55 protein-coding genes and 1 tRNA gene (2 of these 56 cut by a window edge) are annotated in these 57,671 nt (G+C 41.5%); 6 read left to right on the top strand and 50 right to left on the bottom strand.

All coding sequences use genetic code 11. From position 1 onward, the window contains the following. The 39 genes from flhF to EGC82_RS07560 all read right to left on the bottom strand — a co-directional run. Window positions 1–809, bottom strand: the 5' portion of a protein-coding gene (flhF, locus tag EGC82_RS07750) for a flagellar biosynthesis GTPase FlhF (RefSeq protein WP_124730254.1). The gene continues 577 nt to the left of window position 1, outside the view; the window shows 809 of its 1,386 coding nt (coding positions 1–809); it begins with the start codon at window positions 807–809; the stop codon falls past the left edge of the window. 29 nt (window positions 810–838) lie between these two features. After that, window positions 839–2,938, bottom strand: a complete 2,100-nt coding sequence (gene flhA, locus EGC82_RS07745) for a flagellar biosynthesis protein FlhA (RefSeq protein ID WP_124730253.1) — start codon at window positions 2,936–2,938, stop codon at window positions 839–841. A 116-nt stretch (window positions 2,939–3,054) separates the two neighbouring features. Continuing rightward, complete coding sequence (flhB, locus tag EGC82_RS07740; protein ID WP_124730252.1) at window positions 3,055–4,188, bottom strand: flagellar biosynthesis protein FlhB; 1,134 nt, start codon at window positions 4,186–4,188, stop codon at window positions 3,055–3,057. Between the two features lie 9 nt (window positions 4,189–4,197). After that, on the bottom strand, window positions 4,198–5,001 hold the full coding sequence (gene fliR / locus EGC82_RS07735) for a flagellar biosynthetic protein FliR (RefSeq protein ID WP_124730251.1): 804 nt from the start codon (window positions 4,999–5,001) through the stop codon (window positions 4,198–4,200). A 3-nt stretch (window positions 5,002–5,004) separates the two neighbouring features. Further along, on the bottom strand, window positions 5,005–5,274 hold the full coding sequence (gene fliQ / locus EGC82_RS07730) for a flagellar biosynthesis protein FliQ (RefSeq protein ID WP_124016935.1): 270 nt from the start codon (window positions 5,272–5,274) through the stop codon (window positions 5,005–5,007). 12 nt (window positions 5,275–5,286) lie between these two features. After that, a complete protein-coding gene (fliP, locus tag EGC82_RS07725) occupies window positions 5,287–6,015 on the bottom strand; it encodes a flagellar type III secretion system pore protein FliP (protein ID WP_164839202.1) in 729 nt (242 codons plus the stop codon). A 32-nt stretch (window positions 6,016–6,047) separates the two neighbouring features. After that, window positions 6,048–6,428 (bottom strand): flagellar biosynthetic protein FliO, encoded by a 381-nt coding sequence (gene fliO / locus EGC82_RS07720; protein WP_415837563.1) that lies wholly within the window; start codon window positions 6,426–6,428, stop codon window positions 6,048–6,050. A gap of 115 nt (window positions 6,429–6,543) precedes the next feature. Further along, on the bottom strand, window positions 6,544–6,927 hold the full coding sequence (gene fliN / locus EGC82_RS07715; RefSeq protein ID WP_124730248.1) for a flagellar motor switch protein FliN: 384 nt from the start codon (window positions 6,925–6,927) through the stop codon (window positions 6,544–6,546). Window positions 6,928–6,937: 10 nt separating this feature from the next. Continuing rightward, window positions 6,938–7,966 carry a flagellar motor switch protein FliM gene (fliM, locus tag EGC82_RS07710; RefSeq protein ID WP_124730247.1) on the bottom strand — a complete coding sequence of 343 codons (1,029 nt, stop codon included), beginning with the start codon at window positions 7,964–7,966 and terminating at the stop codon, window positions 6,938–6,940. Window positions 7,967–7,995: 29 nt separating this feature from the next. Then, window positions 7,996–8,517 carry a flagellar basal body-associated protein FliL gene (gene fliL, locus EGC82_RS07705; protein WP_124730246.1) on the bottom strand — a complete coding sequence of 174 codons (522 nt, stop codon included), beginning with the start codon at window positions 8,515–8,517 and terminating at the stop codon, window positions 7,996–7,998. A 93-nt stretch (window positions 8,518–8,610) separates the two neighbouring features. After that, complete coding sequence (locus tag EGC82_RS07700) at window positions 8,611–10,128, bottom strand: flagellar hook-length control protein FliK (protein ID WP_244212554.1); 1,518 nt, start codon at window positions 10,126–10,128, stop codon at window positions 8,611–8,613. A gap of 301 nt (window positions 10,129–10,429) precedes the next feature. Then, a complete protein-coding gene (gene fliJ, locus EGC82_RS07695; protein WP_124730245.1) occupies window positions 10,430–10,876 on the bottom strand; it encodes a flagellar export protein FliJ in 447 nt (148 codons plus the stop codon). A gap of 5 nt (window positions 10,877–10,881) precedes the next feature. Further along, complete coding sequence (gene fliI, locus EGC82_RS07690; RefSeq protein ID WP_124730244.1) at window positions 10,882–12,222, bottom strand: flagellar protein export ATPase FliI; 1,341 nt, start codon at window positions 12,220–12,222, stop codon at window positions 10,882–10,884. Beyond that, a complete protein-coding gene (gene fliH, locus EGC82_RS07685) occupies window positions 12,203–13,369 on the bottom strand; it encodes a flagellar assembly protein FliH (protein ID WP_124730243.1) in 1,167 nt (388 codons plus the stop codon). Before fliH ends, fliI begins: the two co-directional genes overlap by 20 nt. Window positions 13,370–13,596: 227 nt before the next feature. Continuing rightward, on the bottom strand, window positions 13,597–14,643 hold the full coding sequence (gene fliG / locus EGC82_RS07680) for a flagellar motor switch protein FliG (RefSeq protein ID WP_124730242.1): 1,047 nt from the start codon (window positions 14,641–14,643) through the stop codon (window positions 13,597–13,599). Further along, window positions 14,636–16,315, bottom strand: a complete 1,680-nt coding sequence (gene fliF / locus EGC82_RS07675) for a flagellar basal-body MS-ring/collar protein FliF (protein WP_164839200.1) — start codon at window positions 16,313–16,315, stop codon at window positions 14,636–14,638. The genes fliG and fliF overlap by 8 nt, the downstream gene beginning before the upstream one ends. A 71-nt stretch (window positions 16,316–16,386) precedes the next feature. Continuing rightward, window positions 16,387–16,728: a flagellar hook-basal body complex protein FliE gene (gene fliE, locus EGC82_RS07670; RefSeq protein WP_124730240.1), complete on the bottom strand. Its 342-nt coding sequence runs from the start codon at window positions 16,726–16,728 to the stop codon at window positions 16,387–16,389. 242 nt (window positions 16,729–16,970) lie between these two features. Then, on the bottom strand, window positions 16,971–18,320 hold the full coding sequence (locus EGC82_RS07665; RefSeq protein ID WP_124730239.1) for a sigma-54-dependent transcriptional regulator: 1,350 nt from the start codon (window positions 18,318–18,320) through the stop codon (window positions 16,971–16,973). Further along, window positions 18,313–19,530: a sensor histidine kinase gene (locus tag EGC82_RS07660; protein ID WP_244212553.1), complete on the bottom strand. Its 1,218-nt coding sequence runs from the start codon at window positions 19,528–19,530 to the stop codon at window positions 18,313–18,315. Before EGC82_RS07660 ends, EGC82_RS07665 begins: the two co-directional genes overlap by 8 nt. 616 nt (window positions 19,531–20,146) lie before the next feature. Further along, window positions 20,147–21,577 (bottom strand): sigma-54 dependent transcriptional regulator, encoded by a 1,431-nt coding sequence (locus tag EGC82_RS07655; protein WP_124730238.1) that lies wholly within the window; start codon window positions 21,575–21,577, stop codon window positions 20,147–20,149. Window positions 21,578–22,314: 737 nt separating this feature from the next. After that, a complete protein-coding gene (gene fliS, locus EGC82_RS07650; protein WP_124730237.1) occupies window positions 22,315–22,719 on the bottom strand; it encodes a flagellar export chaperone FliS in 405 nt (134 codons plus the stop codon). 6 nt (window positions 22,720–22,725) lie between these two features. After that, window positions 22,726–23,070: a flagella biosynthesis chaperone for FliD, FliT gene (locus EGC82_RS07645; RefSeq protein ID WP_124730236.1), complete on the bottom strand. Its 345-nt coding sequence runs from the start codon at window positions 23,068–23,070 to the stop codon at window positions 22,726–22,728. Window positions 23,071–23,132: 62 nt separating this feature from the next. Beyond that, the gene (gene fliD, locus EGC82_RS07640) at window positions 23,133–24,497 is read right to left on the bottom strand and encodes a flagellar filament capping protein FliD (protein WP_124730235.1); all 1,365 of its coding nucleotides are present in this window, start codon (window positions 24,495–24,497) and stop codon (window positions 23,133–23,135) included. Between the two features lie 63 nt (window positions 24,498–24,560). Then, window positions 24,561–25,010: a flagellar protein FlaG gene (locus tag EGC82_RS07635; protein ID WP_244212552.1), complete on the bottom strand. Its 450-nt coding sequence runs from the start codon at window positions 25,008–25,010 to the stop codon at window positions 24,561–24,563. Window positions 25,011–25,375: 365 nt separating this feature from the next. Then, entirely contained in the window at window positions 25,376–26,857 is a 1,482-nt protein-coding gene (locus tag EGC82_RS07630) for a flagellin (protein WP_124730234.1), read from the bottom strand. 257 nt (window positions 26,858–27,114) lie between these two features. Then, on the bottom strand, window positions 27,115–28,599 hold the full coding sequence (locus EGC82_RS07625) for a flagellin (RefSeq protein ID WP_124730233.1): 1,485 nt from the start codon (window positions 28,597–28,599) through the stop codon (window positions 27,115–27,117). A gap of 230 nt (window positions 28,600–28,829) precedes the next feature. After that, the gene (gene flgL / locus EGC82_RS07620; protein ID WP_124730232.1) at window positions 28,830–30,044 is read right to left on the bottom strand and encodes a flagellar hook-associated protein FlgL; all 1,215 of its coding nucleotides are present in this window, start codon (window positions 30,042–30,044) and stop codon (window positions 28,830–28,832) included. 10 nt (window positions 30,045–30,054) lie between these two features. After that, window positions 30,055–31,974, bottom strand: a complete 1,920-nt coding sequence (gene flgK / locus EGC82_RS07615) for a flagellar hook-associated protein FlgK (RefSeq protein ID WP_124730231.1) — start codon at window positions 31,972–31,974, stop codon at window positions 30,055–30,057. Continuing rightward, the gene (flgJ, locus tag EGC82_RS07610) at window positions 31,974–33,131 is read right to left on the bottom strand and encodes a flagellar assembly peptidoglycan hydrolase FlgJ (RefSeq protein WP_124730230.1); all 1,158 of its coding nucleotides are present in this window, start codon (window positions 33,129–33,131) and stop codon (window positions 31,974–31,976) included. The genes flgK and flgJ overlap by 1 nt, the downstream gene beginning before the upstream one ends. 17 nt (window positions 33,132–33,148) lie before the next feature. Next, entirely contained in the window at window positions 33,149–34,246 is a 1,098-nt protein-coding gene (locus EGC82_RS07605; RefSeq protein WP_124730229.1) for a flagellar basal body P-ring protein FlgI, read from the bottom strand. 10 nt (window positions 34,247–34,256) lie between these two features. Next, window positions 34,257–34,931, bottom strand: coding sequence for a flagellar basal body L-ring protein FlgH (flgH, locus tag EGC82_RS07600; RefSeq protein WP_124730228.1), 675 nt, complete (start codon window positions 34,929–34,931; stop codon window positions 34,257–34,259). 9 nt (window positions 34,932–34,940) lie between these two features. Continuing rightward, window positions 34,941–35,729: a flagellar basal-body rod protein FlgG gene (gene flgG / locus EGC82_RS07595; RefSeq protein ID WP_059747897.1), complete on the bottom strand. Its 789-nt coding sequence runs from the start codon at window positions 35,727–35,729 to the stop codon at window positions 34,941–34,943. Window positions 35,730–35,740: 11 nt separating this feature from the next. After that, window positions 35,741–36,484: a flagellar basal-body rod protein FlgF gene (flgF, locus tag EGC82_RS07590; RefSeq protein ID WP_124730227.1), complete on the bottom strand. Its 744-nt coding sequence runs from the start codon at window positions 36,482–36,484 to the stop codon at window positions 35,741–35,743. A gap of 297 nt (window positions 36,485–36,781) precedes the next feature. After that, window positions 36,782–38,170, bottom strand: a complete 1,389-nt coding sequence (gene flgE / locus EGC82_RS07585; protein WP_124730226.1) for a flagellar hook protein FlgE — start codon at window positions 38,168–38,170, stop codon at window positions 36,782–36,784. A gap of 60 nt (window positions 38,171–38,230) precedes the next feature. Continuing rightward, window positions 38,231–39,016 carry a flagellar hook assembly protein FlgD gene (flgD, locus tag EGC82_RS07580; RefSeq protein ID WP_124730225.1) on the bottom strand — a complete coding sequence of 262 codons (786 nt, stop codon included), beginning with the start codon at window positions 39,014–39,016 and terminating at the stop codon, window positions 38,231–38,233. 23 nt (window positions 39,017–39,039) lie between these two features. Further along, window positions 39,040–39,456, bottom strand: coding sequence for a flagellar basal body rod protein FlgC (gene flgC, locus EGC82_RS07575; protein WP_124730224.1), 417 nt, complete (start codon window positions 39,454–39,456; stop codon window positions 39,040–39,042). A 2-nt stretch (window positions 39,457–39,458) separates the two neighbouring features. Next, window positions 39,459–39,857, bottom strand: coding sequence for a flagellar basal body rod protein FlgB (gene flgB / locus EGC82_RS07570; RefSeq protein ID WP_011636635.1), 399 nt, complete (start codon window positions 39,855–39,857; stop codon window positions 39,459–39,461). Window positions 39,858–39,993: 136 nt separating this feature from the next. Further along, entirely contained in the window at window positions 39,994–40,827 is an 834-nt protein-coding gene (locus EGC82_RS07565) for a CheR family methyltransferase (protein ID WP_124730223.1), read from the bottom strand. Between the two features lie 71 nt (window positions 40,828–40,898). Beyond that, the gene (locus EGC82_RS07560) at window positions 40,899–41,819 is read right to left on the bottom strand and encodes a chemotaxis protein CheV (protein WP_124730222.1); all 921 of its coding nucleotides are present in this window, start codon (window positions 41,817–41,819) and stop codon (window positions 40,899–40,901) included. Window positions 41,820–42,188: 369 nt separating this feature from the next. On the opposite strand from EGC82_RS07560, the gene flgA reads away from it, so the two are divergent. The 3 genes from flgA (at window position 42,189) to flgN (ending at window position 43,907) form a co-directional block, all read left to right on the top strand. Continuing rightward, window positions 42,189–42,896, top strand: coding sequence for a flagellar basal body P-ring formation chaperone FlgA (flgA, locus tag EGC82_RS07555; RefSeq protein ID WP_124730221.1), 708 nt, complete (start codon window positions 42,189–42,191; stop codon window positions 42,894–42,896). Window positions 42,897–42,970: 74 nt separating this feature from the next. Further along, window positions 42,971–43,300, top strand: a complete 330-nt coding sequence (flgM, locus tag EGC82_RS07550; RefSeq protein WP_124730220.1) for a flagellar biosynthesis anti-sigma factor FlgM — start codon at window positions 42,971–42,973, stop codon at window positions 43,298–43,300. 97 nt (window positions 43,301–43,397) lie between these two features. After that, window positions 43,398–43,907 carry a flagellar protein FlgN gene (gene flgN / locus EGC82_RS07545; protein WP_124730219.1) on the top strand — a complete coding sequence of 170 codons (510 nt, stop codon included), beginning with the start codon at window positions 43,398–43,400 and terminating at the stop codon, window positions 43,905–43,907. Between the two features lie 193 nt (window positions 43,908–44,100). Here flgN and EGC82_RS07540 read toward each other — a convergent pair whose 3' ends face one another. Both EGC82_RS07540 and EGC82_RS07535 read right to left on the bottom strand, forming a co-directional pair. Continuing rightward, a complete protein-coding gene (locus EGC82_RS07540) occupies window positions 44,101–44,661 on the bottom strand; it encodes a chalcone isomerase family protein (RefSeq protein ID WP_124730218.1) in 561 nt (186 codons plus the stop codon). 253 nt (window positions 44,662–44,914) lie between these two features. Beyond that, window positions 44,915–45,394, bottom strand: a complete 480-nt coding sequence (locus tag EGC82_RS07535; protein ID WP_124730217.1) for a DUF2947 domain-containing protein — start codon at window positions 45,392–45,394, stop codon at window positions 44,915–44,917. 131 nt (window positions 45,395–45,525) lie between these two features. Between EGC82_RS07535 and EGC82_RS21500 the strand changes: the two genes are divergently transcribed. Next, window positions 45,526–45,726 (top strand): hypothetical protein, encoded by a 201-nt coding sequence (locus tag EGC82_RS21500; RefSeq protein WP_244212551.1) that lies wholly within the window; start codon window positions 45,526–45,528, stop codon window positions 45,724–45,726. A gap of 296 nt (window positions 45,727–46,022) precedes the next feature. Here the strand turns inward: EGC82_RS21500 and EGC82_RS07525 are convergent, their stop codons facing one another. The 8 genes from EGC82_RS07525 to EGC82_RS07495 all read right to left on the bottom strand — a co-directional run bounded on the left by EGC82_RS07525 (window position 46,023) and on the right by EGC82_RS07495 (window position 55,726). Next, window positions 46,023–46,283 carry a YHYH domain-containing protein gene (locus EGC82_RS07525; RefSeq protein ID WP_124730216.1) on the bottom strand — a complete coding sequence of 87 codons (261 nt, stop codon included), beginning with the start codon at window positions 46,281–46,283 and terminating at the stop codon, window positions 46,023–46,025. Window positions 46,284–47,211: 928 nt separating this feature from the next. Beyond that, window positions 47,212–51,780: an NACHT domain-containing protein gene (locus EGC82_RS07520; protein WP_124730215.1), complete on the bottom strand. Its 4,569-nt coding sequence runs from the start codon at window positions 51,778–51,780 to the stop codon at window positions 47,212–47,214. 311 nt (window positions 51,781–52,091) lie between these two features. Continuing rightward, on the bottom strand, window positions 52,092–52,394 hold the full coding sequence (locus EGC82_RS07515) for a hypothetical protein (RefSeq protein ID WP_124730214.1): 303 nt from the start codon (window positions 52,392–52,394) through the stop codon (window positions 52,092–52,094). Window positions 52,395–52,573: 179 nt separating this feature from the next. Then, window positions 52,574–53,446: a hypothetical protein gene (locus EGC82_RS07510; protein WP_124730213.1), complete on the bottom strand. Its 873-nt coding sequence runs from the start codon at window positions 53,444–53,446 to the stop codon at window positions 52,574–52,576. 263 nt (window positions 53,447–53,709) lie between these two features. After that, entirely contained in the window at window positions 53,710–53,952 is a 243-nt protein-coding gene (locus tag EGC82_RS07505) for a hypothetical protein (protein WP_124730212.1), read from the bottom strand. Next, window positions 53,942–54,088, bottom strand: a complete 147-nt coding sequence (locus EGC82_RS21230) for a hypothetical protein (RefSeq protein WP_164839107.1) — start codon at window positions 54,086–54,088, stop codon at window positions 53,942–53,944. Before EGC82_RS21230 ends, EGC82_RS07505 begins: the two co-directional genes overlap by 11 nt. Window positions 54,089–54,287: 199 nt before the next feature. Further along, window positions 54,288–54,363: transfer RNA gene (locus EGC82_RS07500), tRNA-Arg, on the bottom strand. 154 nt (window positions 54,364–54,517) lie between these two features. Then, entirely contained in the window at window positions 54,518–55,726 is a 1,209-nt protein-coding gene (locus EGC82_RS07495; RefSeq protein ID WP_124730211.1) for a flagellar assembly protein FlgT, read from the bottom strand. A gap of 269 nt (window positions 55,727–55,995) precedes the next feature. Here EGC82_RS07495 and EGC82_RS07490 point away from each other — a divergent pair, with 269 nt between their 5' ends. Next, a complete protein-coding gene (locus tag EGC82_RS07490) occupies window positions 55,996–56,706 on the top strand; it encodes a FlgO family outer membrane protein (protein ID WP_124730210.1) in 711 nt (236 codons plus the stop codon). Further along, window positions 56,703–57,149, top strand: a complete 447-nt coding sequence (locus EGC82_RS07485) for an LPP20 family lipoprotein (protein ID WP_124730209.1) — start codon at window positions 56,703–56,705, stop codon at window positions 57,147–57,149. The genes EGC82_RS07490 and EGC82_RS07485 overlap by 4 nt, the downstream gene beginning before the upstream one ends. Before the next feature lie 146 nt (window positions 57,150–57,295). Here EGC82_RS07485 and EGC82_RS07480 read toward each other — a convergent pair whose 3' ends face one another. Further along, window positions 57,296–57,671 carry the 3' end of a DUF6268 family outer membrane beta-barrel protein gene (locus EGC82_RS07480; RefSeq protein ID WP_124730208.1) on the bottom strand. Its footprint extends 572 nt past the window's final position, so only the last 376 of its 948 coding nucleotides appear in the window; its start codon lies off the right edge, out of view; its stop codon occupies window positions 57,296–57,298.

The raw sequence follows: 57,671 nt of genomic DNA, 5'->3' as shown, positions 1-57,671 counted from the left end.
GCAGCAAATCGGGCGGCAATTTTGGCTAAAGACGTTGTTTTACCTACACCAGTAGGTCCCACAAATGCCACAACACCACCACGTTTAACAATATCATCACCTTGATTGTCAAGTAAGTTAGCTAAACTTTGCGGTAATGCACGCACCAAATCTGCAGGCGTATAGTGCTGGCTTAATCCAGCCAGTTTAGCAGCTACTACCGGAGAAAACTCTGCCGCAATCAATTTACTTTCAAGCATTGCACCAACAGGATCGGTACGTTTTTTCTGGTCCTTCATCAAAGATGATACTTGATGAGTCAATAAGCTTCGTAGTGAAGCCATCTCTTCACGCAATGCATCCATATCGGCAGATTGGTTTTTATTAGTTTTTTTAGCTTGTTCAGGAGCCATTTGCGATTGAGAAGTTGATGCTGGTTTGGCCGATTTAGCACCTTGTAATTGGCGCGCCCATTCTGGTAACTCAGGTTCGTCTTGACGCACAGACATTTGTTGCTTCATGCGGTTATGTTGCTTTTCAAGCAATGCCTGTAAAGAATCAGCCGCCGGAGGTGGATTAACCTTAGATTGGACTTTCATCGCAGGCTTGGTACCCAGTGAGACTTGGTCGTCACTGACATCCATAAAACTGGTCGTTGGTGCTTGTGATGCAATAGCGGCTTTAGGCTCGTCATAATCCACAGCAGCAACAATTTCAATTCCGCCGGTGACTTTTTTATTTGACATAATGACAGCGTCAGAACCTAAGGTTTCTTTTACCTGAGCCAATGCCGCGCGCATATCTTTGGCAAAAAATCGTTTAATTTTCACTTACGCACCTCTATAAACTGACGTTATCACTATTGGCCCACAGCAGAAACAATTCTAATCTGTTTCTCGTCTGGTATTTCTTGATAAGAAATCACTCGTAAATTTGGAATAGTGTATTTAACAAATCGTGACAGCGTTGACCTTAGCATACCAGATGTCAATAAAATGGCTGGTTGCCCTACCATTTCTTGCTTCTGTGCAGCGTCCAATAAAGACTGCTGCATACGTTCTGCAAGGCCCGGTTCAATATTAGGTCCTTCGCCGCCGGTAGCCTGCATAGACTTATGCAACATCTGTTCCAACTCTGGCGCCAATGTAATGACAGGGATTTCAAGTTCTGGACCCGAGATTTCTTGTACTATCATGCGTTTTAGCGCTATACGCACTGCTGCAGTTAATACTTCAGTGTCATTACTCTTGGTACCATATTCTAACAATGTCTGCACTATGGTGCGTAGATCACGAACTGAAACACCTTCGTTGAGTAAGTTTTGCATCACTTTAACGACCGTTCCTAGCTGCATCACATCAGGTACAAAACCATCAACTAATTTAGGCGAGTTCTTGGCAAGCATATCAATTAACTGCTGCACTTCTTCATAACCTAATAGTTTTGCCGCATTATTAGTAAGTAACTGGCTTATGTGAGTGGCTACAACCGTTGCGGTATCGACGACGGTATAGCCTAATGTTTGTGCATGTTCACGTTGCTCTGGCGCTATCCAAACCGCTTCTAAACCAAAAGCGGGATCACGAGTTTCAATACCATCAAGTTTACCGTAAACTTGGCCAGGGTTAATCGCTAACTCACAGTCATGCCTCACTTCAGCCTCGCCTACCACTACTCCCATCAAGGAAATACGATACGCATTAGGTGATAAGTCTAGATTGTCACGAATATGCACCGCTGGCACTAAAAAACCTAACTCTTGGGATAACTTTTTACGCACACCCTTGATTCGGCCTAATAACTCACCACCTTGAGACTTATCAACCAATGGAATTAAGCGATAACCCACTTCAAGACCAATCGTATCAACATGACGCACATCGTCCCAGCTTAAATCTTTAGGTTCTTTATCTTTAGTTTCTACTGGCCCTTTAGTTGCCAATGTCAGTGCAGTTTGTTTTTTATCAACATTACGCTTGTAGATAAAATACGCGGCACCAGCAGTAATAAAGGCAAAGGTCAAAAATGCCACATGAGGCATTCCAGGCACAATACCCATGATAAAGAGTAACCCAGCTGCAATGGCTAATGATTTATGACTGTCAAACATCTGACTAAACATCATTTGACCCATATCGCCAGACTCATTTTGACGAGTGACCATTAAGGCCGCAGCAATAGACAACAACAAACCGGGAATTTGCGCTACCAAACCATCACCGATGGTCAGTAAGGTATAAATTTCAACTGCACTAGAAAAGTCTAATCCATGCTGGATCATCCCAATCACAAATCCACCAATCATATTGATGACTAAGATCATGATCCCTGCAATGGCATCACCTTTAACAAACTTTGAAGCACCATCCATCGCACCGTAGAAATCGGCCTCACGAGTCACTTCAGCACGGCGGATCCGCGCCTGATCTTGGGTTAATGTGCCAGCATTTAAATCAGCATCAATGGCCATTTGCTTACCCGGCATAGCATCCAAAGTAAAACGAGCACTCACCTCAGCAATACGCCCTGCACCTTTAGTTACCACAGCAAAGTTAATAATAATCAAAATAATGAACACGACTAAACCAACAGCATAATTGCCGCCAATGACCACAGAACCAAAGGCCTCAATCACTTTACCCGCAGCGGCACCACCATTATGACCTTCAAGCAGTACAATACGGGTAGAGGCGACGTTTAGCGCGAGTCTGAGCAGCGTTGCGATTAATAATACGGTAGGAAAAGCGGCGAAATCGAGTGGTCTGTCAGCATAAATAGCAACTAAAAGCACCACTAAAGCCAACGCAATATTGAATGAAAACAGAATATCTAGCAAAAAAGCAGGAATGGGTAAAACCACCATACCTAACGCAGCAAGTACTAATAAAGGCGTTCCGATCCCTTTAAAAGTAGATACTTTTATTTGTTTCATTTGGCCAAAAGCTGCTTTTGCATCCATATTAAGATGAACCCTTTATGTCAGATCACGGCGTCAATGGACTGTTATTTGACGCGAACAAACATACAAAGCAAAAATTAAGCCATAAATATTATTTATCTAAGATAGACTATTTTTTAATGCTTTAAATCATCTGGTATGGGTTGTTTCAGCGGGATAGGTTTTGGCCTACGACCTTTACCTTTTTGATATTGCCTAAGTTGGAATACGTAAGCCAATACCTGCGCAACAGCAGTAAATAGACCTTCTGGCACTTGTTGATCAATCTTAGTGGTATGGTAAATAGCACGAGCCAATGGCGGGGCCGACACAATAGCAACGTTATGTTCCCGAGCAATTTCACGTATTCTAAAGGCAACATCATCGACACCTTTAGCAATTAAATAAGGAGCAGATGAGCGACTAACATCGTATTTAACTGCCACAGCATAATGCTCTGGGTTAACCACAATAACATCCGCATTAGGTACTTCGGTCATCATGCGCCGTTGTGCCATCTCCTGCTGCATTTGTCTTATCCGGCCTTTAACTTCAGGTTTACCTTCAGTGTCTTTATATTCGTCTTTGACTTCCTGCTTAGTCATTTTAAGTTGTTTATTGTGATTCCAAATTTGAAATGGCACATCAATAATCACAATCAATAACATCGAGCTGCAGAGTAAAATAAACATCCAAACGAGCAAATCTAAAGCATGGTAAACATTACCAGGAAGATGATCGCTAGAGAGGGTCAAAATATCATAGAAGTAAAAACTAAGCAGAAAATACGCCGACAATGCTACCACTGAAAACTTGGCTATGCCTTTTGTTAACTCAACTAATGCCTGGGTGCCAAACATGCGTTTAAAGCCGTTCATCGGGTTCATTTTACTGCCTTTAGGCATAAACGCTTTGACAGAAAAAGATATGCCACCCAACACAATGTTACCCAGAAAAGACACAAATGCTAGCAAAGCAATAAAGCTAATTAACGGCCAGGCAAGCTCATCCCCCACCACTCCCCATACCCGAAACATGGAATTAGTATCAAAAATTTGATCTCGCTCCATCGAGAAAATTTGCTTCATAATATTATAGAGGCTTTTGGCAATTGCCGGTCCTGTCATCGAAAACCCAACCGACGCAGCAAGCAGTACCGCTGCCGTGCCTAGCTCTTTAGAGCGAGCGACTTGACCTTTTTCTCGAGATTGCTCAAGTCGTTTGGATGTGGGGTCTTCTGTGCGTTCTTGACCGCTGTCACTTTCTGCCATACATGCCCCTTAGAATACTACTGAGCCATCAAGCTGACATTGAAGTTGCAGAACATCACACATAAGTAACTGCGCAGCCATCCACACTTCATCAAAATGGGCCATGATAGGTGCTAATGTTAACCACAAAATCAACAAACCACTGACCATTGTGACCGGAAAACCAATAGAGAAAATATTCAGTTGAGGCGAGGCGCGAGTCATCACACCAAAGGACAAATTGATTAATAACAACGCAACAATAGCCGAAATTGACATCGTTAATGCAGAACCAAACATGAAGCTGCCCCAATCAGCAAGGGCCCGGTAATTGGCAATTGAAATGCCTTGATTTGAAATAGGAATGGTTTCAAAACTGGCCACCAGCATCCGCAACATGAGTAAATGACCATCTACAGCCAAAAAGATTAACGTGGCTAATAATAGAAAAAAGTTACTCACTACTGGTGTTTGCTCACCAGAGCCAGGGTCGACCATAGAGGCAAAACCTAAACTGGTTTGCATACCAATAATTTGCCCAGTTAGCACAAAGGTTTGCATCACCATTAGGGTCACAAACCCCATAGTGACGCCAATTAAGATTTGCTGAGCAATCACAAAAACTGAGCTTAATGCCATTAACTCGACATTTTCAATCGGAGGTAAAATAGGCGCAACTGCCATTGTTATCGCCACGGATAACATCAGCCGAACTCGAGCGGGAGTAGTATTAGCGCCAAATACCACCATCACCATAAGCATGGAAGAGATACGAAAGAATGGCAAAAGATAAGCAGCAATTGTTTGACTGATTTCATCAAACAAAATATCCATGACTTAACCTATAACCTGTGGAATGAGATTAACCATCTCGTAGAAGAAATCCATCATGGTTTGTACTAGCCAATGGCCTAAAAACATCAACGCAAATAACGTCACAAGTAAACGTGGTAAAAAACTTAAGGTTTGCTCATTAATTGAGGTAGCAGCCTGAAATACCGCGACAATTAAACCAATGAACAAGCCGGGTAAAATAATCGCTGACACAATCAGTACGATAACTGACAATGCTTCTCGAAAAATATCAATGAGCGATTCTGGAGACATAAATACGTGGCCTTATATTCCGAAACTATTCGCTAACGTGCCCATGACTAAGCCCCAACCATCAACCAGTACAAACAACATGATTTTAAAGGGCAGTGACACAATCATCGGTGACAACATCATCATACCCATAGCCATTAAAATACTGGCGACCACTAAATCCAGTACTAAAAAAGGTACAAATAACATAAAGCCAATTTGGAAAGCGGTTTTCAATTCACTGGTAATAAATGCAGGTATTACCACACTCATAGGCGTTTGTTCTGGCGATTGAATATCTTTATAGCCGGAAATTTCAATGAATGTTTGTAAGTCGGTGGTTCTAACTTGCGACAACATAAATGTTTTAATGGGCTCTTTGCCAACATCATAAGCTTGCGTTAACGTCATGGTTTCATTGATATAAGGCTCGACAGCTTCAGCATAAATTTTGTCAAAAACCGGCGCCATAATAAAAAATGTCATAAACAAACTGATGCCAATCAGTACCTGATTAGAAGGTGTTTGTTGTAAGCCTAACGCTTGTCTTAATATCGATAACACCACAATGATGCGAGTAAACGAAGTAAGCATAATAACCATAGCAGGGATAAAGCTCATTGCTGTCATCAGCAATAAGATTTGCATAGTTACCGAATATTCAGTGGTTCCGTCTGCAGCAGTTGTAACCGTTAAGGCGGGTAACACCCCATCTTGAGCCAGTGCTAAAGGGGATATTACCATGGCAATTATCGCCACCATTGCCAATATCAATACAGTAGTGCACTTATTCATTATTGCTGTTCCTTAGCGAGTTTTAGGCGACTAGCAAACGAAGATACGGGAACATCAACGGGAGTGGCTAATTTATCAATGAGATTTATTTGTTGCGAAGTAACACCTAGAAGATATTGCTGACCATTAACCTCCACCAGTACCACTTTTTCACGTTGGCCGATGGAAGTCACTGCAATCGTTTTAATCACACCGCCACTTGATGGCACTAACTTAAGGCGTTTTACAATATAAGCTAACAAAAAAATAAGCGCTAATACGACAATTAATCCACCAACCATGTTGGCCAAAGTTGCCACATTAGACACTTCAACAGGGTGAGCAGAGGTATTTTTAGCTAGAGTGCTAGACACTTCAGGGACGCTTAACGCCTCACTCATAATGCTCAGCATTAGTATTATATTCGCCACTGCTATTCCTTGTTAGTGCAACCAATCAAGCAAACTTCAGCACGTGCTAATATTTGCTATATTATTGTTTATAATACAATTTAAATTATTTAAGCTTTTTAATTCGCTCTGTTTGACTAATGACATCTGTCAAACGAATACCAAATTTGTCATTGACTACCACAACTTCACCATGAGCAATCAAGGTGCCATTAACCATAACATCCAAAGGTTCACCCGCAACACGATCAAGCTCGACGACCGAGCCTTGATTCAACTGAAGTAGATTACGGATACTGATAAAACTGCGTCCCACTTCCATAGAAATAGTGACCGGAATATCTAAAATACCATCTAACTTAGCCGCTTCTTCTTTAGTAATCGGCCTAGAGTCATCAACTAACTCATCAAGTTCAACATGTTCCGCTTCATCTAAAGCCTGCTCAGCCATGGCTGCAGCCCAGTCATCACCTGTATCTTCTGTGCTCATTTACTTCACCTTATAACTCTGAAATATCACGCGACTTGCCTTTGCGAGTCACTAATTGCAGCTCTGTTTTAACTGTTTCTGGCCGCGGGATTTTTTCACTAATTTTTAACGCTAAATTATCACGTGATTTACCCATTTTACAACGATAAGTCGGTAAGCCTTCAATACGCATCATAATATGTTCAGGTAAATCAATAGGAATAATATCGCCCGCTTTAAAGCCCATTACATCACGTAATGTCACTTCATGCTCAACAACATTGACATCAAAACCGACCTGCACATCCATAATTTCATCACGTAATGCTTGCGACCAGCGCATATCGGTATCTTGTTTATCACTTTGAACACCGGCATCGAGTAACTCACGGATGGGTTCTATCATTGAATACGGCATAGTGATATGGAAATCACCGCCACCACCATCAACTTCAATATGGAACGAATTAATGACCACAACTTCTGTTGGACTAACAATATTCGCCATTGCCGGATTCACTTCAGAGTCGAGATACTCAAACTCCACATCCATTACTGGTGACCATGCTTCTTTGTAATCTTCAAAAATAATTTTAAGCAATAACTGTACAATGCGGCGTTCTGTTGGGGTAAATTCACGGCCTTCAATTTTGGCATGAAAACGGCCATCACCACCAAAGAAATTATCCACCAGAATAAAGACTAAACGGGCTTCCATGGTAATTAACGCCGTACCCTTAAGAGGACTAAAACGCACCATATTTAAACTGGTTGGCACAAATAAAGTATGCACATACTCGCCAAACTTAAGCATTTGCACGCCATTAATCGACACTTCAGCAGCACGACGCATCATGTTAAACATACTGATGCGTAAATGCCGAGCAAATCGTTCATTAACGATTTCAAGCGTAGGCATACGTCCACGTACAATTCGGTCTTGAGACGAGAAATCGTAAGAACGCGCATCGGCACTGTCCTCTTCAATCTCATCATCATCGACATCATCAACACCATGCAACAGCGCATCAATTTCATCTTGGCTTAATAAATCACTCACATCGTTGCCTTAGCAGTAAATGCTTTTGGTTATTGCATTACAAAGCCAGTAAACAGGACTTTTTCAACGACTTTCTTGCCTGTTATTGGTTGCAGCGTATTTTGAACATTGAGTAACGCTAGCTGACGTAGCTCATCCTTTCCGACTTGAGTACTCAACTTTTGCACATCAGCTGCACTAAAAGTTGTTAATAATGCATCCTCAATCAACGGAATATGCTTTTGTATAAGCACACTATCATCAGTGCCGCGTACCATTAACTGAACTTTTATTTCAACCAGCCTAGCGCGATCAACACCGGGTAAGTTAAATAGAAAAGGTCTTGGCATGCCAACATATTCAGCCTCAGCACTAACTATTGGCGCAGCAGCTTCAGCAGTGGCATCGCTGTTTGTTGCAGTAGGTGCAGGCTCGTCCGACCCCATAAAAAACCACAACCCACCGCCAATGAGTAGTGCCAGCACCAAACCAATAGCGCCAAATATAATCAGCTTGTTGCTTTTCTTGCCGCCTTCAGGGGTTTCATTTAACTCTAATTCTTGTTCAGCCATTATGGTTCCTAATCAACATTGTGATTAACATTAAAACGTAGCGATATAACTCGCTATTCTTCAAAAGTCACATTATTGCTATAGGTTACCTGCTTAAGCATAATAATCTATAGCTGAATGTAAACTCCTTGATGGATTTGTCATCAAGCTAACCTCTTGTGCTGAAATTTCGTCCAGCTGGCCATCTCCTGCAGCTTGATGTCCTGATTGTTCTTGCTGTTGTTCACTACCGCCACCACCTTGAGACACATGACTATCGGTCAGTTGTAACCCTTCTTGAGCAAGCATATCGCGTAATCGTGGCATGGCCTGTTCTACAATATCGCGGGTCTGCGAATGAGCAACATGAAACTGCACCTGAGTTTGATCGCCTTGGATTTGAATTTTAACCGTTAAATGACCGAGCTCTGGCGGATCAAGACGAATTTCAGCTTGTTGGATACCATTACTGACCATGGTTATTAACTGTTGTTTCATTACCGGAGAAAAACGCTGGATCATCTCTTGCATTTGAGCGCCTGGCTCTCCTTGTGGTCTTAGCGATAACTGGAATTGCGGCACGTCACTTTTGTGTATAGGAGTAAAGCTACTCTGATTTTGTAACACCTTGGTGTCAGTGTCACTCATATCGGTCACAGTATCTAATCCAAAATTAGCCGGATTGACATTAGCTGAAGCATCTCCAGAGGCGCGTTTTGTCGCTAAGGTATCGAGTACCACAGAAAAATCAGCTTTTGCTAATACTTTGGTAGTATCGGTCTCTGATTGGATATTGCCATCAATACCCGTGCTATTACCTAAAATAGTCTTGGGATCGACAGTCATCCCTTGGGCAGAACTCACTGAAGCCGCAGAGCTAAAAGAGCGATCTACATCAGAATTAGCAGCTGCAGCATTAATATTGACGGTATTAAGATTGGCTGTATTAAGATTTGCAGTATTGGCTTGGCTTTGAATGGCCGCACTGGTAACAACTGAACCATCAATTTGGCGTTGTTCTGTACTGTTAAGTTTGCCTTCTGCAGATTCATCACTGTTAGCGACAGCAGCGGTTTGTAGAGTAAAGTCACTGAGTAACTCACTTAACGCTTGCTTATCTAGTGCTTGTAAATCTTTTACTGATAAATCAGCAAAAGCCATTAAATTGTCGAGTTCTTCAGAACTCAGCTGGGATAAAGCCTCTTTGACCGTCACAAAGTCTGCAGGCAACTCAATAACATCATTATCAACAATGCTGCGGTTTGTGGGGTCTGTTGAAAAAGTTTCGTCAACATAAACCTCAGATTGATCGATATGCGGCAATTCATTTCCGCCAGAGGAATGACGTTTATTGATAGCATCTGCCATATTCAGCTGAGCAAAAATCATTTCAGCATCGGCATTTTCGTCGCTAGATAGCTCAAGAGCATTGCTTGCCTCTATGTTTTCTGCTTCCGCATCTAACAATACAGGCACATTACTCGCGCGGTTCGTTGTAGCCAGTTCGGCTTCACTAGCTTGATTAAAAGCAGATAAGAACGATGTATTTTCAACATCTTGCATGTTCCCTTTTACACCTACATCAGCAGGTTTACCGCTATTGCCAAGTAAGATATTGCTCATCTGCTGCATAATCTGCTCCACTCAATCAAACAAGGTTAGGTAATTTATCGTCTAAAAAACAACTCTGCAATCCAACGCTATGGGTTATATGTAGGTCTATTTCACTACATACATAACATCCTCTTAAAAACCTCATAAGAAGGATTCACTGTCGCTTAGCTGACGATTTATATTTCAATGAATAATATTAAGCAATTTAAATGCCAACACGTATTGGTTGGATCCTCTTTAGATGACAACAATCAAAGGGATTAGCCAATAAGTGTGTGTGATACGATATTAGTGTTAAAGGACATTACCACTTGAAGGACTATTTAAGTTTCCGACGAATATATTGTTGCATCGCAAACTCATCTGACATTTTTTGCTCACGTTTGGCTTCTATTACCCTTGCTTTAGTGGCTTTTTGGGCTAACAACATTTCAACAGCTTTGCGTTTTTGCTGTTTTTCTTGCCAATGAACTTGACGATAACCCACTTGTTTTTCGGCATCTTTAACCGCACCAACTTGCTGAATAATAGCGCTATCCACTTGGCGGATAAACTGATGAAATTGATGATATTGGTTAGCGCGTAATGTCGTCCCAGTATGCCCTTCCATCTGTTTCATATAATCTAAGCGGTAGTTGTTTAGAGCATCGAGTTGACCTTGACGCTTTTGTCTTTCAAATTGCGCAGATTTAAGCTGTAATGCCGCTTGATCTTCAGCCGCCGTGGCTAACTTCAATACCGTTAATAAGGGGTCAGTTCGATTCATTTAGGTTATCCCTGACATTGTGCGGCTATTTGAGTCAACATCACTCGACTTTCTTCAAAACTCACAGGCTCTTTAAATCCCTGGCGTAAAAAAGCATTCATTGCCGGTTGTAAACGTATTGCATTATCAATTCGAGGATCGCTGCCTTGGGCATATGCACCAATAGAAATAAGGTCTCGGTTTTGTTGATACAAAGAATACATTTGTTTAACTTTACGCATCGCTTCTAGATGTTCAACACTGATCACCATAGGTGCGACACGGCTAATAGATGCTTCCACATCAATAGCAGGATAATGGCCAGAATCGGCAAGCTGACGAGATAATACAATGTGGCCATCTAAAATGGCTCGCGACGCATCGGCAATCGGGTCTTGTTGATCATCGCCTTCTGTTAGTACGGTATAAAAAGCAGTAATAGACCCCTGGCCAGCACCGCCATTACCGGCTCGTTCGACCAAACGTGGTAACTTAGCAAATACCGATGGCGGATAGCCTTTAGTCGCCGGAGGCTCTCCAACGGCAAGAGCCACTTCTCGTTGTGCTTGGGCATAACGTGTCAAACTGTCCATTAACAATAAAACATCGTAACCTAAATCACGAAAATACTCAGCGATACGAGTGGACGTTTCACAGGCTCGTAAACGCATTAACGGCGACGTATCTGCCGGCGCAGCCACCACAACTGAACGCGCGCGACCTTCTTTACCCAAAATTTCTTCAATAAACTCTTTAACTTCACGACCACGTTCACCCACTAAACCCACCACAATAATGTCGGCTTTAGAGCCTCGTGTCATCATGCCAAGCAGCACACTTTTACCCACACCAGAACCGGCAAACAAGCCCATTCGCTGACCTTTACCTACTGTTAACATAGAGTTTATTGCGCGCACACCAACATCCAGCGGTTCAGTAATCGCTCGTCGTGATAATGGATTAATGTAAGGACCATGCCGAGCAGCATGTTGATCGGTATTAAGTGGACCTAAACCATCTAATGGCACGCCACTACCGTCTAATACACGGCCTAATAATGACAAGCCGACATTTAAACCCGATTGTTCACCTAACGGTTTAACACGTGCGCCGGGTAATACGCCTCTAAGTTCTTCAATAGGCATTAAATATAGTAATGAATCATCAAACCCCACAACCTCGGCAACCAACTCACCAACCATGGTTTCAATAGAGCATAAACTGCCAACAGGAGCACGACAGCCTGTTGCCTCAAGCGTTAAACCAACAACCCTAACTAACTGGCCGCTGGCAACAGGTCGCAGCGGCAGCACGTGTTTATGATGCACCGCAAATTTATTGAGGAGCTTATGTTGACGAGTGCTCATCACTGGTTCCTTGAGATAAGTCTTTCGTCTGTTGTTTAATATCATCCGCTGTATCAGCTACCGCGGTATTAACTTGTGAGCTTGTATTAACAGATGCATCAGTATCAGCCGCATTGGCAACATCTGGGTTCGCGCTAATATCTGCGACCTGAGGGGCAGTATCTGCTGAGAGAGACTCACTATTGCTCGTACTATCAATGGTATCTGTACTGTTGCTATTGTCTTTATTATCGATAGTGTCTTTATTGTCGATAGTGTCGATACCGTCAGTCGCTTGATTAACGTTTTGAAAATCATTTAAATTATCGACTGATGTGGTTTGATATTGTGAATCTGTGGTTTTTTGCTGTTGTACCGTTTTGGCTAACTGATTTGACTGAGCGTCCAGTTCACTAAATACCTGGTTAATACGTTGTTCGACACGTAAATCAACAGAGGAACGCACACTTTCAATCATACAGTCACCATTTGATAACGTCGGATCAATATCAATTTGCCACTGATTTTTTTGCAACTGTTCAGTACTGTAAAATTGATTAACAAGTTCTGCATCGTCTGGACTAAAACGTAATTTAACCCGTTGTTCTTTGAGTGGTAACGCGTCAACACCCTGGCGTAACGCCGATAATATATGTTCAGGGTGAGTCTTTAATTCATGACCAATTACCGACTTTGCTAAGCTTATTGTCATGGCTAACAGTTCAGCTTCAATTTCGTTATCTAATATTGATAATGGCAGTTCAAATTGGGAAATAATTTGATTAAGTTGTTCAATAAGCTCATTGGCCTTAATTTGGCCCGCTTCTAAACCTTGTTGTTCACCTTGCGAAAAACCTTGCTGATGGCCTTGCTCTAGCCCTTCTAAGCGCCCTTGCTCTAATCCTTGTTGATGGCCTTCTTGTTGACCTTGCTCAAAACCTTCTTGCTCTGCCGCTGCACGGATATCTTCTATTTGCGCCATAGTTGGTGGCGCCATAGATTTTTCGGCCCCAGTAACGGGATCAGGAATATGAGCTTCAGAAAATTTACCAAATAAATTTGAAGGTTCTAAACTGTTATCTTTTGTAATATCAGGTAATTGCCAATGACTAAATTCATGCTCATTATCGGCATTGAGTCCATCTTTAGGTGATTTTGATTCTGGCATAATTGATCACTTGTATAGTAGAAAACATTGGCGCAAAGCAAAATGATAATCGTCGAACATGGGATTAATCGTACTGGTATTAACCATATTAGTAATAACCGTCAATATCATTAGGCGAGCGTTATCCCTATAAAAATGCCCAATAGAGATAACTCGTTAACATCGCCAGTACAAAGAGTCTCTATACATAAACGGCCAACCACAACGCCTTAATAGAAGTGATGATGTTATAAGAACTCGTCGCCACCACCGCCGCCTAGCATAATTTCGCCACTATCACTGAGTCGACGGGCAATAGACAGAATTTCTTTTTGTGCCACTTCTACTTCACTAATACGAATTGGCCCCATGGCCTCTAAGTCGTCGCGCAGTAATTCTGCTGCACGTTTAGACATATTGCCTAAAATTTTCTCTTTCAATCCTTCATCAGCACCTTTGAGCGCTTTCATCAGCACATCTTGCTGAACTTCGCGCAACAAGGCCTGAATACCACGATCATCCACGTCAATTAAGTTCTCAAACACAAACATCATATCTTGTATTTGTTGCGCCATTTCTTCGTCAGACTCACGCATGGTTTCCATTATCTGACTCTCAATACCTGTATCGAGATAGTTCATAATATTGGCTGCCGCTTTTAGGCCGCCCATTTTAGCTGCCTGCGCACCACCTTGACCCGCAAATTGTTTTTCCATAATGTCGTTTAATTCTTGCAATGCCGCCGGCTGAACCTCTTCAAGATTAGCAATACGCATCATTAAATCTAGGCGAGTATTTTCAGGGAACTGACTAAAAATTTCAGCCGCTTGATCTGGTTCTAAATACGACAATACAATGGTTTGAATTTGCGGATGTTCATTTTGAATAATGGTAGCAACTTGGCGTGCGTCCATCCATTTTAATGAATCAAGGCCTTTAGCACCGCTGCCCATAATAATCTGTTCAATCAGGTTACCAGCTTTGTCTTCACCCAATGCCGCGGTTAACGCTTTACGGACGAACTCTTCACTGTTAAAACCAATTGATGAAAACTTTTGAATATCGTCTAAAAATAATTTATGAACGCCAATGACTTTTTCTTGACCAAAGTCATCCATCGCCGCCATTGCCATACCCACTTTTTGCACCTGCTTAGGTTCTAAGTGTTTTAAAATTGACGCAGCATCGGCTTCACTCAAGCTAAGCAGTAAAATGGCCGTTTTCTCAACACCAGTTACTAGATCTGGGTCAAATGCTGTTGATTTTTCTACTTTATCTTTTTTTTCATTAGCCATTGTCTTGTAACCAGTTTTTAACTACTTGAGTGGAAAGTTCAGGCTCGTTAGCCACTAACGCTCTAATGGCTTTAATCATATCATCATCTTTATGTAAATTAGGTATATGAATTGATCCATCATCAGCATAACTGTATTCCGCTTCTTTGGTATTTAGCATACCTAAGGTATCTGCAGCATACTGATCTTCAATTTCGGCTAACTCATGTCCAGGGCGAACATCATCTGGCATGTTAACCCCGTTAGGGTTAGTTAGCTTTTTAAGCATCGGTCTAACAACCGCTAATATAAGCACTAAAATAACAATTGCACCTAAAGCCAGTTTAATTGCACGCCAAAACCATGGTTGCTCCCACATATCGGGCTCTGGTAACGCTTCAATAAGCTGATCCATAAAAGGAACCGTAACCACTTCAAGCGCATCACCACGCTGGGTGCTAAAACCTACTGCGCCTTCTAATAAACGACGAATATTAGTTAACTCTTGCTCAGTTCGTGCCACGCGAGTTACCTGGCCATTTTCGTCTACTTGCCCTGGTTTAAAGTTAATCGCTACTGACACACTCACACGACGTACTACGCCAATTTGCTGACGAGTATGGCTTATCGTAGTGTCTAATTCATAATTACGCGTAGCTTCTTTTGAAGAATCACCAGATGCGGCTGAGGCAGTTGCTTCCCCCGCCACTTGCGGAATGTCAGACTCCATAGGCGGTTGATTGCTTAACGCACCAGGAATACCGCCAGAACTTTGACCAGATGAGTTACGTTCTATAATCATCTCACTGCGAATAGCCGGTAAATCAGGAGAGAAACGCTTTGCCGTTTGTTCCACTGCAGTAAAGTTCATATTTACATCAACTTGCGAGGTAAAATTTTCAGGTCCTAAAATTGGCATCAAGATTGATTCGATTTTCTTACGATATTCAGCTTCTTGTTGCTGTACGATCTCTTGCTCACGACGGGCTCGAGCCGAGGTGCCATCTTGGCTACCAGAATTAAGTAAACGCCCATTTGAATCGGTTACTGTCACGCGAGAAGGCACCAATCCCTGCACCGCTGAACCAACGATATCAACAATGGCATCAATCTCTTCTTGGCCTAGCCCGCCACGACGCACACTCACCACAACGGTCGCACTTGGCTTAGAGGCATTACGGGCAAAAACATTTTCTTTTGGTAATGCTAAAATGACTTTTGCACGACTAATACTTTTCAACTCTTCGATAGCTCGAGCGAGATTTTGTTCTTGGCTTTGTTTTAAGCGCGCTTGCTCCATACGTTGGCTAACACCAAAACCACTGTCTTGGTTTAAATAATCATTGGCCTGAGTGCTACTTTGAATACCCGCACGGCTAAGCAGTAACTTTACTTCTTGATATTTATCTTCAGGTACTTTGACCACATCAACGTTGATTTGATAATCAATCTGATTTTTATCCAGCACATCGAGTACCTGGATCATCTCTGCGGTTTCCATCTTTCCTAGTGGACGATAATCAGGCTCTTGCGCCCACATCATCACAAAAACAGCCATAGCAAGGCATATTGCTAATGCCAGAATCATGATCACTTGACGCATCATATCTGCACCACCAACGCCACCAAGAAGTCCAGATTTGTTCTCTTGTTGGACACCGCCATCGGCTGTTGAATCCGAACCTACCATAATGTCTGTGCTCACAATGCGTACCTGCTATATCTGATGTGGTTATGTTATTTAGTGCTTAATGCTTTTGGCAACTAAACAGGCATACTCATAATTTCTTTATAAGCGTCGACCAATTTATTACGCACCTGCACTGTTGCTTCAAAGGCAACGCCGGCTTTTTCACGCGCAATAACGGTATCAGACAAGGTCACCGTGGTGTCGCCCATGTCTAAACGAGTGGCTAAGCTTGATGATGATTGTTGCAGTTCATTGACGCTACCTACAGCCTGAGACAATAGCTGACTGAAATCAGCACCCGTGGTGTTATTCACTTGCTGGGTAAGGTTAGGTCGAATAGATGAACCAATAGAAGGGGCTATCTCGCCGCGAAGCGATTGCATTTCTTGCATTAATGGATTTGCGCTAATCTGCATGGTGTAACTCCCTTTCGTCGACTTTTTGACGACAACAATAACTGATAAGGAGTTAAAGCAATTTAGGTGCCAGTATTACAATTAGTGAGAGATTAGTCGATAACAGGGGGGAATAGCACAAGCAAAAGTAACCTATCCATTAAAACAAACAGGTCACTTTTGCGTAGGTGAACGATAAACAATAGCCTTATTAGGCTATAAAATCATAATGTTAAATAACAATTAGTTAACGGATATTTACGTTAAGCCGGAAGTTGAATGCCCATATCTCGCATTTTAGCCATTTTATAACGTAATGTCCGGGCACTGATCCCCAATTTTTCAGCAACTAATTTGCGACTACCCTGACATTGATTAAGGGTTTCTAAAATAATCACATGCTCCTGGGCTTTTAATTCGTCACCCAAGCCTTCGACTTCGGCCGGTTTATCAACCTCAAAGTGATCTGTTGGCAATAAATTCACATCAGCAGAATCGATAATAATATCATTAACGCCAATATCGTCGTTTACCCGTAAAATCAATGCACGCTGAATCACGTTATCAAGTTCCCGCACATTACCCGGCCAGCGATAAGTCAATAATCGTCGAGTGGCGGCATCATCCAATTTAGGTACCCACGTCATATTCAATGCTTTGGCATGCTTAACTAATAAATGGCGCGCTAACGGTAAAATATCTGCTGGGCGTTGGTTCAGCGCTGGCCACGTTAACGGAAATACGTTAATACGATAATATAAATCTTCTCTAAACTCCCCCGCCGTTGCCATGGCTTTTAAATCGCGGTTTGAGGTAGCCAGTACCCTAACATCTAATTTAATGGTTTTACGCCCACCTAAACGCTCAACTTCACGCTCTTGTAATACCCGCAATAACTTAGCTTGTAAACCAAGTTCCATCTCAGATATTTCATCCAGTAATATTGTGCCGCCTTGGGCTTGTTCAAATTTACCAGGGCAGGCTTGATAAGCGCCAGTAAATGCGCCTTTTTCGTAACCAAATAAGGTCGCTTCTAGCATGTTTTCCGGTATCGCCGCGCAGTTAATTGCAATAAACGGCTGGTCATGGCGTTGGCTATGTTGGTGAATATAGCGCGCCAATACCTCTTTACCTGAGCCACTTGGGCCCATAATCATTACCGAGGCTTCAGACACCGCAACGCGCTGCGCCAGCGCCAACAAGGCTAAACTTTTTTCATCGGCAACCACAGGTTTATCGTGGTTTAGCTTTAAGGGTAAATAGCGTGACACTTGATTTAATAACACTTCTGGTGCAAAAGGCTTAGCAAGGTAATCCACCGCGCCTAACTTCATCGCACTCACCGCACTGTTAATAGTGGCATAAGCGGTCATTAACAATACAGGCAGTTTTGGTTGATGCTGTTGTAAATAGCTTAGCAAGCCCATGCCACCAATACCGTCCATCTGCACATCGCTAATCACCAAATCAAATTGGTTGGCTTTTAAGGCCAATATGGCCTCTTCAGCGCTACCTACATCAACACAGTCGTAATGGGCAAGCATTAGGGTATCAAGCAATGCCTCACGTAAATCGGCATCATCTTCAACTAATAGAATATTTGCTTCAGCCACGCTTCACCTCCTGATCACTTGCTTTGTTCATGTGTGGAAAGCTCAACCTAATATGGCAACCCATTCCAGGCTTACACGACAATTGAATTTGTCCGCCATGGTTACGCACTACCGACTGCACCACCGCTAAGCCCAAACCAGTACCCTGGCTTTTAGTGGTAAAAAACGGTTCAAGTATTTGTTGTTGCATCGACGGCTCTAACCCTTTGCCATTGTCGATAACATCAAGCATTAATCCATCAGGGGTTTCACTGGCACTGACTTTTATTTTTGTGGCGCCCGCTTCAAGGCTATTCATTACCAAATTATTTACCGCAGAACTGAGAGCATTGGCGTTAGCAAGCATCAACGAATGTGAAGTGTCTTCAACAACCAACTGGCAGTGTTTTTTATCTGCAATCGGTTCACAACTGGCCATCACTTGGCTAATGATTTCGTCCATAGAAACAGATTCAGCCATCCCGTCTTGACGTCCTCTTGCCATTAGCAACATGTCATTAACTTGACGCTCTAACTCATTAAGCCTGTCAACCAATTTAGATTGAAACTTAGATCGGGCAGAATCAGATAATTTGGGGCTCGCAAGATTCGAGGCATATAACAAAGCCGCAGATAACGGAGTACGCACTTGATGGGCCAATGTCGCCACCATTTTGCCTAACGCCGATAAACGCTGTAAATGAGACAGGTTTTTTTGCAATAAACGGGTTTCGGTAAGATCGGTTAACACAATCAACTGTCCAGGTTCTGGTGCTAATGGTGTAATAGCCAACTTTACTCGTCGACCATTTTTAAGCGACACTTCATGGCCATCATCATCTTGTGGCGCAAATGCACGATGGATAATATCAAACCAACGCGAACCTTGCAGCGGTCGACCAAGTAATTCGGTGGCAACCGGGTTGGCGAGTGTCACTACGCCGTCACCATCTAGGATAACTACGCCAGATGGCATAGCTTGAAGAATATGCGCCATTTGATTAGACATATTGGCGGCCTTACTAGAATAAGAACTGATAACCGCAGTGGTTACGTTAATGGCTGAGTTAGTAGTTGAGCTAGTAGCTGAGTTCACATTACGCTGCTGAACTGAATTCGCCGCAACAGCTGGCGATTTCGCCTCTATATCAGTTGTAGTGATAGACGAAGCTGACGCAGATAACTCATAATCTGAATGATCGGTATGTGTTAACGCTCGTGTTAAATACATGGTCGCTCCGTCAAAATAATAACATTTGATTAGCTGAATGCATTTACTGTGCCAAGCGAAAATCTAGGTACTAGGTGCTAGGTTCTGTGTTCTAAAATCTAAGCAACACCTGGGTCCCCGATTAAAGCATTCGAGGATGACGTGCGGGTGGTGCAACATCGAGGTTCTGGATTCGGGGGTTCTGGATGCGGAGTACTGGACTCGGAGTTCTGCGCTCTAAAATCTAAGCAACACCTGGATCCCCGATTAAAGCATTCGAGGATGACGTGCGGGTGGTGCAACATCTGGATACTGGGGTACTGGAGTATTGGATTCGGGATTCTGCGCTCTAAAATCTAAGCAACACCTGGATCCTCGATTAAAGCATTCGAGGATGACGTGCGGGTGGTGCAACATCTAGGTTCTGGGGTTCTGGGTTCTGGGTTCTGGATTCTGGGTACTGGATTCGGAGTTCTGCGCTCTAAAATATAAGCAACACATGGATCCCCGATTAAAGCATTCGAGGATGACGTGCGGGTGCAACATCTGGATTCGGGGTTCTGGGGTTCAATAAACGAAAAACACATCCGAAGATGTGTTTTATTAAATCATGGCAAAAGCAATAACAAAGCAAATGTTAATCTTTACTCAAACCGTATTTACGCATTTTCTCAACGAGGGTGGTACGGCGAATACCGAGCATTTCAGCGGCTCTTGCCACCACACTGTCTTGCTGCTCAAGTGCTTGACGGATCATGTCGATCTCTAATTCTGCCAGTAAGTCTTTTAAATTGACCCCTTCAGGCGGTAATTCACTTGGGAAACGCGTTTCAGGTATTTCAACCGGTTCTTCATCACTGAAGATTGATGCTAAAGCATCGCGCTCTAACTGCTCTTCACTGATTTCAACACAATACTCTGGTACATCAATATAACGGTATTTATGCGGTAAATCATTTACATCAACCAATCCGCCGGGATATAAAATTGTTAAGCGTTCAACTAAATTAGACAGCTCACGCACGTTACCAGACCAGGGATGTTCTTTTAACGATTCAATAGCGCGTTGGGTAAAACGAACCTTACCACGGCCTTCATTAAACACTCGGTTAACTAATTCATGTAGCAATAACGGCACATCATCACGGCGCTCGCTTAACCCAGGCATCTCAATTGGGAACACATTAAGGCGATAATATAAATCTTCACGGAAGGTATTATCTATAATCATGGTTTCAAGGTCACGATGGGTCGCCGCCACAATACGCACATCAGTTGCTATCGTTTTGCTGCCACCAACACGCTCAAATACCTTTTCTTGCAATACGCGCAGCAACTTAACTTGCATCTGCAGCGGCATATCGCCAATTTCATCTAAAAACAGTGTGCCGCCTTCTGCTAATTCAAAACGGCCTTTACGCGCGGATATGGCACCAGTAAAAGAGCCCTTTTCATGGCCGAATAATTCGCTTTCAAGTAACTCAGCAGGTATTGCACCACAATTGACCGGGATAAACGGTCCATCACGACGCTCAGATAAATAATGAATATTACGCGCGACCACTTCTTTACCGGTTCCCGACTGGCCTAATACCAGCACGGTCGCATCTGAACTCGACACTTGGTTAATCAAATGGCGAACTTTAGCAATGCCTTCGCTACGCCCTACCAGGCTGCGAAATAACTTGGTTTGATTACCACTGGTTAAGGTATGTTCGCGTTTAGCTTGGCCAAATACTTGGCAAAAATGCAGCAGTTCAGTCAATTGCGGATAATTTATCGGTTCTTCGATGGTTCCGAGCAAATTAGATAAATTGATGTCGGTGTCGCCTAATAACAACATCGGTTGCCAGGGCACTATTGCGGCAATGTTTTTGATACTCTCGACGCTAATATTTTCATCAACGATAACGACGGCGCGATACCGAGACTGTTCGATTAAGGCTGCAAAAGATTCATTAGAAACAATTTCGCACTGTTCACCTAGGAATTCCAAAATGCAGCACAAACGAGTCACGCGCTCTGATGGGGTACCGACAATTAAAATTCTTTGTTCTATTTGCATCATTCAGAAGGCCAAAAGCTCTTGTTATAGGTATTGATTCGGGATGATTATGCCGCATATCGCCACATAAACCAAAGTACATTGCCGTCATAAAAACTGACAACACTGACATTATTCTAGCATTATTCCTAAAACAGCATCGTTAATCCGCTACATACAGTGAATAAAAACGAACTCGATGGTAAATAACCTCAGCTAGGGATAATAAATTGTTATCAAACAGCCCTTTGTCTCGCTAACTGTGTTGCATTGACTTGCAATAGGCTAGCTATTGGCGCGCCTATGCGCCTTGTTAGCAAAACAAATGACAAGTCTGATATGAAATAGGCCGCATGTTGTCATTTTGCCTTACATAACCCACATCTTAACCCGAGTTGAGGTTAAATATTGTATTATCAGCCCATCATAAGCAAGCATCAGTTACATATTATCTACAACAGATAGCATTTTATGTTGAAAATGGTGGTTTTTCATTCAAAAAATCTAATGGAGCAAGTTTTGTTTCGGTTATGAGGATCATTTCGATTATGAGGATCAATTCGGTTATGAGGATCAATACACTCGGAAGAAACGCTCTCTCACGGAAAATAGATGATGCTAATGAATTAGCTTAAATTAAGTATTTGAAATGGATACATGAATTGCAGGTAATAAAATTATTTACAGGCTCAAAAACTAAACCAGATAGCAAAAAAGACGCTAAGCGTCTTTTTTAGTTTACATACAGTTTGCTGTAACGCTTAGCTTGCTTCAGAAGTTAGCTCATGCATATCTTGTGGGATTGAATCCCAACCTTCTTTAATGGTTCTGAGCAAAGCAGAAACCTCTTCGAGCATCTCTACATCATTCGCTACATTAGCCTCAGATAATCGTCTTAACATGTATTCGTAAAGTGAATCTAAATTAGCAGAAACATCAGCACCCGCATCCATGTTTAGGCTACCGCTCAACCCAGCAATAATACTAACGGCTTTACCGATATTCTCGCCTTTTTGCGCAGGGTTTTTCTGTTGAATGGCGTATTTTGCTTGGGCAATACGCTGCAATGCGCCTTCAAACATCATTTGTATAATGCGATGTGGCGAAGCCACCGCTATTTCGCTTTCTAGCGAAACTTTTCGATATGACTGTAGTGAGCTTCTCATAAATACCTACCTATCTGAATCAATTCTCTTATAAACATTAACTTGACGTTGGTTTTTCTTGCCTAGATGTATCTCAGAATGCAAACTGTTTAACACTAGCTTTGCTTTCACTTCAAGGCTTAATGTCAACTCCAATTGGCGTTGCAAATAGTCTCTTTGCACAAATGAATCATCTGCAATCAAAGCATTCAATAACTTTTGACGCTTAGTTACCAACTCTTGCAAATTCAATACCAACTCATCAAATTCTTCGATGTCATTTTTGCTTTTTAAACGGTTCAGTACTGTCTTGCATTGTTCGCCGGTTGCATCCAAATCATCAATTAGCACTTGTTGCTCTGTTGTGGTCATTTGATTTTCATCTCGATGTCATTTTTTAAACAGATTAATTAATTTTTTGATTTATTACTCAATTAATTATTTTGTTTTACTAATCCAGGCAGTGAATCAAGTCGAGATTGTAAATCGGAACTCTGGGTACCTAATTGACCGACAATCAAATCCATATAGTTATATTGCTTAAACAAACGCGCTTCAAATGCCGCCATTTTACGCGCAAACACTTCTCGTTGATCACTTAAACGCTCTAGGTTACCGTCTAGGGAGCTATCACGGCTATCAATAATAGAGCCGGTGCCAACATACGAATCAAGGTAACCGTCTAATTTGGTGGCTACACCGGTATCTTCGGTGGTAAACATTTCTTTAATACCAGTAACATTGTTTTTTAAAGCGGCGGTTAAAATCTCGTCATCTATTTCTAAGGTGCCACTGCGCGTAGTAGTAATGCCGATAGAAGCAAGCGACAAATTACCATTGGATGTTGCAAATGCTGATGAAATAACGCCGCGTAATTGGCTCTGTATCCCGCGAGGTAACGAATCCCCTTGTAAAACAGCCGCTGTTTCAGTCGCAGCATTGTAACTGGTTAAATCAGTTATTGTTTTCGACATCGCATTAAACGCTTCAACAAACGATTTTATGCCAGTTTTTATTGAGCCAGTATTTTGGGCAACGGTTAATGTGGTTGGCTTATCGATATCGGCATCTTTAAGGTTAAGGGTCACACCATCAATGGCACCCTCTACGGTATTACTGCTCGAAGTAAGCTTTAAACCATCAATATAAACAATCGAATCTTTAGCGGGTTGCAATTCAGTCATGGCAAAGGTATCTGCCAACACTGTACCTGCGCCTGTATCAGTTGCTGAAACCGTAATATTATTAGCGGTACCCGTTTTATTGGAAGTTAAGACTAATTTTGCACCAGCATCACTATTAACTATAGTAGCGGTAACCCCAACATTATCTTTAGCTGAGTTAATTTTAGACACTAACGTTTGTAAGGTATCTTCTGTGGTAACCGCAACATCAAAGCTGTTGCCATCGACGGCAAAATTTAACGAGCCTTCATCTAAAGCCGCCGTCACATCGCTCACAGGCGCAGAGCCAACTTTTTGACTAACGGCTAGTTGTTCAACGGCAACATTATAACTGCCAGATACAGCATTATTACTCACAGTCGCACTTAGATAAGTACTTTTAGAAAGCGATACGCTTTGGCTATCGAAAGATGCCGTTTTAGAGAGAAAGCTTAAACTGCTTTTAAATTCAGATAACGAGCTTTTTAAAGAGCCTAACGCTGATATTTCAGCATTAATCGCGCCCTCTTTGGCATTAAACTGAGCAACTTTCGGGGCTTGTTCTGAGCTAACTAAAGCCGATACAATACCGTTAATGTCTAGGCCTGAACCTAACCCTACCGATGTTAATCCCATATTTACCTCAACTTATCGCTTTAAAAGCATCATTATTCTTAAAAATATTCAGCGAAACCCTAATCAGGCTTCGGTTCTCATCAACAGCCCTTTTACATCAAGCAATTTTTGCGCCAACTCTAAGGCCTCATCATTGGGGATTTGGCGTATCAACTCACCGGTATCGATATCCATCACTTTCACTACCGCCGAGCCTGAATCGTCATCAATCGAAAATGCCAAACCTTTATTCATTATCGACATCACCTCTGACAATTGCTCAACCACTGCCGCGAGCGCTTCAGCATCTGATTGCTCTTTTTTAGTCTCGGCTGCAGCGTTAGCATCAGCCTGAGTTTCCGCTATCGTCTTGGTCAACGATACCTTGTCAACTTCGGGCGCATGAATACTTGCTTCAGCGGCGATATTTGACACGCCATTACGACCCGGCAAAGCATCGGGTATTACTTCAGGTCGACTTGTTACCGAATGGCTTACAGGCGAACTTGTAATGCCCATTGAATTATTGTCCATAACATCCTCCAATTGCCGCAATCATTTAACAATACATGCTAACACAACACTAAAGCCAAGCAGCTATAAGCTAGCATCAATCATCTATCTGCATTACTCACTTATATGCAACAAATACTAAACGCCCTGCACTAAGTGCTAAGCGCTAAGCAAAGCAAAGCATCTAAGAATAATTGCTAATAACATAAAGCAAAAAAGGAAGATTCAACTGTGAATCTTCCTTTTCTCTATTGCCATTATGCTACCGATTCACTTAGTGCGTAACAGTCAATCATCTACTTATCACTACCCACTTATCACTAACTATTACTTACTAGCTGTAACAATAGCACTAATAGTGATTTCAGTTGCGATTTCAGTAGTGATTATAGTAATGACAGTGCTACCTGTGGCAACTGATTCGCCTGCGCAAGCATTGCAGATGAAGCCTGTGACAGAATCTGCTGCTTACTCAGTTGAGCACTCTCTGAAGCAAAATCCACATCCTGAATACGACTACGCGCATCTGAGACGTTATTTTGAATATTGCCCAAGTTGTTGATAGTAAAGTTCATACGATTCTGCGTTGCACCTAGGTCAGCTCTATTGCTATCAATTTGAGCTATAGCAGCATCAATAACAGTAATCGCATCCTGTGCACCCTTTGCAGTACCAATATCAACCTTTTCTATTTCTGTAAGCGTTGAAGCAGTTATATTCACAGTAGCTCCAGTTGTAACATCACCAGCTTGAGTATTGAAAGTCTGCAGGGAGTCAAGTTCTATCTCACCAGCGACTTTAAATGAGTCAGTTGTTGAACCACTAGCACCACTAAGGACTACCGCACTACCATTTTCTTCCCCATCAGCACCTACCGCGGTTACTGATACAGTTGCTGTTGTACCTGTAGTGGTAAAATCTTCAATAGTCATGTCTGCGCCAGTATCATCAACTAAAACTAACGCGCCGTCCTTATCGATAGATGCCTTAACGCCTGTATCCGATGTTAGCTCATTAATGTTAGCCGCCAAGGATGTTAAATCTGTTGGGTCTGCAATAGTTGCGGATACGGCCTCACCGTTTAACTTAAAAGTAATATCACCAGCTAAAGCTAGAGTGTCTATTTTCAAAGATGTTGTCGCTTTCGCGTTTACACCTGTCGCGGCAGATTCTGCATTAATGCTAGCTGCAATCGTTTTAGCTGAATCACCGAGTGCAACGGCAATACCTTTCGAAACAGTACCATTAACTTTCAAAGTTGAAGAAGTCACGCCATTAGCGGCTGTTACGTCTGCGGTTCCTAAAGCAGAACCATAACCCAAACCAGCGCCACTTGACACTAAAGTTTGTGAGTAACTGCCAAGCTTGTCTGCTGATATATCTTTTAGCGATATACCAATAGTCTCATTTGCTTCAGAACCCACTTGAAATGACTGTGTACCAAAAGAGCCATCAAGCAATTTTTGACCACCAAATGAGGTGGTTTCAGCAATACGAGTTAGCTCGTCCTGTAATGAGGAAATTTCTTTTTGCATTGAAGATCTGTCTGCGCTTGAATTTGAACCGTTAGCCGATTGCAACGACAAGTCACGCATACGCTGTAAAATATTAGTTGACTCACTCATTGCGCCTTCAGCAGTTTGGGCAATCGAAATGCCGTCGTTAGCATTACGCATGGCCACACCTAGACCATTTATTTGACTAGTAAATCTATTAGATATCTGCAGTCCTGCAGCATCGTCTTTGGCACTATTAATGCGCAAGCCAGAAGCGAGTCGCTCCATAGACATTGCAGTGCTGCTTTGGGCTTTATTTAAGTTACCCTGTGCTTTCATTGATGTGACGTTAGTGTTTACTGAAATAGCCATGATTTAATTCCTCGTATTCCTGACTGTAGACATTGCCTGTCTTTATTTAGCCAGGCGAATCATATTGGTTACACTTAAGGTAACGGCAACAAAAGGAGGAACTTTAGTTTTTTTTTCAACAACACCGAAATAAATCAATAATCACTCAAAAAACAGATTTTTCTGTAAATTAACCTTATAAATAAAAAACCGCCACTGTTAAATGGCGGCTTTTGTTGTCACGATCAATGACTAATGGCTAATAGCTCAGTTAATTATTAACCCAATAAAGACAACGCTACCTGTGGCAACTGATTCGCCTGCGCAAGCATCGCAGATGAAGCCTGTGACAGAATCTGCTGCTTACTCAGTTGAGCACTCTCTGAAGCAAAGTCAACATCTTGAATACGGCTACGTGCATCTGAGACGTTATTTTGAATATTGCCCAAGTTGCTAATGGTGAAACTCATTCGATTCTGTACCGCACCCAAATCAGCTCGACTGCTATCAATTTGAGCTATAGCAGCATCAATAACAGTAATCGCATCCTGTGCACCCTTTGCAGTACCAATATCAACCTTTTCTATTTCTGTAAGCGTTGAAGCAGTTATATTCACAGTAGCTCCAGTTGTAACATCACCAGCTTGAGTATTGAAAGTCTGCAGGGAGTCAAGTTCTATCTCACCAGCGACTTTAAATGAGTCAGTTGTTGAACCACTAGCACCACTAAGGACTACCGCACTACCATTTTCTTCCCCATCAGCACCTACCGCGGTTACTGATACAGTTGCTGTTGTACCTGTAGTGGTAAAATCTTCAATAGTCATGTCTGCGCCAGTATCATCAACTAAAACTAACGCGCCGTCCTTATCGATAGATGCCTTAACGCCTGTATCCGATGTTAGCTCATTAATGTTAGCCGCCAAGGATGTTAAATCTGTTGGGTCTGCAATAGTTGCGGATACGGCCTCACCGTTTAACTTAAAAGTAATATCACCAGCTAAAGCTAGAGTGTCTATTTTCAAAGATGTTGTCGCTTTCGCGTTTACACCTGTCGCGGCAGATTCTGCATTAATGCTAGCTGCAATCGTTTTAGCTGAATCACCGAGTGCAACGGCAATACCTTTCGAAACAGTACCATTAACTTTCAAAGTTGAAGAAGTCACGCCATTAGCGGCTGTTACGTCTGCGGTTCCTAAAGCAGAACCATAACCCAAACCAGCGCCACTTGACACTAAAGTTTGTGAGTAACTGCCAAGCTTGTCTGCTGATATATCTTTTAGCGATATACCAATAGTCTCATTTGCTTCTGCCCCCACCTGGAATGACTGGGTACCATAAGAACCATCAAGCAATTTTTGACCACCAAATGAGGTGGTTTCTGCAATACGAGTTAGCTCATCCTGTAATGAAGAAATTTCTTTCTGCATTGCAGCCCTGTCACTCGATGAGTTAGAGCCGTTGGCAGATTGCAATGACAGGTCACGCATACGCTGCAAGATATTAGTTGACTCGCCCATGGCGCCTTCAGCGGTTTGCGCAATAGAGATTCCGTCGTTGGCATTACGAATAGCAACACCGATACCATTAATTTGGCTAGTCATACGGTTTGATATTTGTAAACCGGCAGCATCGTCCTTAGCGCTGTTGATGCGTAAGCCTGATGCTAAACGCTCCATAGACATGGATGTGGCGCTTTGCGCTTTGTTTAAGTTGCCCTGCGCTTTCATGGATGTGACGTTGGTGTTAACTGAAATAGCCATAGGTAAAATTCCTCTTCTTAGTTGAACGCCAAGACTCGGAGCTTGGCTAAACGGTTAATCATTAAACTGTTTAATGTGTGGCTTTTATAAAATGCTTATTTATCTACTTATTTACTTATTTACTTATTTACTTATTTAAAAAGCTTGTTAAAAAGCGTATTAAAAAAGACCTTGTTAATTTATAAAGCTTGCTACAAAAGACCTTGTGTTGAACCAAATCTAAAGTTCACTTATATATAATCAAACAAACTGGTAGAACTTACTTTACTGAACAAACTCGATGCTGCGCTGAGTGCGAGTTGTTGTTTTTCAAATTCAGTAATTGCCGAGGCAAAATCTAAGTCTTCTAACTTTGATAGCGCCGAGGTGTTAATCAACTTTTCATCAGTGTGATTGTCGCTGTACTGTTGCAACACTTTTAAGCTGTTGCCGGTTAAGCTACGTTGCTGACTCATTTGATTGACGCCGCTATCAATGTTATTCAAGAGCTGTGCCAACTCTGACTGACCTGCTGGAGTTTGTGCATCGTTGCCGCTTTCAAATAATGCGATAGCCTTGCTGAAGGTATCGAAAATACTGACTTGTGGCTGTTGTTCGACAGTAAAGACGTCATTAACTGCAGGCTTGCCGTCTATTGTTACTTCCATGTCTCTAAACTTAATCGGCACTGAAGCGTCGAAGGGAGCTGCTGCTGAGATGATAGTTGGCGTACTGTCGCTCACCTCTACATTGAGACCACCAACACCGTCATCGCTAAATTTAAAGCTATAAATATCAGCAATATGCGCAACCGCCGGTATTTGAGGTACGATTTTGGCGCTAGATACAACAAAGTCACCTTGCTGTGATGACGAATAATTGACGCCATAATCGCCCATGGCATTTGGTGCATTCATAAAGGCGGTGTCACCAGGCACATTGGTATTAACTTGTACCCCTGCAGCAATATTGCTTTTACGAATACCAGAATCACCGCTGTAAACCACATCACCATTATTATCGAAAGCAAAAGGTGCACTGTTAGTTTTGTTTCCAGAAAAAATATAATTACCTGATTCGTCTTTGGTATTGGCAATGGACATTAATTGTTCAAGACTTTGACGCATGTCATCGGCAATCACTTGCCGCTCGGCGGAAGTCATGCTGCCGTTTATGCCGCGCAGCACAGACTCTTTCATGCTGCCAACTAAGGTATCGGCTTGGCCTAACTGACTTTCGGCTTGTTGAATATGGTTAGTGGCGTAATCTATGTTTTTTACAAATTGGTCTACCAGGGCATTTTTTTGCTTTAAATTATCAATACCAATGGCTGCAACTGGGTCGTCACCAGCAGTATTGACTTTCTTGCCGCTAGAAATTTGCGCCATAATGGTGTTGGTAGCAGATTGCTTTTCTAATATGCTATTAGTGTTTTGTTGAAACATCTGTCCGGTAGAAATTCTCATGATGTATCTCCTAGCGAACCGAGCTTAATAAAGTATCGAAAATGGTTTGTGCTGTAGTCATAATTCTGGCGGCTGCTTGATAAGATTGTTGAAAGCGCAATAAATTTGCTGCTTCTTCATCAAGGTTTACACCAGATTCACTTTGCACCCGGGTACTAGCTTGTTGATATATTGCCGTCGCCGAGCCCACGCGCACTTCAGCAGACTTTGTCTGACTACCAATATCTAATTTAGTATTTTCAAACACGCTGGTTAAGGTGCCAGTGCCGTTATTCATTAATTTGGTGTCTGATAATTTTGCCATTTCGACAGCATTGCTGTTATTGCCTTCGGCGAAAGACAAATCAAACGTAAAGCTGTCTGCGGTAGCGGTAGCGGTACCGCTAGTGGTAATGTCAAAATCCATACCAAAGGCATTGATGTTGTTATTGGTAATAGTGCCTGTACCTAATGATGTACCTGCACTATTAAATGCTTGATAAGTATTGGCGGCGGTATCAATGGTAAACGTAATTGATGAACCGGTTGCTGTACCTTGAAAACCAGCAATGCTCGAGTCCATGCTGTTTAAGCTAAGCTCCGTGTTGCCAGAGTTGCTAGCATCGGCTGTTAGCGTTGGCCCAGCAGCGGCAATGCCTTTAGGGTCGGTCATTACCACTTTTAAGCCCGCGGCGGCACCGGCGGTTGGGCGAATTTCAAATTTATCGCCATCGTCTATGGCACCACTAGCAATATTAATGCTAAAACCTGCGCTAGTGGTTAATGGAGTACCGGTAAAGTTTGACACTTCACCGGTTTGGTTATCTTTTAATGAATAGCCTGCTGCGGTGGTATAGCTCAACTCATAACTGCCGCCCGATAACGCGCCGACATCGTCAATATTGACCGACATGGCTGCCGTACCAGCGTTAGTAGAATGACTGCCCGCGCGGCCTGTTGCCATTAACGGGTTATTGATATCACGAAAAATATCGCTACCAACGGCACCGTTTAAATCAAAACCTTTGGACTGCATTTCGTTAAAGGTGTCTGCAATGCCTAAGGCTAATTGGCCGAGTTCAGTGCTGGCTGGTAATAAGGTGTCATCTCTAAATGAAAATAATGCGCCAAGTTGACCGCCCAATTTAGACGGGTCAACATTAAGAGTTTTGTCACCGATAGATGCATTAATACGCGGCTCATTTGGATAAGGATCGCCGGTACTCATGCCCATTTTCATCGACACTTCACCCGATACCAACATCACCGAGCCGCCCAACATAATTGACTTTGCGCCGGTATCTAACGGAATAACATTAACCTGGGCATACTGGCTGAGTTCTAAAATAAGTGCGTCTTGCTTGTCTAATACTTGGCTGTCTTGGCCTTGGGATTTCATCAACTCTAAATTGATGCTGCCTAATTCTTTGCTGATTTCATTAATACGTGTGGTAATCGATTCTATTTGGCTATTGGTTTGTTTCACCTGACCATCAAGTTGTGATTGCATTTGATTCAAACCAGCGGCTAACTGTTGAGCAGAGCTTAAACTGTTAGATCGAATACCTAGATCTGTTGGTAAATCGGCAACACTATTGATGCTGGCAAAAAAGTTGTTTAGATTTTCTGGCACCATTTTGCCAATTTGAGAATAAATCTCATCTAACTCACTTAACTTACTGTAAGACGTTTCAGCCGCACTCATGCTGGTTTGACCGATGCGTAATTCACGCGCAGCAAATTCGTTGTAAACACGTTTAACATCAGACACATACGTACCAGTACCGTAAAAATTATTACCTAGACGTTGCGACTCAGTTGAAGCTTGAGTCGCAACCTGACGGTTGTAACCTTCAGTATTGGCATTGGCAATGTTATTACTGGTCACCCCTAACTGAGCTTGAGATGCTTGAACGCCTGTGCGAGCGATATTGAGTAAGTCAATCGACATTATTTAGTCTCCACAGGTAATATAGATTTAAGGCCTTCTGTTACCGACTTCATCACGTTGATGACTTTATTGGCATATTGAGGGTCGGTGGCGTAACCGGCTTTTTGCAATGCTTTAATAAATTGCGTTGGTTCAGCTGCAACTTTACGTGCATCCTGATAACGATCGCCCTGGCTAATAAATGACACAAAGTCATTAAAGCTCTGCTCAAGGTTGTCATACATTCTGAAATCCGCTTTTTGTTGCACCGCAATGCCCTTTTCAAATTCCAACGTATTGACTGAGGTTTTATCACCTTGCCAACGCTTGTCTGCTTTAATGTTAAACAGGTTATGGCTCATAGTGCCGTCGTTACGGCGTACCACTTTTTGGCCCCAACCGGTTTCTAACGCCGACTGGGCAATTAGCACTTCAGCTGTAGTGCCCAACGATTTAGCCGCTTTTTCAGCATGGGGATATAACACTGAAATAAAATGTTCTGGGCTAGTAAACTGACTCACTGCAATACCTTTAGCTTTAGGTGCAGTAACATCTGTTGGCGGCAATACTTTGCCTATTTGTAACGCTTGACTGGCTAATTGCTCACCGCGTAACACCTTATTTAACTGCTCACCGTCTAACACATTAGTAAACTGAGCTGACATTGGTCGCATCGATTCGGCGCTATCTATAACAGAATGGGCTCTATCAGAATTAGCGATTACTGAATGCGATGCGGCTATTTGATCTTTTGGCGCAATAATATCTAAGGTGTCTTTATCTAACTCTGTTGCTGGAGCAACAAACATACTTGGGTTAACTTTATAATCACTATTGCCACGCAATACTGAAGCTGGCGTAATGGGGCTGTCTTCTGGGTCTAATTGCTGCACCATAAGCTCAGCTAGCCCCAGCATGCCTTTACTTGATAAATCGACCGACATTTGTTGATCGCGCATTTGCTCAAAAAATGCGGTGGTTTCACTGTTCATTGGATTGTCTGACTTAAACGCGGCATTAGCATCTCGCATGCTTTTCATTAGCATTTGAATAAAGATACCTTCAAATTGCTTTGCCGCTTCTTTAAGTGCCCCCTTCTCGTCTTTCTGGGCTTGGACACGAAGTGAATCTAGTCCTCCTAGATCCAGAAAGTTCGATGAAGCTGACAACTTTTCCATGGTCATTCCGACAATAATTAGATAATGATAAGTTCACCATGCAAAGCGCCTGCCATTTTTAACGCTTCGAGTATGGCAAGTACGTCTGATGGTGCTGCGCCCACTAAATTCACGGCTCTTACGAGCTCATCAAGTGTGGTGCCTGGATTAAACATAAACATACGACGATCTTTTTCTGACACATCAATGGTGCTGTTAGTGGTAACAACGGTATTACCACCGGCTAATGCGTTGGGCTGCGATACTTGAGTAGCTTCAGCAATGGTGACGGTTAACCCGCCGTGAGTGACTGCCGCGGGCAATAACTTAACGTTTTGGCCAACCACTATGGTGCCGGTACGTGAGTTAACAATCACTTTGGCTGATTCTTCCGCCGGGATAACTTCTATGTTTTCTAATACCGATAAAAATGATACCCGCTGTGATGCATCGCGTGGTGCACTCACTTGAATAGAGGTGGCATCAATGGCTTTTGCCATGTCTGGGCCCAGTAAATCGTTAATGGCATCGGCAGTACGTTTAGCGGTAGAAAAGTCTGAGCGACGCAAATTAAAGGTTAAATAATCACCGCTAGCAAACGGGCTGATAACACTGCGCTCAACAATGGCACCACCAGGGATGCGGCCAACCGTTGGGGTATTTTGGATCACCAATGAGCCATCAAGCCCTTCAGCACTAAAACCACTGACAATTAAGCTGCCCTGCGCAATGGCATACACATTGCCATCGACCCCTTTTAAGAAGGTTTGTAATAAGGTGCCGCCACGTAAACTTTTTGCTTCGCCTAAACTAGACACGGTAATGTCAAGATTTTGACCCGGCTTAATAAAGGCCGGCATTTCGGCATGCACCGCAACAACGGCAACGTTTTTTGAATTAGGGCGAACAGAGTCGGGTAAATTAATACCGAAATTTTTGAGCATGGTTCTGAAGGTCTGTTCGGTGTAACTGGTTTTTTCGCCAGTACCCGGCAAACCCACCACTAAGCCGTAACCGACTAACTGGTTACTCCGTACCCCTTGAATACTGGCGATGTCTTTAATCCGTTCAGCATGTGCAGGCGCGGCTAGCATTAATATTGATGCAACAGCCGTTAAAATCAGGTTAATTTTCATGCATTACTCCTTAAAAAGGCCACCAGTCACTCATAAAGAATGAACTCAGCCAACCGACTTTTTGGGAGTCAGCAAACGTACCGGTACCGCTATACTGAATACGAGCGTTAGCCACTCGTGTCGAATCTATGGTGTTGTCGGGATTAATGTCTTCACTGCGGATCATGCCGGTGACACGAATAAACTCATCACCGTTGTTAATAGAAATCCATTTTTCACCGCGGATCACCAGGTTGCCGTTACTGAGCACCTGGATAATATTGGCCGAAATACTGCCATCTAAACTGTTAGATTGATCAGCATCAGACTCACGCTTGGTATTCATGCTGTCTGAATATCCCAAATCAATTGGCACGCCACTGATGGAAATATTTTTACCGCCGGCATAAACGGGCTGAACGCTTAAATCGGAGCCTTTTTTGATTTCGTTATTGGCGCTTTTTGACGCTTGAGTGGACTCTTTTAAGGTGACGGTAATAATGTCGCCAACGCGATGGGCACGAATATCGGAATACAAGCTTGATGCTTGGCTATCAAGATAAATAGATCCCGTTGGCGCCACTTGCGTAGGTACTGTATCTGGGTATACCGGCGCATAAAATGGATCATCAGCAATCGGTTTTTTGGCGGTTGAGCTACAGCCAACCAATAACACAACTGAGGCTAACGCAATGTATTTAATCATGTTAGCTCCTTAGAGATTCTGATTAATATAAGACAACATTTGATCAACGGCTGAGATAACTTTAGAGTTCATCTCGTAAATGCGTTGACCTTGAATAAGGTTGACCAATTCTTCTGTCACATTGACGTTAGAGGTTTCAAGTGCCCCTTGGCGAATAGAACCTAAACCGTCTTGTGACGCGGTGCCTTGAATAGGCGTACCGCTTGCACCTGTTTCGGTATACAAGTTTTGCCCTAGTGGGTCTAAACCTGCCGGATTAATAAAATCGGTCATGGTTAACTGGCCAATAACCTGGCTGGCGGCTGTACCTGGTGTTTGCACTGACACTTCACCCGATGACGATACCGTAATACTGGTGGAGTCATCTGGAATGGTAATAGGCGGTTGCACCACATAACCAGAACCCGGTGTTACGATTTGGCCGGTATCATCTAAGCTGAACTGGCCGTTACGCGTGTAGGCTGCGGTGCCATCTGGCATTTGCACTTCAAAAAAGCCCGAACCTTCAATCATTAAATCTAATGAGTTATCGGTAGTCAGCATGTTGCCTTGGGTAAACATTTTTTGGGTGGCAACCACTTTAGTACCCGCACCAATGTTTAAACCATTAGGTAACTTGCTGTTTTCTGAGCTAATACCACCGGCTTGATTTACCGTTTGATAGAGTAAATCTTCAAAAACTGCACGGCTTTTTTTAAATCCCACCGTGCTGGCGTTAGCCACGTTATTTGAAATAACGGCAATGTTAGTTTGCTGGGCGTCGACACCGGTTTTACTTATCCATAACGCTGGATGCATAATAATTACTCCTAACTAATTCTCATCAAGGAAGTGGACGCTCGATCAATCTCTTCAGCGTTCTTCATCATTTTGACTTGCATTTCGTATTGACGTTGAATATCAATCATGGCGACCATTTCATGTACTGAATTGACGTTACTGCCTTCAACCGCACCACGTTCAATTTCAACACCAGGGTCGTTCGGCGCATTGCCACCCGCAGTTAGACGGAACAAACCATCTTCACCACGCATTAGGTTTTCGTTGCCCGGATTAACTAATTTAATCCGCGCAACCTCTTCTATTACTTCAGCGGTAGCGCCTTGCGGGCGTACTGAAATAATACCGTTGGCCGAAATTTCTATTTTTTCAACTGGGATAGGCAACACAATTGGACCCGAAGCGCCCATTACCGGGCGATTACTGCTATTTAATAACAAGCCAGTACTGTCAATTTTTAAACTACCTGCACGGGTATAAGCTTCTGAACCATCAGCGGCTTGTACTGCAAGCCAACCATCGCCTTTAACTGCAATATCAAGATCGCGTCCGGTGGTTTTAATCGGACCGCCATTAAAGTTACTGCCGGGGCTTTCCATCATCGAAAATACCCGAGTAGGCAAGCCTTCACCAAATGCTTGCATTGAACGGGCCTGGACCATGTCAGCTTTAAATCCATCAGTATTGGCGTTAGCAAGATTGTTCGCACTCACTGCTAGGGCATTCATACCTTGCTTTGCGCCACTCATGGCAATATAAAGAAATTTGTCCATTTTTTGCTCCGTCAAACTTTCTGCAAAAATACTATATACACAGAACAAGCAAGCATCATGCCAATGAGGAGAGCGGTATTTTTAGATACAGTAATCGTCTGAAATTGAATAATAAAATAAATAATGAGTCACGGTGGGTGTCAAAAAACAATCAATCAACACTTGGGAGGTACTAACAAGGAGTCACAAAGAGTAACGAGGGATAACAAGGGGAAAGGCAAGGTGTTGCCGTAAACGGCAACACCTATTATCACGTAAACATAAATTAATAAGGTAAAGGTAAACGTAAGCGTAAAATTAGCGGATCTGTAATATGGTTTGGTTCAAAGTATTGTTAACTTCAAGCGTACGCGAGTTAGCCTGGAAGTTACGCTGAGCCGAGATTAAATCAACCAGCTCTGTGGTTAAATCAACGTTTGATTGTTCAAGCGCAGATGAACGAATACTACCAAATGTACCGCTATTGGCCTCTCCAGCTAATGCGGCTCCTGAATCTAAACTGGCTTTCCAAGAGGTGTTACCCACCTGAGTAAGTCCTTGCTCATTAGCAAAACGAACTAAAGCCACTCGCGATAACGGAACCGTTGAGCCATTACTGTAACTGGCGGTAATTAAACCATCGGAACCAATACCAACATTGGTTAATCGACCCACGGTAATACCATCTTGAGTCAATTCGGTCACTTCAAACGGAGATGAATACTGAGTTGGGCTATTAAATTTTATCGTAAGGGCTTGAGTACCATCGGCTCCAGGGCCTAAAGCACCAGCACCTCCGGCACCTAATGCTTCAGTGGTAATAGTGGCTGGATCACTGCCTGTATAAGCACCAACAGAGTTAAATTTAAGCACCGCACCTGACCATGTGCCAACACCACTAGGGTTGGCTGCTGATGCGGTACCAGCTACATCACCAGCACCACCACCGGCACCATCTCCATCACTGTCGGTATTATAAGTCCCAGCGCCACTTGCTACATCCACAGGGTCACCATCAACTGCATAAAATGCCACCCAATTACTTTCGCCTGTAAATGAACCATTGGTCGGTTTAATGAAATAAGTGGTCATAATGTGCGATTCACCTAATGAATCATAAATCGTCACTGAGGTGGAATTATTAAAGGTGTCGGAATCTGCAGGGTTAAAATTAGCTGGGTCTAATGCTGTTTCACTGACATTAAGATTCATCTGCAAACCAACATTTTTAGTTTGCACAGGGCTACCGGCCGTGTCTGGAATTTTAATCGGCTGAGTGGTGGTTAAACTCACAGAAGTCGAGTTACCATCTTCATCCACTGGGAAACCTTGTAAAAAATTACCTGCTGAGTCGACCATATAATTGGCTGAGTCAACTTTAAACGCACCAGCACGGGTGTATGACTGATCTTGAGAGCCTAGTTCTGATGAGGTAACAAAGAAGCCACCACCACTGATCGCCATATCCAACGAGTTGCTGGTAAATTGTAAGCTACCTTGATGAAACTGCTGTGCAACCTGTGTGGTAGTTGCACCACCACCCACAGCGGTTTTACTGTTAGAAAAAATAGAATTGGCATATACGTCGGCAAATTCTGCTCGCGACTCTTTAAAACCAATAGTATTGACGTTAGCGATGTTATTCGCCGTTGTATTTAAGTCTTTTTGCGCGGCAGCAATACCACTCAGTGCAATGTTAAATGACATAGATCACCTCTCACAATTAATTCATTTATTAATACAGCCAATAATCTGTTATTGGGCGTACTATGTTTCAGATACTGCGAGTACGTCAGATAACTTAATTCCGCCTACTCCACGCAAATTCAAAATGGCTCCGGTCGCGACTGTGCCCAATGACACACTGGTAACATGAGCGTAAGTCGATACGGCTAAATCTTGTGACGTTCCATCAACTTTACCACTGGCCTTAATCGCGTAACTACCCGCTTTGGCAGGGTCGCCATTTTTATCTAAGCCATCCCAAGTCACATCAATATTGCCGCCTTTACTGCCGTCAACATTAAAGCTCTTAATAAGCTGGCCCGACTCATCCTCAACCCTAACCGTAATCGATTCGATTGCAGATGGTGTACTAATAACCCCCTTAATCTCAGAGCTTTCAGTCGAAATAGCACCGGTATCAGATGGAATAAGTACTTTACGACCCACCAGGCCTGAAGCTTGTAACGCCTGGCTAGAACTCATGACCGTATTGAGATTAAGAATTTCATCATTAAGGTTTGAAATACCATCCACTGTCGAAAATGATGCCATTTGAGCAATCATTTGATCATTATCAACCGGTTTAAAAGGATCTTGCATCGACAACTGCTGACTGAGTAAAGCAAAAAAATCTTCTTGCTTTAACATCTGATCTTTTGATTCAGGAATAGCACTCTCTTCAGGCAAACGAATGCCGTCAAGAAAAGGATTACCAGTTGTAGTGCCAGTTGTATTTGTCTGTACTGAGCTTTTCGTAGTAGCGCTGGTATTAGAAGCACTACTGGATTGTTGCGGTAAAGACTGACTGTAAGAATTAATGAGGCTCATTGTTACCTCCTTGAGTCATCATACTATTTACCCATCCTTAACGTCTGTTGCAACATAGATTTAGTCGCATCAGCCACCTGAACGTTCATTTGATAAGAGCGTGATGCAGAAATCATATCGGCCATTTCTTCCATCACATTGACATTAGGTTTGTAGATAAAACCATCACCATCTGCCATAGGATGGTCTGGCGAGTATTCTTTTAATAATGGTTTGTTACTTTCAACAATGCCTTTTACGCTAACACCAGGCGAACTGTTTTGTTGGCCATTGGCTTTTAGCATTTCAGCTTCAAAAACAGGGTGGCGTGCGCGATAGGTTTTATCGACACTGCTAGACACAGAATCCGCATTGGCAATATTACTGGCGGTAGTATTCAAACGCACTGACTGCGCAGACATACCCGAACCTGAAACATTGAAAATATTAAATAAACTCATGATTAATCACCTCGCAATGCTTTACGCATACCATTAAACTTTCCTTCAAGAAAGCCTAATGACATTTGGTATTCGAGCGCATTTTGCATAAATGCGGCTTGTTCTTTCTGTGTATCAACAGTATTACCATCACCAGTATCTGCCTGATTTGGCATACGATATTGAACATGTTGTTGACTCAACGCCGTTAAATCAAAATGTTTCTCTGTGGTTTGGCTCATACTCAAGCCCTTTTGATGTGAGCTTGCCGCTTGCATAGCAGAGGCAAAATTAACATCCTGTGCTTTATAATGAGGAGTATTGGCATTGGCGATATTACTTGAAATCACTTCTGCTCTTTGAGCTCGAACGCCCAAAGAATATTGGTGAACACCTAATGCATTATCGAAATTAATCGCCATAAAATTGCCTCCATCAGCTAACTGGTAGAAATAAAGCAAAGGTTATGCCAACAATTTAATTTTTAAACGAATAAAGGACAAAAACAAAAATGCCGACGAATGTCGGCATTGTAAATAGATTAAGCTATTACTTTAATTAGGTTTTCTTTTGATAATAAATACCAGGGTTACAACGAACCATATTAAATTCTTCGGTTAATCCGGCAAGAGATTCTGACGCACCCAAAAATAAAATACCTTTTGGATTAAGTGCGGCAGCAAATTGCCGCAAAATTTTGGTCTTTGCCTCTGGCGCAAAATAAATCAATACATTACGGCAAAAAATAATATCGTATTTACCTAATAAACTATAACTTTCAAGTAGATTGTGGGCTCTAAAGTTAACTAAACGCTTCACATTATCTTTTACTTTCATGTTGCCTGAAGGTAAAGCATCAAAAAACTGACGTTTACGCTCTTCAGACAAACCACGAGCAAGTGCTAAACCATCGTATTCAGCATTCTTACAACGCTCTAGCATAGAAGGTGATAAGTCTGTTGCCTGAATCGTCGCGCCGCCCGGTAAAGCGCCAGGTTTACGTTGTTGATATTCCAACACCGTCATGGCTAACGAGTAGGGTTCTTGCCCTGAAGAACATGCTGCCGACCATATTTTTAATGGTCTACCAAGCTTACTGTATTCTGGCAGCAGAGTATTGTGCAGTAACTCAAATGGATAACGGTCTCGAAACCATAAGGTTTCATTGGTGGTCATCGCATCTATCACTTCAGCACGCAGTTGACGCTCGATAGGTTTCATCGACTTTTTAACCACTTCAGACAAAGAAGGTAAATTATGCTTCCCCATCAAAGGCGCTAAACGACTGCGGACTAAATATTGTTTGTTCTCACCTAACACAATACCGCTATGCTGCTCTAAAAACAGTCTAAATTGATTGTACTCTGCTTCAGCAAGTGATTTATCTGTCACATTAACTTCCTAATATGTAAGCCTATGAACCCACTCTTTAATTGTTGCAATCTCTTGCAACAATTAAAGGTTTATAAACTCAAATGTTTGTTAACCGCTGCGGCTAATTCATCGGGGTTAAACTTAGCAATAAAATCGTTAGCCCCTACTTTTTGTACCATTGCTTGATTAAATACACCACTTAACGATGTGTGCAATACTACTTTTATATTCTTTAATTTTGGATCATTACGAATTTCAGCTGTTAAGGTATAGCCATCCATTTCAGGCATTTCAATATCAGAAATAATTAATGGGATCTCAACTGATACATCATCCATTTCTGCAGCAATACTTTTCAATTTTTCTAACGCTTCTCTACCATCTTTAGCGGTATCTATTTGCAGATTTAACGACTCTAACGAACGAATAATTTGTTTACGTGCCACTGCAGAATCATCAATAACCATAATGTGATAATGCTGATCTTTATCGATAGTTAAGGTTTCACTAAGTTCTTTACTGATAGAGGTCTTAACCGGCGAAATTTCATCAAGAATTTTCTCAACATCTAAAATCTCAACCAACTCGCCTTCAATTTCTGTCACTGCGGTTAAATAAGAAGAGCGACCAGAACCTTGTGGCGGAGGCATAATTGCTTCCCAATTCATGTTGATAATACGCTCAACAGAACTGACTAAAAACCCTTGAACACTCCGGTTATATTCGGAAATGATAATAAAGCAATTTTCCGTTGATGTCAGCGGGCGTCCACCCGTTGCTGCACTTAAATCGATAACCGAAATAGTGGCACCACGAATATGAGCAACACCTTTAACATAGCGGTTTAATTTAGGTAACGTAGTCAGTGGTGGGCATTGCAACACCTCTTTCACTTTAAATACGTTAATGCCAAACCGTTGACGGCCGTTAAGCCTAAACAATAATAGCTCGAGTCTGTTTTGCCCGACAAGTTGGGTACGTTTATTTACTGAATCTAAAATGCTCGACATAACAAGGCCTTGTAGTTAACTGTCACCCAAAAGGATAAAATTTGTTCTTTGAAATTATAGTAAACCTTGGTTTAGCATAATACGCTTAGTACATCTCTTACTAATGACTGGCTCAACGTGAGTGTAAACCATCACTAACCTAGCGAATAGTTATCAATTTATTAAATCAAAAAAATGGGCATGCAACTTGCTTTAACTTCTATTAATTAACTCACACACGGTGAGCTGACACTTTTTTGACGTGGGAGTAATAATATTATTATATTCCCAGCACATTTTTTAGCTTATTGCGTATGCAGAGATTACTCGCATATTTTTCGTTTTTCAAAGTATAGGTGTATTCTGGCAAAACAAGCTAGTATCTTCATTATGAAAGTATTTTTTTTATGTTTTTTATCTTTAATGACATTTATTTTGCCAGCTTTTGCTAGCGAAGAGATAGTAACACCTTCTTTATCGACCATTTATGAGTTAGCTAAAGAGGCTGTAGCTAAAAAAATTGATGCAGACTCAAAAGCTAAGGTACAAATTACGCCGCAAAACCTTGAAGGTCGCATTAGCCCACCGCGTTGTTATCCACCGATTACCATTGAACTCGCCAGTGAACGAGCCATTAGCAGAAATAACATGGTAAAACTCAGTTGCCAGAGCCCTGACTACGACTATCCATGGCAAATGTATTTGTCTGTTCGAGTTGAAATTCAATACCCTGTTGTGGTGGCTACCCAGCTACTGTCACCAGACCAAATTATTGATCAACATCATTTACAGGTTATGTATGTTGACCAATATAGTTTAAAAGGCCAGTTTTTCTCTGATACCAGCTCATTAATGGGCTCTCGAGTTAAACGTCGTGTTGCAAAAGATTCACCGGTACTCAGTAATAACCTGTGTTTTGTTTGCAAAGGCGACACGGTTGCTATCTATGCTAGAACCGCTAACATCCAAATAAAAACCCTTGGTGAAGCATTGCGTGATGGCAATATTGATGAAGTGATCAGAGTAAAAAATAGCAATACAAGCAAACAGTTTGATGCTGTGGTAATTGGCGTTGGCGAAGTTGAAGTAAGAATGTAAAATAGAGCTAAAGCTTTTTCCTGGAGTGCCGATAGCCTGTTTGGAAAACCTGATAAATTACGCTGGAGCCTATCATGGCAATTGACATTAAGCACAACACTGCAACCAACACATCAATGCGCACGGCACGTGACACACAGTCTACTGCACAATCGAATACTGCTGCGGCCCAAAAATCTGCTGCGCCAGTTAAAACAGATTCTGTTAGCATCACCTCTCAAGCTCAACAGCTTCAGGGCGCGCAAACAAAAATGGCATCGTTACCTGAAGTCGACCAAAAAAAGGTCGCAGAAATTAAGCTCGCGATATCTGAAGGACGCTATAAAGTCGACCCAGAAAAGCTTGCTGCGAATATTGCCAGCTTTGAAGCAGAACTAGGCAGTTTATCGTTTGACAGAGAGTAACCGTTAAACGTTACTCTTTAACTTGTTTTACGACACATCAATAGTAGGTGCACATTTGCGCCATAGAGAAGTGTTAGTAAAAAACTAAGAGTAATTTATGACACAGCAAAACAAACCACTAAACGAACAACCAAACCAACAGCTACCGGCACAATTAGACCAGCAGCCAAGCGAGCTGTTGCGCAAAGAACTGCACCTACTATTGGATGCCCAAAATCAGACCTTAGCACAGCTAAGACAGTTTGTTTCTGAAGAAAAAGCCGCATTAACCAAGCAAGATGCCGACAAACTACTGGCGCTTTCAAAAGACAAAACCCAGTGCTTATTCAATATGAAAACCACTGATGAAAAACTGGCGAAACATCCCCTGCATGGTTTGCTTACCACAGATGCTGAACTGATAAAAAAAGTCGCTCAGGCAAAATCAATTCTCGCGGAATGCAAAGACATTAATAGTCAGAACTCCAGCTTAATTGAACTCAACATTGCTAGCCTCAATCGATTTGCCCAGGCATTACAAGCTAGCCGAAATGCTTCAAGCTTGACCTACAATGACAAAGGTAAAACATCTACTATTTCAACGCTCGGGAATGACTTTTCAGCCTGAGAAAGCTTAGAGGCTATAAAACTTAGCAATAGCCTAGAGCGCTACGCTGCTAGGACGCTTCGCGGCTAGAGGCTATAAAATCTTAGCAGCGCAGCAGTCCCTAGCAGGACGCAGTCCGCCCTAGAATCTAGCAGGACGCAGTCCGCCCTAGAACCTAGCAGGACGCAGTCCGCCCTAGAACCTAGCAGGTGATTTACTGAGCGAGCATAGCTTCGCGTAAACTTTGTTGCACCGGCTCTTCACCTAGCCAAATCTTAAGCAACGCCTGACGAAATGCCTCACCAGCAATATCACCTTGAGCTTTACCATTTTTAATACTGCTCACGCCCTTGCCTTTTTGAGTCACAAAAGTGAATTGATCACCTTCAATAATTTCATCGGCAAACAGCTGGGTAAAATGCTCAATATCTTTAGCAATAGAATGAGTATCATTGTCGGTAGCTGTATCAAAACCGTCGGTAATAGCATTACGCATTTTATCTGAGGTAATCATCCCAGATGTAATAGTTAATTGGATCACTGCTATTTTTTGCGCAAGCACATCATCTAACGTTTGCACTCTAGTCGGTAAATACAAACTACCCACATATAAGTCCATAAAGAACTTACTGCGTACACCAGCACCGTTTAATACTAATGGTTGCTCAGCAACCATTAGTTGATCGACAACATCAACATCTGCAATCATTTTTGCGTGTGTTAACGACGGCAGCATCAGCAGTAAACTCATGCCTATTACGGGTAATAATTTCATATAAACTCTCTAAAAAATAAAAACTGCGGACCAATAAAAGCAATTTAACGACTCGCTAAATATACCGCTACAAAATCAAAAAATAACACTGTGCGACTCGTAGCCGTTAGTAGTAACTGTCAGTATTAATTGTCAAGATTAACTGTCAGGATTAACTGCCTGGCGTAACGCTCATGAACTGTCAGTAACGGCTGCCAAAAACAAGATGATTTTAATTAATAATCCGCTTAAGCACGATTAGGTTACTCATAAACTAACCACGTACGCCTAACTTAAATTGACCATTCTGGGTAAACATCAACGCTTGCTTATGTTTTGGAGATATAAGAATTGGACCATCATCAAAAAATAAAAAGCATTTCCAATTGCGTACAAACACATCCCAACGCGTTTCGATGATTTGGTACTTTTCATAGCAAAAATACACCACGGTATCATTAGGCCATTGAATATGTTTGCTTACTGCTTCAGGCATCGCATTATCGAGAGAGTCCCACGAAGATTGCCAATGCTCAGTTGCAGCCCAAGCATCTTGCTTTATTGGCCAATCTCCTTTTTCAAATAACTCTGCACGGCTACTCTTATTGCTTATCCACTTATCCCACACTTCCATGGCACTTTTATCGGTTAGTGGTTTAATCAACACCTTGTCATCGTCTGACACAGGCAAATCTTTATGGTTAAAAATCCACTTACGCTTATAAAGATCAAACGGAATATATGAATATGACAAACAACTGCTCCTAGCAACTCAAAATGAAGCGCAATTATAGCGCTAAAGCCAATCAGACTGCGATAGCGGAAGCATAAATGATGTGATGATTTGTTAAAAAGATTAATGCTGTACCACTAACTAAAGAAGCGATGGACATTCTTACTAGGCGAAGCAAAGAAGCTGTCAAAGGTGAAAGATTTGTATTCCCGAGTGAGCGCAGTCAATCAGGCCATATTATCGAAAAGGCAGGCAAAGGCAGCTTCTGGCATCGCATAACAGAACGTGCCGAGCTTCGTGGCACTGAAAAAGGCCTACGCTTTTCAAAAGAGTTGTCACTATTCATGATTTAAGGCGAACCATCGCAAGTTGGAGTGTTATTCCTGGAGGTCGCTTTAGATTTCAAAAATTAAACCACCAGTAAACTGCTAAGCCATAGCCCTAGGGATTTAAACAAGAGCCTGCATCACAGCCAGTACTTATGCTCATTTAGATATTGAACATGTTAGGGCTGAATTGGGCATTACTACAGCCCATTTACTTGGAACTTTTGAACAAGAGTCGAAAGTTGATAGGCTTGTTGGAGAAATAAAACAGCTCTCTGAAGATGAAAAGAGAGAGCTATTTGAAAAGTTAAGCTAGTTTGAAACTATGACTTAAAAGCAACTTTTTCAGTTTTAGCCTCTTCAACTTTATGTGTATGAAGAATACCGTCATGTGAATGTTTTTCTTGATTGTTAGTATCTATTTTTGCAATCCCATTGTGGTAATGATAACCAGTACAAAGTCCTTTATCTATTGATGCTTGACTACAGTTGTGACCACCGTTTTTATCAGTTCTTCCGCTATGTGCGAATGACATTGGGACGGCCAATAAAAACAAAAGCGAAGCCAGTATTAATTTATTCATATTTTCTCTACTTAAGGTAAGCAGCTAGTTCTAAATTCTTTTAAAACAATACCTTGATAGCAATAAAAAGGATTATTAACAACATATACATTGAATATTTATATGATCTAATGCCCAAAACTAAAAATAACTCATATAAAAATAATAATCACGGGGCTTTAGAGATCAAATCCAACAAGGCAAGGAAAATAAATACGAAAAAATGAACGCTTATTTTTTACAAGAGAGCTCATTCAATCAAGCCATATTATTGAAAAGGCTAGCATCGCATGACAGAAAGAGCAGAGCTTCGTGGTGCCGAAAATGCATACACTTTCAAAAGAGTTGTCACCATTTATTATTTAAGGCGAACTATCGTAAACCGGAGAGTTATGTGAGGAAGTAACATTCAAACCACGAGTAAGCTGCTAAGCCGTAGCATTAGTGATTTAAGCAAAAACCAGTATCACAGCCAGCACTTATGTCCATTTAGATATTGAGCATGTTAGGCAGGAACTAGGGGGAACCACAGCGCATTTACTTGGGACTTTTCGGCAGGAATCGAAAGTTGATAGATTGGTTAGGGAGATAAAACAGCTCTCAGCGGAAGAAAAAAGAAAGCTGTTTTTACTGCTAAAACAATAATCGAATTATAAAGCAGTAGCATTGTATCGAGCTTCTTCATAAGTTGGAAACGTTGTTTTCCCTATGGTGTGAACATTGTGAGTGCCATAATAGGATCTTCTCGTGAATACTAATCTATATACTCCAGCAATAGGACTAATTGTAACTCTTAGCACATTTGATTTTTGAAAACATTCGTTGTCCATAAAAAATCCTTAAAAAGTTATCTTAATAGTTACACTATACTCGCATGCTTAAATTGTATTATGCAAATGTGCCAATGGATGCAGCAACAAACAATGGCTTTAAACTATAGTTGCTCCATTTAAGGTCTTTCAGCAGCCTTTAACCATTCATCTACTGTTTTAATTCCTAATGACAACATAACGTCTTGTAAAGCTATTACACTCTGAAGCATATCACCACCATCAGTTTCTTCTCTCTCTTCGGCTTCTGAGAATAATCGAGTTAAAAGTTGCATGAGTTCTTTACCATGATCATAAAAACGCACTTTGGCTCGCTTGATATAGGATAGATAGATTTCGAAGGCCATTAGAGCACTATCGGGATCTCGTATAGAGATAGCATTCAACCACTCATCAAATCCGTATGGCGTTCTCTCATTTTCTTTGCTCTGATGCTCCAAGACTTTAAAGTAATGATTAATTATGTCATTAGGGATAAAGATTAATGGCGTGAAATTTCTGAAAATATTACTGAAGCTTCGTGCCACAGCAATAGAATGTGCACCTCCTATGCATAACCCAACTTTAATACCTTCTAAGCATTGCTCGCGATGCATGCTAATGTTTTCAACATGAGTCCAAACTTTTGCTGCTCCATCCCATGCTTCAGTTACATTATTTAATTTTAAATTGTTAAGGAAAGTATCGAAGTCTAATTGACCATTTAAAGCGCACAATGCTGAGATTCGTCCCCACGTTTTCATATCCTTCTCACTGCCACATTTATGAATACGAGCAAGAAAATAGGCAACTCTTTCAAAGTGTTCGCGATAGTCATAATACAAGCACCTTTCAGCTGATTCCCCAAGACCCTCAGCATCATATATTGCAAGCTCAAATAGCTCCCAGCCTAAATCTGGATTTTTATTTTGAACAAAGGGTAAATGCCTTAAGATTAATCCTCTAATGGCTGGATGTTTGTGACTAGCGAAAGTTCGAAGTACTGGAATCAACGTTTCTGGAAGCGTAATATTTTTTTCTGTGAATTTTTCTAGCAATATCATTAAGGCTTCTGCGACATTTCCTGAATTCATATTGATACCAACATTAAGCAAATCAATTGAGTCGCCTGATATTGTACTTTCGTCGTTTAAATATCCAAAGCTGATAGCAAGAAATACCAATCGCTCGCCATCAACAGTGTTTTGTATGATATTCGCACATGCATTTAATGCTTTTGCCAAAGCGTGTGAGTTTTGCCAATAAGCCCTATGTTTTTCTAATTCATCAAGGATTTTGTGCAATAAAACTAGGGATTCAGGCTTTTCAATGGGTATCCAATTATCATTACTATTTAAACGACCATAACGATATGCTAAATAATTCGCTATTCCTTCTATTATTTCATTTCTAAAGTATGCGCCAATATATTCCCATTGCGTCGAGAGTAGTTGTAAAAACCTTATTGGTTGGCGTGATGAAGCTTCGCGCAGTTGTAATCCAACGTCTCGTTCACCACCAATCAAATCAGCATCAAAATGCCTGTCATAATCGGTATAGTGTCTGAGTAGTTGAATAACGCCATCATCGGCAGCTGAAAGAAATACTTCATAGGAAAACGGCGCGTAGACCATACCTCCACTAGAACATATATGAGGTTCTCTTATTAGCTTGCCTTCTTTAGCATCGTAAGAATCTAAGATGGTTTGAATTTCCGGCGATCGTAAATGGCACGGTATAGCAGATACGTATTCTGCACGTTTTTTCAGTATCCAGAAACAAGGAGCTTCATCCGAAGTTGCATCGTTCCAGAGGGATTGAATATTCGCCATTACCAAATCTTGCACGTCAGTTGATAAAGAGATGAAAGCGATATGAATTAACTCACTAAGCTCAAACGAAAGTTCGAACTCAAGCAGACTTCTGTCACACAACATTTGACCAATTATATCAAGATTAAACAGGTGATTCGCTTTGATTGCTTGAATTGCTATGTAAGTTAGTGACCCCTCATAGCTGAAACAGAGTCGATTACGATTCTCTAACCACCAAGTAGAGTCAGTTTTAACATGTTCAAATATTGCTGCTTCAATTGCATCAAATAAATGCCTCAGATCATCAATGTGTCTATGGTCACGAATGGAGTGTCTGTCTTCGTAAGAGGTATTATGAAGAAACCCATAACTATAACCTATTCTGGTTTTGCCATAGCGCGTTGACATTACATTGTGCCATTGATCAATAGTGTTCAACGCTAAATCAATCAAAGTAGCAGAATGAAGCATCCTCTCCTTTAAGAAATCATTGTTTTTTCTTGTGAAATCGTGTGGTTGGCAATGTATTTTTCGTTCGATATCAAGCCAGCTCACATCTTCATCAGCCACATCCGCCACGATATAACTCCAAAGCAAGTCATCATTCAAAATGCCTACTGTAACGCACCGCGCTAAGGTATGCCCTAAAGAACTATGATCACGCTTCGGCATGCTAAGTAAATGAGTAATTAAAGGGGCTGCCAATGCTAAATTATCATCATCGAATTTAGCTAATGTGCTATCCAGTTCCCATGTGATTTTTTCGCTATCAATCCAACCTAAAGATAGAGCTTCTGACCAAAAGGATAATACACCCTCTGTATCAATATCAGCCCAGAGTCCAATTCGATAAACATGCCTAACGAGTGAATCAGTATCACGCTCATCTTTTAATGTTGGTACTAAATGAGTCTTCCAGAACTGATACCATTCTATTGATAATGCTTGAAAATAGATAACTTGAAATATATCGCTATGGTTTTTTCGTAAATTTCGTATAAGCGGCCAGTCATCATCATGTGGTATGTGTTGGACAAAAGATTCTGCGACTAAGCGGCGAATATGGAACGCCGCATTACCTGAAAGTACCGCGCGCAATTGTTTTCGATATTCACGTCTATCACCAGTGGCCAGCTGCATAACAAAATTACGTATGCTTGGTCTTACGAAAGGAACTGGGGGTAATCCTTGAATAAATTCATTAAGAGTTGCTCCAAGTCTTATTGCTCGGCTTATAACCAAAACATCTAATAAAGTCTGATGACCAAATGTGACTTTATCATCATGGGTATCTTGCAAAATATTAAGGCTAAGGAGTCTTCGCTGGATATCAGGAGTAGTATTTAAGCGTTGCTTAGGCAATGACAGACTGCGAGACTTGAGCATTTCATCAGCAATTGATTCTATAACTTTTATCGCATCATTACTTAAAACTGGATCATTCACCACTACGACATTAATGTATCGCTGCGCAAGTGCTTGGGGAGTGACTGTATTAAAGCTCCCCTCTCGTTGTGCTAGTTCAGTAAATAATGCCAATTCTCTAGGGTTGGTTATAAGTTCGCGAGTTGTCGCGTCAATAGTTGTTGAGTCAATATTCAATTTTTCCAGCAGAGGGACTATTTCGGTATCCCATACTAATGGTTGGCAATGAAATTCACTGTCCCACTGACGGATAGCAATACGTCTATCGTATTGACGGTCAAAATCTCTGCAACTTGTAATTACTGTGACATTTGGAATTAACAGTAACTTGTCAATTTGAGCAAGAAAGTACGTTAATACCAAATGTTCACGAGCAATGGACAAAACATCGAGCGAATCAATTATTACAACAACATGTGCTTCTTCAGCTAAACGTGCAACTTGTTCGACCCATTGTTCTGTTAGCCCTAGCGCTTTGCGCTCTTGTGCTGTAGTTATGTCAGCAAATTCGCGAGACTGAATAAATAGAGGAATTATATCGTTTTGAGTTTCTAATCGTTTTTCTAGGGATTCTTGTAGACCAAGCATGATGCATGTCTTACCAGAACCTGGTTTCCCAGTGAGTAAAATGGCACGTTGTTTCTCTTCTATAGCAACTAGAAGATCATCTATTAACGAACAAGGAATACGTTGGTTATTGATATCCCGCATCCAATTTCTACCAATTGCAGAGGTAGTAGAAAATGAACCCAGAATTTCTGCTTTAGCCATTGGCGGTACAAGCATTGCACCAGCTTTATAAAGAATATTTTTTAAGTCATCTTTAGTAAGCTGGTGTTGCATTACGCCAACATCAATACTTTCTAAAGTACGTCCACCAAATGAATCTAAGCTCTGCCACAAAGCGTTAAATCCAGTAGTTGAGTTACTTGCGATAAGCCGTAGACGTTCTTTAAGTTGGCGCGCTAATGATTCGTAGTTAGGGGTGACTTCAAATGAAATACGATTAAGAATTTCAAAGGTTGAAAGATTGGATGAGTTTGATGTAATACGAACTTTTAAATTATCATCTGTCGTCCGATGTTGTTTGGTTAGATTTTGCTGATATTCAGCTTCAGTAGAATAGGCGGCTGAAAACTCACAAAGTTTAGCCAAGTCACCGAAGTTGCTACGCGAGTAAAATTTGACGATAGAATTAGTTATTTTTGTTAGGTCTTGAATTGCTTTGTCTAGCTCATCGGCAAGATCTGCAATCGACCATGATTTAAAATCACTTTGGTTTTTCTTGCATTGACAACAAATGAGACCGCCGGCGGCTCTTCCTATTACTACATCATCTACAAGATAGGCAGTTGAATCAGTTTCAAGCCATAAATAGTCAGGATCAGTCAAGACTGCCAACGCCCAATCAAAGGCAATCAAAGTTTGATAGATATCACCACGATTGGAGCGTATTCCTGCAATGCTCATACTTGTCCTTGAATATATCTAGTTTAAACTGATAATTTTAAAATTTATCATATAGTTAAGCGTAGTAAGCTGTCTAGTTTTTTGATATGTATGTTTTTGTCTTAGTCCATTTATTGACAGAACTCCAAGTTAGAGCGATTGGGCTCAATTTTACCATTAGCTTGTGAATAGCTTAATGTCCACTCATGTACTCTCGTCACGATTTCAACACCTAAAGCGACTATGCCTTTTAACTGCACTATAAGCTCATCACCATAACGATTCGTTGCAAATTGTCTCTCATCAGTCTGTATGTCGTAATTTTCAGTAATTCACGTGTTTTCTGCAGCATTGACTCCTGAATCACATTCTTGAATTATTTCAGGATTTCCTGGAACTGAGTGTTGGCTGAATCCCGCGCGACTCGTAGCATTTGCGGCATTGGTTTCAGCATTGGGTTCAGCATTTGGTTCAGTACTAGTTGAGTGACTAGATGCAGGCTGATAGCCTGCATCCTTAGTCTTTTCGTGGGAATTGCCGATTTTTTGATGACTTAATTGAATATCGCTTAGCTTTTTATATTGGTAAAGCAATCTAATGACTTGATCTTCACGCTTACAAAATACGCCGCCCATCAGCTCTGTGTAACGACTCCAATCTGAATCATCTGCGGCTTGTCTAATTTGTTCTACCCACTCTAGGCTTTCGTCAGTGATTTTACTTAACCGTCTTAATTCACGCCAAGGCGTAACACCTACCCCGCCAATTTGTTGAAATTGACGAATGCCCCGTCACAGGGTGTGACGGTATTGATTTATAACCATTTATACTTGTGACCAGTAGCTATTAGGTTTTGTTTTAATCTGTTTTTCATTTCATCGCTGGCTCTGAAATAAACAGATTTGATATCATTGTCGTAATCATCTTGCCTAAACCCGCGCTCTTTAGCTTTGCTATACCATTCATGGCCTAAGTCAAATTCACCCGTTGAAAGGTAAACAGCGCCTAGCAAAGTACATGGCCTAAAATTTAACGGTGTCACTTTATGTGCTTCTAAACCAAATTTAATTGAATTCACATAATCCTTTAAGTCTCTACAAACACCACCGTATGTGGTTAATAAAGCAGACTTTAATTTCTTTTCATTCTTAGGGAGGTTAAATGGATATGATTCATCTAAGGCTTTTTTTATTTTAGTCAGCACTTCAGCTTTACGATAGGCGGCACTAGCATTAACCAGCTCCCAAGGTAAGCTTTTCTGTTTCCAGTTTTGAAAATGCTGATGGGCTAAATGAAGATGATATTTTTGTACAACCAAATTAGATGAAAAACCAATATCATCTAACCATTTTAACTCTTCAGGAGTAATTGTTTTTTTACGAAGTTGAGTCAACAGCTTATCTACACGAGAATTTTTCTGAACGCTATAAACTTCAAAGTCATCAAAATCTATACGGCTTGCTTTAAATGCTTCAGCTTCTTGTCTAAGTTGATTCTGTAACATTTCAGCTTTTGCTTTAGCTTCAGATAAAACTTTAGCTTTTCGTTCAAGAATGTCCTGCCGTTTTAGTGCTTCAATGTCATCGAGTTTCGATTGGTAATGAGAAATAACAACATCAACAACATTTTTATTGGCTTCTTGTGATAACTCTGTATGGCTTGTTGTAAGCCTTCTTTTTGTTTCCACTTTAAGTTTAAGGCCATCACAAATTAAACTTTCAAGCTTATCTGAAACGCTTTCTTTTGAATTAACAGTCCTGAAAAGCTAACGTGTCGTTTTCCCCAGCGCAACTGACAAAATTTCAAGATCAGATTCTAAAACACAAATATCGTGTTGAGATATATATTTCACAAAAAGGTCAATGTAGGTATTTAAAAGGGGATACTTAGATTTTGGAAATAGCAGTTGAGCTTGAGAGATCTGTTTATTAACCACAGTAAAAATCCATTTTATTTAGTTGATTTAATATGCTTGCTCAGCCAAAAATTGATTGTCCTGATTGCTTGATATGATGAAGTAAAAGCGTAATCGACGCTTTTTGCATATTCCATAACATGGTCAACCATAGCTTGCGCTGCTTGGTGGGGATTAGCATAATTTTTCTGAGTATAAAACTGTATAGCAAAAGCTTCTACTTTATCTTTTTTGGCATACCGTTTATCCCTGCCTGTTTTCCAGTTTTCAATTAGCATGTCCTGACGAATTTAAAATATTAACCAACTGCGTTTTCAATGCTTCTGGCATTGCTGATAGAAGTTCATCTAGCTGATTATCGACTTCTAACTTTTGAGATTTAGATCGTGGGTTAGACTCTTTCTTGGGGTTCATTACACAATACTTCCATGTTTCAACTTTAATAGAAAACTATTGGAAATACGCTTAAATATCCATGATTGAGCTCAAACTATCGAAAAGTGGAGTTTTGAAGAGTGCTCGAAAAAAAATTCCAAAAAAGTGGTTTCCAGAGGCGGCACAACTTTTGACGATTTTGTTAAGTTATTGATTTTTAAGACAAAAAGATGTGTTATGGTCTCCCCACAGGGACTCGAACCCCGATCGGCCGCTTAGGAGGCGGCTGCTCTATCCTGTTGAGCTATAGAGAGACCCAGTGATTATACTGAGTTTATAATTGAATTAAACCTTTTATATTTAATTGCTTGATTAATAACCAACAAATTCATAATCGCCTTACTCTTAGCACTTAGCACTTAGCACTTAGCACTTAATTTTGAACTACTAGCTTCTAATCACCAATCATTAGTTCTTAATGGCAATATCATTGACTTGAATATTGTCTGCACTGTCGATGCCGTCAAAGATTGCCGTTGCACTGTCTTCGGTGACTTGCTCGATGACGACATTAGCTCGACTTTTAGTGGCGATAGCGCGCATAGAGTTGAATCTGTCTGGAATATTTTTTTGTAATACAATTTGGAATTTATCACCCATTTTCACGCCGTTTTTACGACCTAAATTAATGATGATACGATCTCCATCCCTTGCGACAATTTGGCCTAATAATGGTCGGCAGTTTAATTGCCTATCAAGCGACATAACACTTTGTTGTAATATCTCACTAATAGCCTGACCATAAGATGAGCGCCAAAAGCGCTGGTTAGCAGGTGAAACGATTTCTTGTCGTTCAAATTCCCAAGGCGCTGAGGTGGCGAACGATTCGGTCCAAACGACTTCACCGCTAATGCCATGATAAAGAGTTAATTTAACAATAAACTGTCTTAGCGGATCATCCTCTACAAAGCCCATGTAACTGCTTTGCGCTGGTTCGGTGGAAATATCAATAATTTCGGGTTGCAGCAGATATTGGCTGTCGGTGATTTCGCCTAACCAGCTGGGAATACGATAGCCTTTAAAATTAACCAGTTGGTTGGTGTTATCAATTTTTTCATCGGCATGTATTCGCGCAAAACTGTATCGTGATTGCGCGTTGATGACCTTACCTAATTGTTCAGTGATCCGCTCTTCAAAGTGGGCTAATTGGCCATAACGCAACTGTTCGCGTTCTTGTAAATAGGCTTGTGGCAACATAATAGCGGCTTTAAGTGATTGGCTTTTACATTGAGCGTTAGGTTGTTGTTCGCTGAGTTCAAGCTGTAATACCACGGTGATGGTGTGTTGGCTGATCATTTCACTCATTAACTCAACGTTATTGGCTGATCCCATACGTTGAATTTGAAAGGTATCTTGAGTAAGCCGTCCCTGGTTAATTTGTTGTTCGCTGGAAAAATTAACTCCGGCTTTTAAACTGGCATAATTTAATGCCTGACTAATGGCGTCTTCGCGAGCTTTATCAATATCGCCATTAACGATTTTAGCCTTACCGGTTACTTCGATTTGTTCAGCAAATACAGACGTTGTGACCAACAAACCACTTGCACATAGCATGGCTATAGCAGCAAGATGACTGAATGGGTTAGCTCGGCGTGAAGGGCTGTGTCGGATCAGCATGCGATATCCTAATGTCAAAAAAACGTCAATTTGGCCTAATTAGATGAACTAAGCTTACTCTATATTTAACAAAGCAAAAATTGTGCCTATAACTACTTTAGCGCTTATTTTTAGATCTAGCGTGATTATAGTAAAGCTTCTATTGGATTTGCCGATATAAAGGGACGAATAATAAAGAGTACATAATTGGCCTTAGCTATCGATTAATATGGCGATTAAATGACTCATTTATACCTAGACTTACAGCATTATGCGTTAGAGGAATTATTATGATTAACAGGCTTATTATCCCCACGGTCATACTTGCGTCGTTGACGTTAGCTGCATGTACCCAAACGCCTAATGCTGCCAATAACCTTGCCTTTAGCAATAACGGTAAATTTGTCAAAGTGGTTGATGAAGATGAGGTTTATCACGATAAGCTGGTTTATGACATTCAAGCTGCTGGATTATCGCCTAAAGGCCAGGTGAATGTGTGGGCTGAAAAGCTAGTTAACGAGTTAGTATTACAAAATGATGCTTTACGACCTGATCAACCCCTACTGATTTCTACCCCAGTAATGGCGAGTAATTTAAATGCCACCAATGAGTTGGCATTACAGTTACAGCAAGGATTACTTGCGGCGTTTCACGCCCATGAATTTAACTTAGTTGATTTAAATGTAGCAACCAATTTACGTGCAACCGAACAAGGCGAATTTATGCTGAGCCGTAATTGGGAGTTGTTGCGTGCAGATTTACCTGTATCACACGTATTAGTGTCAACCATGACCTTAACACCTGAAGGCATTGTATTTAACGGCCGAGTGGTTAATGTGACTAATAATAGAGTGCTTTCTGCGGTGCAATCATTTGTAGCAGCATCGAGTTTATCAGGCTATTTACAGCCTTCTGAATTGATAGAATCGCGCAATGGGTTACTGTATCGCCACGAGCAAAAGGGCGACAGTCGTTACACCGTATTAGGGGATAAGCTATGAAGTCGTTAATGTTCATTATACTGGTACTGTTAACGGGCTGTGTCAGCAAAGATAAATATGTTCAGTGGGAAACCGAGGCTCCGGCGTCGTTTCCAACACTGACTGCAATTGGCTATGCACCATTAGCGACTCAGCCAAGCAAAGAGCCATCACATCGCATTTTAATGGCAATGCAAGCATCAAAAATTGCCGCTTATCGAGAGCTTGCCGAACAAGTTTATGGGCAAAAGATTTCGGCTAATAGCGACGTAAGTGAGTGGTTATTAACTGACGACAACGTTAAGTCTAGCGTGAGTGGCATTATTCGCGGTGCGAAAGTGGTTAAGACCTACCCTTCTGGTGAGTTTTATGTCACAGAGTTAGCTCTCGATTTTAAACAAGTGTGGCAATTGTACGAGCAACAAAATCGGCCTAAACGAGTAAAAGAAGTTACTTATTTTTAATCTTTAACCTCGGTTTACATTCGCTTTTTGATTTATGTTGTTGGTTAAGGTCTGGCTAAAAACGTAATAGATGACCTTAACGTTATTGATATAAAAATGCCGCTGATATCAGCGGCATTTTTTGTTGTATGCTGTAGACGTTATCGTTAAAACGTCAATTTAAACGCTAAACCTAATGCTGCTTGGTCTTCTATATCTTCAGTCACGTCTGGATAGCTAAGCTCCATTTCGCCACCAAAGTAATAACCAGCATAGGCGTTAAGGCTTATATTGTCTGTGGCTTGCCAGCCGGCACGAACAAAACCAACCCATTCATCAACCTCGATGGTTTGATCATCATCAGCGATTAAAAAACGTTCAGTACGTTTTGAGCTACCAATACCAAAGTCTATATCTGAGCGATATTGGTAACTTAACTCTAATCCTGCAGGACCACTAAAGCCGGCTTGGAACGGGTTAGCAAGTACCCACTTATCGTTTATTTGCCAACGCACAGCTAAATAAGGAATGGTACGCACTTCT

This window comes from Shewanella livingstonensis, from assembly GCF_003855395.1.
Classification (GTDB): Bacteria; Pseudomonadota; Gammaproteobacteria; order Enterobacterales; family Shewanellaceae; genus Shewanella; species Shewanella livingstonensis.
Note: the sequence above shows the minus strand (reverse complement) of the source record. Positions and strands in the feature narration are given on the sequence as shown.

Coding starts and splice junctions, on each gene's coding strand:
- fliS (WP_124730237.1), bottom strand. CDS start 22,719: ATGAGAAGCTCACTACAGTCATATCGAAAAGTTTCGCTAGAAAGCGAA.
- fliH (WP_124730243.1), bottom strand. CDS start 13,369: ATGCCAGAATCAAAATCACCTAAAGATGGACTCAATGCCGATAATGAG.
- EGC82_RS07630 (WP_124730234.1), bottom strand. CDS start 26,857: ATGGCTATTTCAGTAAACACTAACGTCACATCAATGAAAGCACAGGGT.
- flgK (WP_124730231.1), bottom strand. CDS start 31,974: ATGTCGATTGACTTACTCAATATCGCTCGCACAGGCGTTCAAGCATCT.
- EGC82_RS07625 (WP_124730233.1), bottom strand. CDS start 28,599: ATGGCTATTTCAGTTAACACCAACGTCACATCCATGAAAGCGCAGGGC.
- flgM (WP_124730220.1), top strand. CDS start 42,971: ATGGCAATTGACATTAAGCACAACACTGCAACCAACACATCAATGCGC.
- EGC82_RS07635 (WP_244212552.1), bottom strand. CDS start 25,010: ATGGACAATAATTCAATGGGCATTACAAGTTCGCCTGTAAGCCATTCG.
- EGC82_RS07605 (WP_124730229.1), bottom strand. CDS start 34,246: ATGAAAATTAACCTGATTTTAACGGCTGTTGCATCAATATTAATGCTA.
- EGC82_RS07505 (WP_124730212.1), bottom strand. CDS start 53,952: ATGCTAATTGAAAACTGGAAAACAGGCAGGGATAAACGGTATGCCAAA.
- flhA (WP_124730253.1), bottom strand. CDS start 2,938: ATGGATGCAAAAGCAGCTTTTGGCCAAATGAAACAAATAAAAGTATCT.
- fliO (WP_415837563.1), bottom strand. CDS start 6,428: ATGAGTGAGGCGTTAAGCGTCCCTGAAGTGTCTAGCACTCTAGCTAAA.
- flgE (WP_124730226.1), bottom strand. CDS start 38,170: ATGTCATTTAACATTGCACTGAGTGGTATTGCTGCCGCGCAAAAAGAC.
- EGC82_RS07490 (WP_124730210.1), top strand. CDS start 55,996: ATGATTAACAGGCTTATTATCCCCACGGTCATACTTGCGTCGTTGACG.
- flgG (WP_059747897.1), bottom strand. CDS start 35,729: ATGCATCCAGCGTTATGGATAAGTAAAACCGGTGTCGACGCCCAGCAA.
- fliE (WP_124730240.1), bottom strand. CDS start 16,728: ATGCAGATTAGCGCAAATCCATTAATGCAAGAAATGCAATCGCTTCGC.
- EGC82_RS07700 (WP_244212554.1), bottom strand. CDS start 10,128: ATGCAGCAGATGAGCAATATCTTACTTGGCAATAGCGGTAAACCTGCT.
- EGC82_RS07655 (WP_124730238.1), bottom strand. CDS start 21,577: ATGATGCAAATAGAACAAAGAATTTTAATTGTCGGTACCCCATCAGAG.
- EGC82_RS07515 (WP_124730214.1), bottom strand. CDS start 52,394: ATGGGCGGCGTATTTTGTAAGCGTGAAGATCAAGTCATTAGATTGCTT.
- EGC82_RS21500 (WP_244212551.1), top strand. CDS start 45,526: ATGGACATTCTTACTAGGCGAAGCAAAGAAGCTGTCAAAGGTGAAAGA.
- flgC (WP_124730224.1), bottom strand. CDS start 39,456: ATGAGTTTATTTAATATTTTCAATGTTTCAGGTTCGGGTATGTCTGCG.
- EGC82_RS21230 (WP_164839107.1), bottom strand. CDS start 54,088: ATGAACCCCAAGAAAGAGTCTAACCCACGATCTAAATCTCAAAAGTTA.
- EGC82_RS07525 (WP_124730216.1), bottom strand. CDS start 46,283: ATGAATAAATTAATACTGGCTTCGCTTTTGTTTTTATTGGCCGTCCCA.
- flhB (WP_124730252.1), bottom strand. CDS start 4,188: ATGGCAGAAAGTGACAGCGGTCAAGAACGCACAGAAGACCCCACATCC.
- flgH (WP_124730228.1), bottom strand. CDS start 34,931: ATGATTAAATACATTGCGTTAGCCTCAGTTGTGTTATTGGTTGGCTGT.
- flgF (WP_124730227.1), bottom strand. CDS start 36,484: ATGGACAAATTTCTTTATATTGCCATGAGTGGCGCAAAGCAAGGTATG.
- EGC82_RS07660 (WP_244212553.1), bottom strand. CDS start 19,530: ATGTATTTAACACGAGCGTTAACACATACCGATCATTCAGATTATGAG.
- flgL (WP_124730232.1), bottom strand. CDS start 30,044: ATGAGAATTTCTACCGGACAGATGTTTCAACAAAACACTAATAGCATA.
- fliI (WP_124730244.1), bottom strand. CDS start 12,222: ATGAGCACTCGTCAACATAAGCTCCTCAATAAATTTGCGGTGCATCAT.
- flgN (WP_124730219.1), top strand. CDS start 43,398: ATGACACAGCAAAACAAACCACTAAACGAACAACCAAACCAACAGCTA.
- fliD (WP_124730235.1), bottom strand. CDS start 24,497: ATGGGATTAACATCGGTAGGGTTAGGTTCAGGCCTAGACATTAACGGT.
- fliN (WP_124730248.1), bottom strand. CDS start 6,927: ATGAGCACAGAAGATACAGGTGATGACTGGGCTGCAGCCATGGCTGAG.
- fliR (WP_124730251.1), bottom strand. CDS start 5,001: ATGGATATTTTGTTTGATGAAATCAGTCAAACAATTGCTGCTTATCTT.
- EGC82_RS07645 (WP_124730236.1), bottom strand. CDS start 23,070: ATGACCACAACAGAGCAACAAGTGCTAATTGATGATTTGGATGCAACC.
- EGC82_RS07495 (WP_124730211.1), bottom strand. CDS start 55,726: ATGCTGATCCGACACAGCCCTTCACGCCGAGCTAACCCATTCAGTCAT.
- flgB (WP_011636635.1), bottom strand. CDS start 39,857: ATGGCGATTAATTTCGATAATGCATTAGGTGTTCACCAATATTCTTTG.
- flgD (WP_124730225.1), bottom strand. CDS start 39,016: ATGAGCCTCATTAATTCTTACAGTCAGTCTTTACCGCAACAATCCAGT.
- fliJ (WP_124730245.1), bottom strand. CDS start 10,876: ATGAATCGAACTGACCCCTTATTAACGGTATTGAAGTTAGCCACGGCG.
- EGC82_RS07520 (WP_124730215.1), bottom strand. CDS start 51,780: ATGAGCATTGCAGGAATACGCTCCAATCGTGGTGATATCTATCAAACT.
- fliQ (WP_124016935.1), bottom strand. CDS start 5,274: ATGTCTCCAGAATCGCTCATTGATATTTTTCGAGAAGCATTGTCAGTT.
- fliL (WP_124730246.1), bottom strand. CDS start 8,517: ATGGCTGAACAAGAATTAGAGTTAAATGAAACCCCTGAAGGCGGCAAG.
- flgJ (WP_124730230.1), bottom strand. CDS start 33,131: ATGGAAAAGTTGTCAGCTTCATCGAACTTTCTGGATCTAGGAGGACTA.
- fliG (WP_124730242.1), bottom strand. CDS start 14,643: ATGGCTAATGAAAAAAAAGATAAAGTAGAAAAATCAACAGCATTTGAC.
- EGC82_RS07560 (WP_124730222.1), bottom strand. CDS start 41,819: ATGTCGAGCATTTTAGATTCAGTAAATAAACGTACCCAACTTGTCGGG.
- flgA (WP_124730221.1), top strand. CDS start 42,189: ATGAAAGTATTTTTTTTATGTTTTTTATCTTTAATGACATTTATTTTG.
- EGC82_RS07540 (WP_124730218.1), bottom strand. CDS start 44,661: ATGAAATTATTACCCGTAATAGGCATGAGTTTACTGCTGATGCTGCCG.
- EGC82_RS07485 (WP_124730209.1), top strand. CDS start 56,703: ATGAAGTCGTTAATGTTCATTATACTGGTACTGTTAACGGGCTGTGTC.
- fliP (WP_164839202.1), bottom strand. CDS start 6,015: ATGGTGGCGATAATTGCCATGGTAATATCCCCTTTAGCACTGGCTCAA.